Annotated in this window: 62 protein-coding genes and 2 tRNA genes (2 of these 64 running past the window's edge); 10 read left to right on the forward strand and 54 right to left on the reverse strand. The window is 61.7% G+C overall.

The window, feature by feature from the left end:
* The 15 genes from BM216_RS09340 to BM216_RS09410 form a co-directional block, all read right to left on the reverse strand.
* Positions 1 to 1144, reverse strand: partial view of a flagellin N-terminal helical domain-containing protein gene (locus BM216_RS09340; protein WP_092998279.1) — the 5' portion only. 35 nt of this gene lie to the left of the window's left edge; only the first 1144 of its 1179 coding nucleotides appear in the window; it begins with the start codon at positions 1142 to 1144; the stop codon falls past the left edge of the window.
* 366 nt (positions 1145 to 1510) lie between these two features.
* Positions 1511 to 2248 carry a flagellar type III secretion system pore protein FliP gene (fliP, locus tag BM216_RS09345; protein ID WP_092998281.1) on the reverse strand — a complete coding sequence of 246 codons (738 nt, stop codon included), beginning with the start codon at positions 2246 to 2248 and terminating at the stop codon, positions 1511 to 1513.
* A gap of 161 nt (positions 2249 to 2409) precedes the next feature.
* Positions 2410 to 2907, reverse strand: coding sequence for a flagellar basal body-associated FliL family protein (locus BM216_RS09350; RefSeq protein ID WP_092998283.1), 498 nt, complete (start codon positions 2905 to 2907; stop codon positions 2410 to 2412).
* 24 nt (positions 2908 to 2931) lie between these two features.
* Positions 2932 to 3651 carry a flagellar basal body L-ring protein FlgH gene (gene flgH / locus BM216_RS09355; RefSeq protein WP_177230744.1) on the reverse strand — a complete coding sequence of 240 codons (720 nt, stop codon included), beginning with the start codon at positions 3649 to 3651 and terminating at the stop codon, positions 2932 to 2934.
* Entirely contained in the window at positions 3648 to 4130 is a 483-nt protein-coding gene (locus BM216_RS09360) for a MotE family protein (protein WP_244530135.1), read from the reverse strand. The genes flgH and BM216_RS09360 overlap by 4 nt, the downstream gene beginning before the upstream one ends.
* A gap of 71 nt (positions 4131 to 4201) precedes the next feature.
* Positions 4202 to 5320, reverse strand: coding sequence for a flagellar basal body P-ring protein FlgI (locus tag BM216_RS09365; RefSeq protein WP_092998289.1), 1119 nt, complete (start codon positions 5318 to 5320; stop codon positions 4202 to 4204).
* Complete coding sequence (gene flgA, locus BM216_RS09370; RefSeq protein ID WP_092998291.1) at positions 5317 to 5793, reverse strand: flagellar basal body P-ring formation chaperone FlgA; 477 nt, start codon at positions 5791 to 5793, stop codon at positions 5317 to 5319. The genes BM216_RS09365 and flgA overlap by 4 nt, the downstream gene beginning before the upstream one ends.
* Before the next feature lie 18 nt (positions 5794 to 5811).
* Complete coding sequence (flgG, locus tag BM216_RS09375; RefSeq protein ID WP_092998293.1) at positions 5812 to 6600, reverse strand: flagellar basal-body rod protein FlgG; 789 nt, start codon at positions 6598 to 6600, stop codon at positions 5812 to 5814.
* Positions 6601 to 6617: 17 nt separating this feature from the next.
* Entirely contained in the window at positions 6618 to 6965 is a 348-nt protein-coding gene (locus BM216_RS09380) for a flagellar hook-basal body complex protein FliE (RefSeq protein WP_092998295.1), read from the reverse strand.
* A complete protein-coding gene (gene flgC, locus BM216_RS09385; RefSeq protein ID WP_092998297.1) occupies positions 6965 to 7384 on the reverse strand; it encodes a flagellar basal body rod protein FlgC in 420 nt (139 codons plus the stop codon). Before flgC ends, BM216_RS09380 begins: the two co-directional genes overlap by 1 nt.
* Before the next feature lie 3 nt (positions 7385 to 7387).
* A complete protein-coding gene (gene flgB, locus BM216_RS09390) occupies positions 7388 to 7774 on the reverse strand; it encodes a flagellar basal body rod protein FlgB (RefSeq protein ID WP_092998299.1) in 387 nt (128 codons plus the stop codon).
* Between the two features lie 53 nt (positions 7775 to 7827).
* Positions 7828 to 8382, reverse strand: coding sequence for a flagellar protein (locus BM216_RS09395; protein ID WP_092998301.1), 555 nt, complete (start codon positions 8380 to 8382; stop codon positions 7828 to 7830).
* A gap of 7 nt (positions 8383 to 8389) precedes the next feature.
* Positions 8390 to 9802: a flagellar protein export ATPase FliI gene (fliI, locus tag BM216_RS09400; protein WP_092998303.1), complete on the reverse strand. Its 1413-nt coding sequence runs from the start codon at positions 9800 to 9802 to the stop codon at positions 8390 to 8392.
* Positions 9802 to 10539 (reverse strand): flagellar basal-body rod protein FlgF, encoded by a 738-nt coding sequence (flgF, locus tag BM216_RS09405; protein ID WP_092998305.1) that lies wholly within the window; start codon positions 10537 to 10539, stop codon positions 9802 to 9804. Before flgF ends, fliI begins: the two co-directional genes overlap by 1 nt.
* A 1-nt stretch (position 10540) precedes the next feature.
* On the reverse strand, positions 10541 to 11317 hold the full coding sequence (locus tag BM216_RS09410) for a DUF1217 domain-containing protein (protein ID WP_092998307.1): 777 nt from the start codon (positions 11315 to 11317) through the stop codon (positions 10541 to 10543).
* Positions 11318 to 11504: 187 nt separating this feature from the next.
* Here BM216_RS09410 and motA point away from each other — a divergent pair, with 187 nt between their 5' ends.
* The 6 genes from motA (at position 11505) to BM216_RS09440 (ending at position 16789) form a co-directional block, all read left to right on the forward strand.
* Positions 11505 to 12374, forward strand: a complete 870-nt coding sequence (gene motA, locus BM216_RS09415; RefSeq protein WP_092998309.1) for a flagellar motor stator protein MotA — start codon at positions 11505 to 11507, stop codon at positions 12372 to 12374.
* Positions 12375 to 12376: 2 nt separating this feature from the next.
* Positions 12377 to 13324 (forward strand): FliM/FliN family flagellar motor switch protein, encoded by a 948-nt coding sequence (locus BM216_RS09420; protein WP_092998311.1) that lies wholly within the window; start codon positions 12377 to 12379, stop codon positions 13322 to 13324.
* A gap of 64 nt (positions 13325 to 13388) precedes the next feature.
* The gene (gene fliN / locus BM216_RS09425) at positions 13389 to 14015 is read left to right on the forward strand and encodes a flagellar motor switch protein FliN (RefSeq protein WP_092998313.1); all 627 of its coding nucleotides are present in this window, start codon (positions 13389 to 13391) and stop codon (positions 14013 to 14015) included.
* A 29-nt stretch (positions 14016 to 14044) separates the two neighbouring features.
* On the forward strand, positions 14045 to 15097 hold the full coding sequence (gene fliG / locus BM216_RS09430) for a flagellar motor switch protein FliG (RefSeq protein ID WP_092998315.1): 1053 nt from the start codon (positions 14045 to 14047) through the stop codon (positions 15095 to 15097).
* Between the two features lie 172 nt (positions 15098 to 15269).
* Positions 15270 to 16349 carry a flagellar biosynthesis protein FlhB gene (gene flhB, locus BM216_RS09435; protein WP_092998317.1) on the forward strand — a complete coding sequence of 360 codons (1080 nt, stop codon included), beginning with the start codon at positions 15270 to 15272 and terminating at the stop codon, positions 16347 to 16349.
* A gap of 5 nt (positions 16350 to 16354) precedes the next feature.
* Positions 16355 to 16789 (forward strand): hypothetical protein, encoded by a 435-nt coding sequence (locus BM216_RS09440; RefSeq protein ID WP_092998319.1) that lies wholly within the window; start codon positions 16355 to 16357, stop codon positions 16787 to 16789.
* A gap of 42 nt (positions 16790 to 16831) precedes the next feature.
* Here the strand turns inward: BM216_RS09440 and BM216_RS09445 are convergent, their stop codons facing one another.
* From BM216_RS09445 to BM216_RS09575, 27 genes are all read right to left on the reverse strand, one after another.
* Positions 16832 to 17578: a transcriptional regulator VisR gene (locus tag BM216_RS09445; protein ID WP_092998321.1), complete on the reverse strand. Its 747-nt coding sequence runs from the start codon at positions 17576 to 17578 to the stop codon at positions 16832 to 16834.
* 11 nt (positions 17579 to 17589) lie between these two features.
* Positions 17590 to 18327 carry a transcriptional regulator VisN gene (locus tag BM216_RS09450; protein WP_092998323.1) on the reverse strand — a complete coding sequence of 246 codons (738 nt, stop codon included), beginning with the start codon at positions 18325 to 18327 and terminating at the stop codon, positions 17590 to 17592.
* A 370-nt stretch (positions 18328 to 18697) separates the two neighbouring features.
* On the reverse strand, positions 18698 to 20377 hold the full coding sequence (fliF, locus tag BM216_RS09455; RefSeq protein ID WP_092998325.1) for a flagellar basal-body MS-ring/collar protein FliF: 1680 nt from the start codon (positions 20375 to 20377) through the stop codon (positions 18698 to 18700).
* Positions 20378 to 20511: 134 nt separating this feature from the next.
* Positions 20512 to 20901 (reverse strand): chemotaxis protein CheT, encoded by a 390-nt coding sequence (locus BM216_RS09460; protein WP_092998327.1) that lies wholly within the window; start codon positions 20899 to 20901, stop codon positions 20512 to 20514.
* Positions 20902 to 20928: 27 nt separating this feature from the next.
* Positions 20929 to 21486, reverse strand: a complete 558-nt coding sequence (gene cheD / locus BM216_RS09465) for a chemoreceptor glutamine deamidase CheD (RefSeq protein WP_092998329.1) — start codon at positions 21484 to 21486, stop codon at positions 20929 to 20931.
* Entirely contained in the window at positions 21483 to 21872 is a 390-nt protein-coding gene (locus BM216_RS09470) for a response regulator (protein ID WP_092998331.1), read from the reverse strand. The genes cheD and BM216_RS09470 overlap by 4 nt, the downstream gene beginning before the upstream one ends.
* Complete coding sequence (gene cheB / locus BM216_RS09475) at positions 21873 to 22922, reverse strand: protein-glutamate O-methylesterase CheB (RefSeq protein ID WP_092998333.1); 1050 nt, start codon at positions 22920 to 22922, stop codon at positions 21873 to 21875.
* Positions 22919 to 23827, reverse strand: coding sequence for a protein-glutamate O-methyltransferase CheR (gene cheR, locus BM216_RS09480; RefSeq protein WP_092998336.1), 909 nt, complete (start codon positions 23825 to 23827; stop codon positions 22919 to 22921). The genes cheB and cheR overlap by 4 nt, the downstream gene beginning before the upstream one ends.
* The gene (locus BM216_RS09485; RefSeq protein WP_092998338.1) at positions 23824 to 24303 is read right to left on the reverse strand and encodes a chemotaxis protein CheW; all 480 of its coding nucleotides are present in this window, start codon (positions 24301 to 24303) and stop codon (positions 23824 to 23826) included. Before BM216_RS09485 ends, cheR begins: the two co-directional genes overlap by 4 nt.
* 4 nt (positions 24304 to 24307) lie before the next feature.
* The gene (locus BM216_RS09490) at positions 24308 to 26542 is read right to left on the reverse strand and encodes a chemotaxis protein CheA (RefSeq protein WP_092998340.1); all 2235 of its coding nucleotides are present in this window, start codon (positions 26540 to 26542) and stop codon (positions 24308 to 24310) included.
* 16 nt (positions 26543 to 26558) lie between these two features.
* Positions 26559 to 26924, reverse strand: coding sequence for a chemotaxis response regulator CheY1 (gene cheY1, locus BM216_RS09495; RefSeq protein ID WP_092998342.1), 366 nt, complete (start codon positions 26922 to 26924; stop codon positions 26559 to 26561).
* Between the two features lie 2 nt (positions 26925 to 26926).
* Positions 26927 to 27220 (reverse strand): STAS domain-containing protein, encoded by a 294-nt coding sequence (locus BM216_RS09500; protein ID WP_092998344.1) that lies wholly within the window; start codon positions 27218 to 27220, stop codon positions 26927 to 26929.
* Positions 27220 to 28842, reverse strand: a complete 1623-nt coding sequence (locus tag BM216_RS09505) for a globin-coupled sensor protein (RefSeq protein WP_092998346.1) — start codon at positions 28840 to 28842, stop codon at positions 27220 to 27222. The genes BM216_RS09500 and BM216_RS09505 overlap by 1 nt, the downstream gene beginning before the upstream one ends.
* Positions 28843 to 29242: 400 nt before the next feature.
* Positions 29243 to 29824 (reverse strand): DNA-3-methyladenine glycosylase, encoded by a 582-nt coding sequence (locus BM216_RS09510; RefSeq protein ID WP_244530127.1) that lies wholly within the window; start codon positions 29822 to 29824, stop codon positions 29243 to 29245.
* Positions 29814 to 30209 carry a hypothetical protein gene (locus BM216_RS34010; RefSeq protein ID WP_177230724.1) on the reverse strand — a complete coding sequence of 132 codons (396 nt, stop codon included), beginning with the start codon at positions 30207 to 30209 and terminating at the stop codon, positions 29814 to 29816. Before BM216_RS34010 ends, BM216_RS09510 begins: the two co-directional genes overlap by 11 nt.
* A gap of 4 nt (positions 30210 to 30213) precedes the next feature.
* Positions 30214 to 30789, reverse strand: a complete 576-nt coding sequence (locus tag BM216_RS09515; RefSeq protein WP_092998350.1) for a hypothetical protein — start codon at positions 30787 to 30789, stop codon at positions 30214 to 30216.
* A 200-nt stretch (positions 30790 to 30989) separates the two neighbouring features.
* Positions 30990 to 31065 (reverse strand) — tRNA-Phe (locus BM216_RS09520).
* Positions 31066 to 31356: 291 nt separating this feature from the next.
* On the reverse strand, positions 31357 to 31569 hold the full coding sequence (gene yacG / locus BM216_RS09530) for a DNA gyrase inhibitor YacG (protein WP_092998354.1): 213 nt from the start codon (positions 31567 to 31569) through the stop codon (positions 31357 to 31359).
* 75 nt (positions 31570 to 31644) lie between these two features.
* A complete protein-coding gene (locus BM216_RS09535) occupies positions 31645 to 32265 on the reverse strand; it encodes a Maf-like protein (RefSeq protein ID WP_092998356.1) in 621 nt (206 codons plus the stop codon).
* Positions 32266 to 32292: 27 nt separating this feature from the next.
* Positions 32293 to 32511, reverse strand: a complete 219-nt coding sequence (infA, locus tag BM216_RS09540) for a translation initiation factor IF-1 (RefSeq protein ID WP_004435948.1) — start codon at positions 32509 to 32511, stop codon at positions 32293 to 32295.
* Between the two features lie 131 nt (positions 32512 to 32642).
* Entirely contained in the window at positions 32643 to 33074 is a 432-nt protein-coding gene (locus BM216_RS09545) for an arsenate-mycothiol transferase ArsC (protein WP_092998525.1), read from the reverse strand.
* Positions 33075 to 33136: 62 nt separating this feature from the next.
* The gene (locus BM216_RS09550; RefSeq protein ID WP_092998358.1) at positions 33137 to 33610 is read right to left on the reverse strand and encodes a UPF0262 family protein; all 474 of its coding nucleotides are present in this window, start codon (positions 33608 to 33610) and stop codon (positions 33137 to 33139) included.
* Positions 33611 to 33612: 2 nt separating this feature from the next.
* Positions 33613 to 34926 (reverse strand): histidinol dehydrogenase, encoded by a 1314-nt coding sequence (gene hisD / locus BM216_RS09555; RefSeq protein ID WP_092998360.1) that lies wholly within the window; start codon positions 34924 to 34926, stop codon positions 33613 to 33615.
* A 69-nt stretch (positions 34927 to 34995) separates the two neighbouring features.
* Positions 34996 to 35427, reverse strand: a complete 432-nt coding sequence (locus tag BM216_RS09560) for a DUF2948 family protein (protein ID WP_092998362.1) — start codon at positions 35425 to 35427, stop codon at positions 34996 to 34998.
* Between the two features lie 122 nt (positions 35428 to 35549).
* Positions 35550 to 36392, reverse strand: a complete 843-nt coding sequence (locus BM216_RS09565; protein WP_092998364.1) for an oxidoreductase — start codon at positions 36390 to 36392, stop codon at positions 35550 to 35552.
* 194 nt (positions 36393 to 36586) lie between these two features.
* Positions 36587 to 37879 (reverse strand): UDP-N-acetylglucosamine 1-carboxyvinyltransferase, encoded by a 1293-nt coding sequence (gene murA, locus BM216_RS09570; RefSeq protein WP_092998366.1) that lies wholly within the window; start codon positions 37877 to 37879, stop codon positions 36587 to 36589.
* 106 nt (positions 37880 to 37985) lie between these two features.
* Entirely contained in the window at positions 37986 to 38231 is a 246-nt protein-coding gene (locus tag BM216_RS09575) for a hypothetical protein (protein ID WP_092998368.1), read from the reverse strand.
* A gap of 156 nt (positions 38232 to 38387) precedes the next feature.
* On the opposite strand from BM216_RS09575, the gene BM216_RS09580 reads away from it, so the two are divergent.
* Positions 38388 to 38462 (forward strand) — tRNA-Thr (locus BM216_RS09580).
* Positions 38463 to 38539: 77 nt separating this feature from the next.
* Here BM216_RS09580 and BM216_RS09585 read toward each other — a convergent pair.
* Both BM216_RS09585 and BM216_RS09590 read right to left on the reverse strand, forming a co-directional pair.
* Positions 38540 to 39370: a hypothetical protein gene (locus tag BM216_RS09585; protein ID WP_092998370.1), complete on the reverse strand. Its 831-nt coding sequence runs from the start codon at positions 39368 to 39370 to the stop codon at positions 38540 to 38542.
* Between the two features lie 92 nt (positions 39371 to 39462).
* Positions 39463 to 40161 (reverse strand): RibD family protein, encoded by a 699-nt coding sequence (locus BM216_RS09590; RefSeq protein ID WP_092998372.1) that lies wholly within the window; start codon positions 40159 to 40161, stop codon positions 39463 to 39465.
* 329 nt (positions 40162 to 40490) lie between these two features.
* Here BM216_RS09590 and BM216_RS09595 point away from each other — a divergent pair, with 329 nt between their 5' ends.
* Positions 40491 to 41819, forward strand: coding sequence for a glycosyltransferase (locus BM216_RS09595; protein WP_092998374.1), 1329 nt, complete (start codon positions 40491 to 40493; stop codon positions 41817 to 41819).
* A gap of 67 nt (positions 41820 to 41886) precedes the next feature.
* Here BM216_RS09595 and BM216_RS09600 read toward each other — a convergent pair whose 3' ends face one another.
* From BM216_RS09600 to mscL, 4 genes are all read right to left on the reverse strand, one after another.
* Positions 41887 to 42723, reverse strand: coding sequence for a polysaccharide deacetylase family protein (locus BM216_RS09600; RefSeq protein WP_244530128.1), 837 nt, complete (start codon positions 42721 to 42723; stop codon positions 41887 to 41889).
* 105 nt (positions 42724 to 42828) lie between these two features.
* The gene (gene galE, locus BM216_RS09605) at positions 42829 to 43863 is read right to left on the reverse strand and encodes a UDP-glucose 4-epimerase GalE (protein WP_092998376.1); all 1035 of its coding nucleotides are present in this window, start codon (positions 43861 to 43863) and stop codon (positions 42829 to 42831) included.
* A 157-nt stretch (positions 43864 to 44020) separates the two neighbouring features.
* Positions 44021 to 45196, reverse strand: a complete 1176-nt coding sequence (locus tag BM216_RS09610) for a pyridoxal phosphate-dependent aminotransferase (RefSeq protein WP_092998378.1) — start codon at positions 45194 to 45196, stop codon at positions 44021 to 44023.
* Positions 45197 to 45317: 121 nt separating this feature from the next.
* Positions 45318 to 45749, reverse strand: coding sequence for a large conductance mechanosensitive channel protein MscL (mscL, locus tag BM216_RS09615; protein ID WP_092998529.1), 432 nt, complete (start codon positions 45747 to 45749; stop codon positions 45318 to 45320).
* 213 nt (positions 45750 to 45962) lie between these two features.
* Here mscL and BM216_RS09620 point away from each other — a divergent pair, with 213 nt between their 5' ends.
* Together BM216_RS09620 and opgC are read left to right on the forward strand one after the other, a co-directional pair.
* Positions 45963 to 49475 (forward strand): hybrid sensor histidine kinase/response regulator, encoded by a 3513-nt coding sequence (locus tag BM216_RS09620; protein ID WP_092998380.1) that lies wholly within the window; start codon positions 45963 to 45965, stop codon positions 49473 to 49475.
* 210 nt (positions 49476 to 49685) lie between these two features.
* Positions 49686 to 50933 carry an OpgC family protein gene (opgC, locus tag BM216_RS09625; RefSeq protein ID WP_092998382.1) on the forward strand — a complete coding sequence of 416 codons (1248 nt, stop codon included), beginning with the start codon at positions 49686 to 49688 and terminating at the stop codon, positions 50931 to 50933.
* Between the two features lie 75 nt (positions 50934 to 51008).
* Here the strand turns inward: opgC and BM216_RS09630 are convergent, their stop codons facing one another.
* The 6 genes from BM216_RS09630 to BM216_RS09655 form a co-directional block, all read right to left on the reverse strand.
* Positions 51009 to 51968, reverse strand: coding sequence for a bile acid:sodium symporter family protein (locus BM216_RS09630; RefSeq protein WP_092998384.1), 960 nt, complete (start codon positions 51966 to 51968; stop codon positions 51009 to 51011).
* A 167-nt stretch (positions 51969 to 52135) separates the two neighbouring features.
* Positions 52136 to 52507 (reverse strand): PAS domain-containing protein, encoded by a 372-nt coding sequence (locus BM216_RS09635; protein WP_092998386.1) that lies wholly within the window; start codon positions 52505 to 52507, stop codon positions 52136 to 52138.
* A 124-nt stretch (positions 52508 to 52631) separates the two neighbouring features.
* Positions 52632 to 53402, reverse strand: a complete 771-nt coding sequence (locus tag BM216_RS09640) for an amino acid ABC transporter ATP-binding protein (protein WP_092998388.1) — start codon at positions 53400 to 53402, stop codon at positions 52632 to 52634.
* The gene (locus BM216_RS09645; protein WP_092998390.1) at positions 53399 to 54079 is read right to left on the reverse strand and encodes an ABC transporter permease subunit; all 681 of its coding nucleotides are present in this window, start codon (positions 54077 to 54079) and stop codon (positions 53399 to 53401) included. The genes BM216_RS09640 and BM216_RS09645 overlap by 4 nt, the downstream gene beginning before the upstream one ends.
* 112 nt (positions 54080 to 54191) lie before the next feature.
* Positions 54192 to 54977 (reverse strand): amino acid ABC transporter substrate-binding protein, encoded by a 786-nt coding sequence (locus BM216_RS09650; RefSeq protein WP_092998392.1) that lies wholly within the window; start codon positions 54975 to 54977, stop codon positions 54192 to 54194.
* Between the two features lie 164 nt (positions 54978 to 55141).
* Positions 55142 to 55161: the 3' portion of a hypothetical protein gene (locus BM216_RS09655; protein ID WP_092998394.1), read on the reverse strand. Its footprint extends 367 nt past the window's final position; only the last 20 of its 387 coding nucleotides appear in the window; its start codon lies beyond the right edge, outside the window; its stop codon occupies positions 55142 to 55144.

The raw sequence follows: 55161 nt of genomic DNA on the forward strand, positions 1-55161 counted from the left end.
TGTTGGCGATCGACAGGGCCTGGATGGCGAGCTGCTGCTGCGTCTGCAGAGCCTTCAGCTTGGTGGACTCTTCGTTCATGTCGGCGTCGACGAGACGGCCTACACCCGATTCGATGGAGTCGGAGAGCTTCGAGACGAATTCCTGCTGCATGTCGAGGCGCGAGGAAACCGCACCCATGTCAGCAGCGGCGCTCGTTGCCGAACCCAGCTGCGTATCGATGAAGGAGATCATCCGGTCGATAGCTTCGGCGTCGGTGTCTACACCGAGAGCCGTCTTGAGGCTGGTCATGTCCGAGATGTCGAATTCGGTAACCGACGTGCCGGTCGCGAAGACGTCAGCGGTGTTTTCCAGTGCGTCGCCAGCCGGCGTCGTGTCGTCAGCAGCGGTGACTTCAACCCACTTGTTCTCGTCAGCCTTGACGTAGAAGGTGGTGCCACCCTCGGCAGCCCATACGCCGTTTTCGTTTTCGAAGAACGTGTCATCGACGACTTCGGAGTCGACGGCTGCAAAGTACTCGTCACCGATCTTGGCAACGTCAGCCTGGAGCGCGTCCTGGTCGAGGATGCCCATCTTGTTGCCGCTGGTGTCGAACAGGACGTTCTTGGTCGAAAGTTCGATGTCTACGGTCTGAACCTTGACGTTGCCCGAAGAGTCGCGGGTAAAGGAGCCGACGATCTGCTTGGCAACGGTATCCGTGGAGGCAAGTTCAGGACCACCGCTGCCCGTGGCAACGGATGCCTTCAGCCAGTTTTCGCCCGAGAAGGAAGCGGAAGAGGAGATCGACTTCAGCTGGTCCTGCAGCTGGCTGATTTCTTCCTGGATCTTGGCCTTGTCAGCCGAGGATTCCTGAGCCGTTACCAGCTTGTTCTTGATCTCGGTCATGACGTCGATCGACGATTCCAGACCGGCGTAAGCGGTATCGACCTTGGCGGCGCCGAGGCCCATCGCGTCGTTGACGGAGGAAAGCGCTGCGTTGTCAGACTTCATCGTGGTCGCGATCGACCAGTAGGCGGCGTTGTCGGAAGCAGAACCGACGCGAAGACCGGACGAAATACGATCCTGAGTGGTAGCCATGTCGGAGGAGATCGAGCGCAGCGTCGACAGAGCGGCCATTGCGTTGGTGTTGGTGAGAATGCTCGCCATAATCGTTTGTCCCTTTGAAACGAGATACTGAGTGGGGGACATACCGGGTCGGCCGGAATGACCTACCGGTCACGACAGTTCGGCCTCATGCCATTCGGTGCCGCATCTTTAAGCAACCAGACCCGTCGTGTGAGATCGAAACTCGCAGGCAAACCTTGCCAACTCCTTTAAATACCAGGAGCAGAAAATGCATGATTTTCATATGGTTACGAGTTCGTAAGATTCTTTGGTGAACGGCTCGTTATGCAAGATGGTTAATACGGCCCGCGCTAATCGGTTAATCGCGAAGAAGCCCGGACAAGCAAATGCCCGGGCTGCATGACGCACTGTCAGTGAGAAATAACGCAGCCTCAGACCGCGGGAGGTTCAGCCGAAAGATCGGATCAGGCTGCCCACAAGAAGGTTCCAGCCATCGATCAGGACGAAGAAGAGAATCTTGAACGGCAGGGAGATCGATGTCGGGGGCAGCATCATCATGCCCATCGCCATGGTGATGGCGGCGACGATCATGTCGATGACCAGGAAGGGCAGGATGATCAGGAAGCCGATCTCGAATCCTCGCCTGATCTCCGACAGCATGAAGGCCGGGATAAGCACCCGGTAGTCGATGGACTCGGCCGTGCCGACGGACTGGCCGCGTTCGCGAGCGATGTCGACGAACAGCGCGAGATCCTTGTCGCGCGTGTTGGCGGACATGAAGACGCGGAATGGCTCGGCAATGCGCTGGACTGCTTCGGCTTCGGTCACCTGGTTCTGTAGGAGCGGCTGCACACCTTCATTCCAGGCCCGGTCGAAGGTCGGCGACATGACGTAGAAGGTCATGAACAGCGCCATCGAGATAAGGATCATGTTGGACGGGGCCGAGGCAAGGCCCATGCCGGAGCGCAGGATCGAGAAGGCGATGACGAAGCGCGGAAAGCTCGTCACCATGATCAGGATGCCCGGCGCGACGGAGAGAACCGTCAACAGGCCGAAAGTACGGATGATCCAGGCTGCCGCTGAACCATCGACCGGCAAGTTCAGGAGATCCGCCGGCGATTGCTGGGCAAGGGCCACGCCGGGAATAACCAGCAGGGCGAAGAACACTGAGAGCAATCGAATCATTGGGCCACGACAGTTACCAAGGTCGCCTTCGATAAGCGCTCATGCCGCCCGGGCGTCAACTCCCGATCGGCCGCGATGGGCGGTCATGAACAAGAACGTTGGTGAGATGGTCCGCGGGGTGGCCGACAGGCCGCAGTGCAACGATCAGGCCGGGACGGCCGTCACTCGATGACAAAGGTGCGGAACATCACCCGGGCAACCTTGCCCTGGGAGCGAAGTGCTGCGCGTTCCTGAATATCATCGCGCAGATACTGGAAGCCACGCGGGCCTTCGATCTGCTGCAGCGAGACGGTGCGCAGATAGGCCATAATGTCCTGGTGGACGCTTTCGGCCAGCGGCAGCTCCGGCGGGCCGTTGAAGGCCAGCGCCACTTCAAGCCTCACCCAGTTATCGGAGGGATAGGCGAGATTGGTGGTAATCGGTTCAAGCAGGACGACGCCGTTTGCCTCGGTGGCGATATGAGGAATGCCCTCCGCGCCGCCCTTCGCCTCGCCTTCCGCCTTCTCTTCGACGGCAGGCTCGGCACTCTTGGGCGCGATCATTCCGCCGAGAAACCAGCCGCCGCCGGCCCCGACCAGCGTCAGGATGACAATCCCCGCGATAAGCAGGATGGGCGAGGATTTCTTCGCGCCCGCTTCGCCCTGTGCTTCTTCCGCCATGATGCCCTACCCTTCCCTATGCGCTTAGAACGGCGAGAACAGATCGACGACCTGCTGGCCGACCGGCGGCTGCTGCATTTCCATCAGACGGCCGCGGCCGCCATAGGAGATACGCGCTTCGGCGATCTTGTCGTAGGAAACCATGTTCTGGGAATCGACGTCCTTGGGACGCACGATACCGGCGACGTTGAGGATGCGGATCTCGTGGTTGACGCGGACTTCCTGCGAGCCGCTGATCAGGAGATTGCCGTTTTCCAGAATGCCCGTCACGACGGCCGCGACGAGCAAGGTCAGGGTTTCCGACCGCTTCGTCTTGCCCTTGCCCTGACTGTCGGTATCGGAATCCGTTCCCATGTCGCCGGACGTGCCGGTATCCGTGCTGAAGCCGAGGAAGTTCTTGATGCCGGCATTCCATTTCAGGCTGGTCGAATTGGTGCGGCTACGCTCGGTTTCGTTGTCGAAATTCGCCTTGTCGTTGATCTTGATGTCGACCGTCAGGATGTCGCCGACATTGAGCGCCCGGGCGTCCTTGAAGAGGGCCGCCTGGTTGTCGCTCCACAGCGAATAGCCGCTTGCCATCTGGCGCGGCTGCTTAGGATAGGACGACATCTGCGGCGCCTGCGCATATTGCAGGCCGCTGCCGATCGGGCTCATGGCGGGCGCGTTGCCGATTTCCTTGAGCGTCTGGCTCTGGCAGCCAGCCAGGAAGAGGACAGCCAACAGGGCGGGAGCGCGTTTCATCATGATGGTGCTTTCGCGGATTGAGTAGAAGTCTTCGAGGTATTGGGATCGGAAGCGCTGGAGATGATCGTCGAGATCGCTCCCGCCTTCTGCGGATCCATTTCACTGAGGAAGAGAGCCGATTGGCGCGCCGGAAGCTGCATGATGATCGCGGCTGCGATCTCCATGCGCATTTCCTCCAGCTGCGGTGCCGCGGCATCCGGCTTCATCGTCTTGAATATGTCGACCAAGCCCGCCTGGGCGCGCTGGAGGAAATCGTTCCGGCGCTTCAGCCAGTCCTGATACTCGGTCGTGCGGTCCTCGAGCGTCTTCATCCGGCTGTCGATGTCGGCCTGAAGGGTTTCGAGTTCCTGCTTCTGCATCAGGTAGCGCTGGTCGCGGGCTGCGTCGGCAATGTTGGTGCAGAATTTCTGGATCTCGTCCTGGGTGGACAATTCGGAGACCATGGACGGCTGCTGGGCATTGACCTGCGGCACGAGCATCATGAGACCCCCGACGACAAGCAGTCGCTTCGCCAGCTTGCGGGAGATGCTGATGGTGAAGAGTGCGTCATTCATTGCAGCACGAGCTCCGCTTGAAGGGCGCCGGCGGACTTGATGCCCTGCAGGATCGCGATGATGCCGTCCGGCTTGACGCCGATGCTGTTGAGGCCGGCCACGAGCGTGCGCAGATCCGGGCCATTCAGAATTGCCACCTGACCGCCATCCTTCATCGCCATGATGTCTGTCATGGGCTGAACGGCCGTTTCGCCGCGCGAGAAGGGTTCCGGCTGGATAACCTGCGGGGTCTCCGAGACCTGGACGGTGAGCGTGCCGTAGCTGACCGCGACGCGCGACACCTTGACGTCGGCGCCGATGACGATCGTGCCGGTGCGTTCGTTGACCACGACCTTGGCCGGCGTATCGGTTTCGACGGCGAGGTTTTCGATCTCGGCCATCAGACGGGTCAGGTCGGCCGACTTCGGCTTCTCGACGATGACTTCCTGGCTGTCGCGTGCCTCGGCGATCGGGCCGCCATAGCGCCTGGACGCATGGGCATTGACCGTATCGGCGATGCGCACGGCGGTGGAAAAATCGGGATTGCGAAGCTGCAGGACGAGGTTGACGCCGTCCTTGAACTTCGAGGGCAGCTCGCGCTCGATGATCGCGCCGTTCGGCACCCGGCCGGCGGTCGTTACACCTTCGGTCAGCGTCGCGGCCTGGCCCTGGGCGGAAAAGCCCGAGACGATCAACGACCCTTGAGCAACGGCATAGATCTGGCCGTCGGCGCCGGTAAGCGACGTCATGACGAGTGTACCGCCGCGCAGCGAGGTAGCATCGCCCATGGACGAGACATTGACGTCCATGCGGCTGCCGGGGCTGGCAAAGGGCGGCAGGTTTGCGGTGACCATGACGGCCGCGACGTTCTTGGCGTTCGACTGGCTGCCCTGGGTCGAGATACCAAGGTTCTGCAGCATGGCGCGCATGGACTGGTCGGTAAAGGGCGAGGAACGCAGGCTGTCGCCGGATCCCTGGAGGCCGACGACGAGACCATAGCCGATCAACTGGTTGTCACGTCCCGACTGGAGGGAGGCGATATCCTTGATGCGGGCGACGTCGGCGGCTGCAGCAACTCCGGCTCCGACCGTCGAGGCGACGAGAGCCAAGGCTGCAAGAAGAACTGAAAACCTCATTTCGCCATCACCTGTATCGTTCCGTCGGCCATCACGGTGCCGTTCACGATCATGCCGGAATCGGTATTGCGGACGCGGATGACATCGCCGACCGCGGCGTCCTCAAGCGGCGTGCCGCCCGCCGAAATGGTCATTGTTCCCATGGCGAAGACGAGCCGGATCGGCGTGCCGCGGGTAACCGCATAGGGCTCGCGCAAGCCGGCCAGCGTGATCGTGCGGCCGGGCAGCAGCGTGCGCTTGCTGACCATGCCGGTAACCTCGGAAACCTTCTGGGCATAACCGCTGGACAGGTTGGGGTTGGTCACATCGACCTCTTCCACCCTGCCGGCCGAAATCACTTCGCCGGGATAGATGATCTGCAACGGAACGACCGCCGTTCCCATCTCGGCCGCAGCCGGCGAGAACGAAAGACCGAAGGCGAGCGACCATGCGGCCACTGCGGCATGCAATGCGTTTTTCCGGCGAAACTTCATGTCTGCCTCTCCTGTTTTTTACTTCAGGTTTTTGCTGACGATCGATGCCATTTCATCTGCAGTGGTGATGACCTTGGAGTTCATCTCGTAGGCGCGCTGCGCGGAGATCAGGTTGGTGATCTCCTTGACCGCGTCGACGTTCGAGGTTTCAAGGTAACCCTGCTTCAGATAACCGAAGCCCGGATCTTCCGGGACGGCCACGATCGCCTCGCCCGATGCCAGCGTCTGGCCGAAAAGGTTGTCGCCGAGCGGCTGAAGGCCTGCCTCGTTTACGAAATTGGCGATCTGCAGCTGACCGACTTCCTGGAACTCGGTCTCGTTGCCGATGCGCACCATGACCTGGCCCGTGCGGGTGATCTGGGTTTCGCTGGCGTCAGCCGGGATCGTGATGTTCGGGATGACGGCATAACCGTCGATCGTCACCAGCTGGCCATCGGCGTTCTGGTTGAAGGCGCCAGCGCGGCTATAGAGCGTCGTGCCGTCCGGAGACGCGATCTGGAACCAGCCGCGACCGACCAGCGCCACGTCGAGCGGGTTTTCCGTCTGGGTCAGTTCACCCTGGGTATGGATGTTGCGAACGGCGGAGGTCTGGACGCCGAGACCGATATTGGCACCTTCCGGAACGATCGCCTGGTTGGCGCGGTTCGGCACGCCCTGGGCGCGCTCGCTCTGATAAAGAAGATCGGTGAACTCGGCACGCGCGCGCTTGTAGCCCGTCGTGTTGATGTTGGCGATGTTGTTGGCGATGACTTCCAGATTGGTCTGCTGGGCATCCATGCCCGTCGCTGCGACGGAAAGCGCTCTCATGTCTTCGTCCTTAAATGCTAGATCTGCATCTTGGTGATGTCGAGGTAGGCGCTGACGATCTTGTCGCGCACTGCAAGCGCGGTCTGCAGCGACTGCTGCGCATCAAGAACCGCGTCCACGACTTCACGCGTGTTCGCCTTGCCCTGGATGGCCTTGAACGACATGGTTTCGGCACCCTTGATGCTGTCGACCGCGCCGCTTGCCATGTTGCCTAGCACCTCGGCAAAGTTCATGCCCGTGTTCTGGCCGGGGGTCAGCGCAGTGCTGCCGAGCCCCTGGGTTTCCGTGCTCGAGCCGAGCGAGGAGATGCCATCGAGGCCCTTGGTGAAGGACAGCGAGCTTACGTTCTGGATCTTGTCAATCATTAGCCGCTACTCTTCAGGAGATCGATGGTGGCTGCGACGAGTTCGCGGGTCTGCTTGATCGTCTGCAGGTTGGCGTCATAGGAACGATTGGCTTCGCGCATGTCGGCCATTTCGATCAGCATGTTGACGTTCGGAAGCTTGACCATGCCGCGTTCGTCGGCGGCCGGATGATCGGGATCGTATTCCTCGATGAACTTGCCCTGGTCGACGCCGATCTTCTTGACGCCGACGAGGTCGACGCCGGAGGCCTTATCGAGCTCTTCACCGAAGGTGATCAACTTGCGCCGATAGGGATCGGCACCCGGCGTGTCGCCGGTGGAGCGTGCGTTGGCGATGTTTTCGGAAACGACGCGCAGGCGGGTGGCCTGCGCTTCGAGGCCCGAGCCTGCTATCTTGGAAGCAGCTGAAAGCGGATCCATGCTTTACCTCTTAACGGTCAACAACATCATGCTGTGGAACGACTTCACCAGTCCCGTGCTGAGCTCGTACTGGCGCTTGATTTCACCGGTCTTGCTCAGTTCCTGAGACAGGGACACGGTATTTCCCGACTCCTGGATGCCGATCTCGTTGTTGAGTTCGGAATCCTTGATGTCGATGTCTTCGCTCAAGTCGTTGGACGCGAAATGAGCCGGGTTGGTGCGAGCCATCGGGACGTGGGTCTGATCGAGGACAGCCTCGAACGGTGTCACGTCCTTGGACTTGAAATTCGGCGTGGTGGAGTTGGCTATGTTGCCGGCAACAACTTCCTGCCGCACCGACAGCCATTCGGCCTGACGGGATGCGAGATTGAACAGCTGAATCGGTTGCATAGGCTTTACTCCATCATCTGAGAGGAACCTATGTTAGTAAGCTTGCGTCGGACTTACGGAGTTGCCGACGCCTGGTCCCGATAGATCTCTCCGCTCGAAGTAATGATGACCCAGCGGCCGTCGCGTTGCTCCAGCGTCGCGACCTTGCTGTTGTCCGGCAGGATCGAACCGATCCTGACCATGTACATGCCCGAGCCGTCCTCGATCAGCGCACGGCCATTGGCAACATGCAGCAGCCGGAACTTGCCGGTTCCCGGCATGGGCTGCTGTTCGAGCGGCGCGCCCTGCTCTTCGCGTCCAAGCGACGAAACGGTGGCGGTCGTCAGCTGGTCCAACGGATCGATCGGGAGCGACTGATCCTTGGTGCGGTCGATCATCGCCAGCGGCGAAACGCTGAACACCTCGCGCGGCGGCGCAGGCGGCAGGTCGCGCGTGTTTTCAAAAGGATCGATGCGCAGTCCGAACTTGTCCTCGTTGAGGAAGACGTACCAGGGAAAGAAAGCCGAGGCGGCGGCCAGCATGATGCCGGCCCCGACGAGGACCTTGTCGCCGAGCCGCGAAGGCTCCTGGCGTCGTGCCGTCGCTTTTCCTTGCCGTGAAATGCTCATGGCCGTGTCACCTTCTTGCTATGGCAGACTGTGCTGCGGGCTGGCCTGCCGCTGCGCGCAGGGAGTTTGCGAGATCCGCGTAGGCATCGGCCGCGGGCTTGTCGCCCGGCGTCTGCTTCAGGACCTCGTAAATGATCGGCACCTGCTTGATCGCCATGTCGAGATCCGGATCGCTGCCGGCGCGGTAGCCGCCGATCAGGCGCAGGTCGCGGGTCTCTTCATATTTGTGGATCAGGGACTTCAGGCGCGAGACCAGCTTTTCCTGCTCGTCCGTCCAGGCCTTGCGGGCGAGACGCGAGATCGATGCCAGCGGATTGATCGGCGGATAGCGGCCTTCTTCCGCGAGCGACCGGTCGAGCACGAGGTGCCCGTCGAGAATGCCGCGGGTGCTGTCGGCGATCGGGTCGTTGTGGTTGTCGCCATCAACGAGGATCGAGATGATCGCGGTGATCGTCCCCTCGCCTTCCATGCCGGGCCCGGCGCGCTCGAGAAGTCGCGGCAGCTCGGTGAAGACGGATGCGGGATAACCACGGGCGATCGGCGGCTCGCCGGACGCCACGGCCACCTCGCGGATGGCATGGGCAAAACGGGTCACGCTGTCGATGATGAAGAGGACGTTTTCACCCTTGTTGCGGAAATGCTCGGCAATCGTGACGCCGACCAGCGGCGCCATCTTGCGCAGCATCGGGCTTTCGTCGCTGGTGGCGACGACGACGATCGACTTCGCCATGTTGTCGCCGAGCGTGTCCTCGATGAATTCGCGCACTTCGCGGCCACGTTCGCCGACCAGCGAGATGACGACCTTGTCGAAGGCATCGGCACGCGCCAGCATGGACAGAAGCGTGGACTTGCCGACACCGGAACCGGCGAAGACGCCGAGGCGCTGGCCCAGGCAGAGCGGTGAAAAGATGTCGACCGCGCGCACGCCGGTGCGGAAACCGGTCTCGACGCGGCTGCGGCTCATCGACGGCGGTGCGGTGGTATTGATCGAGCGGGCGTCGATGCCGTGAATGAGCGCGCCCTTGCCATCGATCGGCTCGCAGAGCGAGCTGATCGTGCGGCCGCACCAGCTGTCATCGGGGGCAACACGGAAGGCACCCTGGCGGATGACGGTATCGCCGATACCGATCGGATCGCCCGGCTCGATCGGGCAGACATAGACCAAATCGGGCTCCACGCGGGTCACTTCGCCGAGATGCAGGCCCTTGGCCGTGCGGTGGCCGACGAACTCACCGAGACGCACATGCTTTGAAAGGCCGGCGACCGTATAGTGGCCGGCAGCAATGGTGCGCACGCTGCCGCCATGGGCGATCGATACGGACGGGTCGGTATAACGAGCGGCAAGGCTTGCAAGCTGAACGAGCTTGCCGCCCGCCAGAGCCTGGGTGACGGCGGGTTCTGACAACGGCGTTTCCATCATCAACTATTGGAGCCGCCGAGTACCCGGATCGCATCGTCCATTGCCGATTCGCTGTCGCGCATCAGCGACGACATGCCCTCGAACGCCCGATTGACCTGGATCAGCTGGGTCATCTCGCGGATGCCGTTGACGTTCGACTGCTCGACATAGCCCTGGACGACGGAGGTGTTGAATGCGTCGACGACCGGCTGGGGATTGTCGACCGGGATCACACCTTCGTTATCGTAGCGATTGAAGCCCTGGGAAATGTCTGCCGTGTAAAGACCGAGCTGGCCGACGATCACATCGTTCTGGCGAATGGTGCCATCGGCGCTGACAGTCGGCGGACCACCTTCGCGGTTGAGCTGGATCGGTGCGCCGCCTGCATCGAGCACGCTGAAACCGCGCGACGAGCGCAGCATTCCATTCGCGTCGAGGGTGAAACGGCCGTCGCGAGTGAGAACCTGGCCGGCAGGCGTATCGATTGCGAACCAGGCATCGCCCTTGACCGCGAAGTCGAGCGGGTTGCCGGTCTGCTGCAGCTCGCCGCTGCGTGTCGCAAGATAGTCGTTGCCCTGGGTGACGAAGGCAACCTTTGCGTTGATGTCGTTGCTGGTCTTGCTCAAGACCTCATCAAACTTAACCTCGGTAGCCCGAAAGCCAACGGTGTTCATGTTGGCCATATTGTCGGCGATGGTGTTCAGGCGGCGCTCAAGCGCGATCTGAGAAGAAATACCGACATAAAGTCCGGACTGCATATCATTTGCCTCCGAGTTTAAGATTGTTGATTGAAATCAGGAGATCGGTCGAAATGCCGCTCGAGGAAGGCGAGAAAAGCTTGACCGGGTCGTAGGTATCCGTGGGATTTTCGAGTTCCCACATCGCCGTGAAGCGTTCCAGGAACTTGCCGACCTTGGCGGGATCCTGAAGATCCTTGATGTCGAGGACATCCTCGATGAATTCGGCCTGGCGATCGATATCGGCGGCCATGATTTCGTCCGGCATCTGGAAGGCCGTGCGCACGACCTGCGACAGTGCATCGTCGGCGAGGATCTCCATGCCCGACTTTACCGTCGGCGCCAGGCGCTCGAAGTAGAGAGCCAGGCGGACGCCCATGTTCTCGGAGCCGGCATCTTCCTCCAGCGTCTGGCGCTGGAACTTGTCGACGACGCCCTTCTGCGCCGCGTCGAATGCGGTGGCGGCCTCGCCATAGGCTGAGAAATTGAGCGACTTGACCAGCGAGGAGTAACGGCTGTCGGAAAGCTGGTTGGCGAAAGCGTTCTTGGCGTCGACGCCTTCGGTCAGGACCTTGCGGATGAAAGCCTTGGCATAGGCCATGTCCTCGAGGCCATGGGCCTTCAGCGCATAGTTATAGATGCGGCTGTCGGCCATGAAGTCGTCGACCGACTTTATGTCGCCGATCTTGGAGAGGTAATACTCGGTCTCGCGCGCCACGTCCGGCTGTTCGGCGACGCGCGCCAGCGACTTGTTCAGGTCGCGACTGATCATCGTATAGCTGGTGTAAGTGGTGATCACGGCGGGTAGGTCCTGGTCCGCGCCCGGGACGGGCGATGCGCGAAACGGTCCATCCGCTCCGGTGCCCGGAAACTATTGGCGAAGACTTGCGCGAAGCTGTTGAGAAAACCGGCGTTTCGGGCCAGCTTCACGCAAGCCAAGCGCCGTATCCCCAAAGCCGAACGAAAAGATCGAGCGCAGGTACGCGATGAATATTGTTATCGGATTTGTTATCACCGTCGGCTGTATTCTGGGCGGCTTCATGGCCATGGGCGGTCACTTGGACGTCCTGTTCCAGCCTTACGAACTTCTGATCATCGGTGGCGCCGGCCTTGGCGGTTTCATCATGGCCAACCCGATGAAGGTGGTGAAGGATAGCGGCAAGGCGATCGGGGAGGCATTCAAGAACTCCGTTCCCAAGGAACGTCACTATCTCGACGTTCTTGGCTGCCTCTATTCCCTGATGCGCGACCTCAGAACCAAGTCGCGCAACGAGATCGAAGCCCATATCGACAATCCAGAAGAATCGACGATCTTCCAGGCGGCGCCCAGCGTTCTGAAGAACAAGGAACTGACCGCCTTCATCTGCGACTACGTTCGCCTGATCATCATCGGCAACGCCCGCAGCCACGAGATCGAGGCCCTCATGGACGAGGAACTCGACACGATGTTTGCCGACAAGATGAAGCCCTATCACGCGATCACGGCGATGGGTGATTCCTTCCCGGCCATCGGTATCGTCGCGGCGGTTCTCGGCGTCATCAAGGCCATGGGCAAGATCAACGAGAGCCCGGAAGTGCTGGGCGGCCTCATCGGCGCAGCACTCGTCGGCACCATGCTCGGCATCTTCCTGTCCTACTCGCTCTGCAACCCGCTCACCTCGCAGATCAAGATCGTCCGCAACAAGCAGCACCGCCTCTACGTCATCGTCAAGCAAACGCTGCTTGCCTACATGAACGGCTCGGTGCCGCAGGTTGCGCTCGAATACGGCCGCAAGACGATCACCAACAAGGAACGTCCTTCGATCGACTCCGTCGAGCAGGAAATGATGAACCCGGGCGGTGAGAAGGCTGCCTGACGATGACCAATGATGCCGCGACGGAAAGACCTGCCATGGATCATGCGCTTCTTGCCAAGCTGACCGGCGGACTGGGCGACCGGGCCACGATCGAAAAGATCAGCGCGGATTTCGGCACGCTCTACGCCGAGTTCCTGCCGGATGTCTTCAACAGCGAGACCGGCATCAACATCACCGTCTCCTATGTCGGCTGCAGCTCCGGCCTGATGACCGATCTGGTCGCTGGCCTGGGCGACACCTTCGCGCTTGCCGACGGCTCGCTGCGCAACTGGTCGCCGAACTTCGTGGTCGCCTGCGGCAACAGCTTCGTGATTGCCTTGATGGAGATGATGCTCGGCGCCGAACCGGCAAGCATTCACCAGCCGATCGAACGGCCGCTGTCTGATATCGAACTCGACCTCGCGACCATGGTGTTCGAGCGCATCGGCAACGTGCTTCGCTCGGGCGTCAACGCGGCCGGCGGCTTCGAGACGCTGCTCGAGCGCCCGCACAATGCCGAGGATCGGGCAAAGCCGGACGAGGCGATCGCGCCTGAATTCGGCGTGACAATCAGGCTCGGCATCGAGCTCGGATCGGTGAAGTCGGAATTCGCCCTGGTCGTGCCGCAGCGCGCCTTCCTGAAGACGCAGGTCGTCGTACCCAAGCCGAAGGGCCAGTTGCCGAAGAGCAAGCAGGAATGGGCCGACCGGATGAACGAGCAGGTGCGTCGCAGCCAGGTGACGCTGGAGGCACGCATCCGCCTCCAGAGCCTGACGCTCGGCACCATTTCGCGGCTTGCTGCCGGCGACGTGATCGCCTTCCAGGACAAGGGCGATGTGCAGGTTCAGGTCAGCGCCAACGGCAAGGACATGTATTCGTGCGAATTTGGACGTTCCGGCGAGCGCTATACAGTTCGCGTAAAGGATAACATCAGCACCGACGACGAGATTCTAAGACATCTGATAGGCTAATTCTTAGGTCCTAGAATTTCGCACAAGGCAGGCTGACGCAAGTTTCAACGGGAATAATGGTCTCATGGCTACGAAAAAGACACCACTCACCGACGACGATTCTCTGATGCCGGTCGGCAATGATGCCGATCTGGATCAGGCTATCGACGACCTGCGCGGCGTCCTCAAGGCGGATGCCACCACCGAAACGGAATTCGGCGCCGAATTTGCAACGCCGGCCGGCAGCGATTTCGGCGGCGGTGACTTCGGGATGCCTGGCGACGGTGCCGCGGCATTCGGCGGCGGCGATTTCGGCGCATCCACCGATTTCGGTGGTTCGAGCGATTTCGGCGGCACCAGTGATTTCGGCGGCACGAGCGACTTCGGTGGCACCAGTGACTTCGGCGGCTCGGACTTTGCCAGTGGCGGCGAGTTCAAGGAACCGGGCAGCGCGCTGACCGCCAATCTCGACCTGATCATGGATATCCCGATCGATGTCGAGATCGTGCTCGGATCGAGCCGCATGCAGGTCTCCGGCCTGATGAGCCTTGAAGAGGGTGCAACGATCGCACTCGACAAGAGGATCGGAGAGCCGGTCGAGATCATGGTGAATGGCCGCCGCATCGGCAAGGGCGAGATCACCGTACTGGAGAATGACGATACCCGCTTCGGCGTTAAACTGACGGAAGTCTTAAGCGCCAAACGAACCTGATCCCGATGTAGGGACAGAGAGGCAAGACCATGATGGACTTTGAAGATTTCGGGGGCGCGCTGTCGACGCAACCGTTATCCAAGGCGGAAAGAGCGGCGGCCGTGTTGCTTGCGATGGGCAAGGACGTGGCCGGCAAGCTATTGAAGTATTTCACCCAGAGCGAGCTGCAGACGATCATTGCCTCGGCGCAGACGCTTCGGGCCATTCCACCGGATGAGCTTCTCCAACTCGTCAACGAATTCGAAGACCTGTTCACCGAAGGCACCGGCCTGATGGACAACGCGGCCGCCATCGAGGGCATCCTCGAGGCCGGCCTGACGCCGGAAGAAGTCGACGGTCTGCTCGGACGCCGCACCGCCTTCCAGGCCTACGAAGCGTCTATCTGGGACCGTCTGCAGGATGCCGACCCGGTCTTCGTCAGCAAGTTCCTGTCGCGCGAACATCCGCAGACGATTGCCTACATCCTTTCCATGATGCCATCGTCATTCGGCGCCAAGGTGCTGATGCAGCTTTCCGAAAGCCGCCGCCCGGACATCATGAACAGAACCGTCAACATGAAGTCGGTCAGCCCCAAGGCCGCGCAGATCATCGAGAACCGCGTCGTCGAACTGATCGACGCCATCGAGGCGGAACGCAACTCGACCGGTACCGCGAAGGTTGCCGAACTGATGAACGAACTCGAGAAGAAGCAGGTCGATACCCTGCTCGACTCGCTCGAGACGATCAGCAAGGAAGCAGCGACCAAAGTTCGTCCGAAGATCTTCCTCTTCGAAGACCTCATGTTCATGCCGCAGCGCAGCCGCGTCATGCTGCTCAACGACGTCGCAGGCGACATCCTCACGATGGCGCTTCGCGGCGCCAGCGCCGAGATCAAGGAATGTGTCCTGTCTTCGATCAGCCCGCGTGCGCGCCGCATGATCGAGGCGGATCTTCAGGTCCAGGGCGCAACGCTCAACCCGCGTGAAGTGGCCATGGCCCGCCGCGCGGTTGCCCAGGAAGCGATCCGGCTTGCCAATGGCGGCCAGATCCTTCTGAAGGAAGAGCCGAAGGACGAAGACCAGAAAAGCTCCGAAGCGGCCTGATAAAAGTTGATGCACGAGGAAGGAAGCGGAGCAGCTCGTCTGCTCCGCTTTCGTTTTTTTCGGGCGGCAATCCCCGTCATCCCCAGTCTTTATGTTGACTCGATTCGCGCCTAACGCGCCTTCCGATAATCATGGGCGACCTGAGTGACCGATTCGCTCGAAGGATGGTGCCTTGTCGGACGAAGATAAAGACAGCAAAACAGAAGAGCCGACAGCGAAAAAAATGTCGGATGCCGCGGAGAAGGGTAACGTTCCCTTTTCCCGCGAACTGCCTCTTTTTGCCTCCACGCTGGCCTTCTACGTCTTCCTCGTCTTCTTCCTGCCGTCCGGGTTTGCGCGGATCGGCGAGACATTGAGGGACCTGTTCGAGCAGCCGGACCAGTGGCGGCTGGAAAACACGCCCGATGTCGTTTCGCTCGGCGCTCATCTCGGCTGGGCAATGGCGGCGTTTCTGGTGCCGCCGCTCCTGCTCTTCATGATCTTCGGCCTCGGCGCATCGATTTCCCAGAACATGCCGTCCTTCGTACTCGAGCGCATTCGGCCGCAGATGGAGCGGGTCTCGCCGGTCAAGGGCTTCAAGCGTATCTACAGCGGCCCCGGCCTGGTCGAGTTCGGCAAGTCGCTGTTCAAGATTCTGGTCGTCTCGGTCATCATGTATTTTGTGCTGCGCGGCGAGTTTTTCGCCTCGTTGAACGCGATGTTCTCCGACCCGCAGACCATTCTGGTCAAGCTCGACGGCATCGTCCGCAAGATGGCCGTGGTGCTGATGCTTTCGGCGGGTCTGCTTGCCGTCGTCGACGTGCTCTGGACCCGGCATCACTGGTACAGCCAGCTGCGCATGACCAAGCAGGAAATCAAGGACGAATACAAGCAGTCGCAGGGCGACCCGATCGTCAAGCAGCGCCAGAGGGCAGTTGCTCGCGACCGCGCCCGCCGCCGGATGATCAACAACGTGCCGCGCGCCACGCTCGTCATCGCCAACCCGACCCACTACGCGGTGGCGCTGCGTTATGTCCGCGAGGAAAACGACGCTCCGATCGTCGTCGCCAAGGGCCAGGACCTGATTGCGTTGCGAATTCGCGAGATCGCGGAAGAGAACAATATTCCCGTTTTCGAGGATCCGCCGCTTGCACGCTCCATGTTTGCGCAAGTCTCGGTAGATAGTGTGATCCCAGCAGTCTTCTACAAGGCTGTGGCAGAACTCGTGCACCGGGTTTACGCGTCCCGGTCGCCTAGAAAACGGACACGCTGAGCGTCATGAAGAAATGTACCTACTCTACCGACCGCGAACAGATCGTTGCTACCGCCATCAGCCCGGTGGCTTCGGAGCTGAGGCTGCTGGATGCAGCCGACCTCATCTCGCTCCTGCGGTTCGAGTGTTACAGTAGCCTTTCAGACCTCGTATCATCGGCGGCAGAGCTTTATTTTCATCCGGGAACGGTCAGTTTCGGCGCCGGCGGCGACTATTCGCTCGACTGGGGCGGCCTGCCCGCCGTGACGCTCGATCTCGAAATCAAGCCGCGCGGAGTATCCGTCTACGCACGTCTTCGGCTTGCCGACACCAAGGCCGGGCTCGAGATCGACCATATCGCGTTCCAGGACCCGTCGGACAGCCCCGATGAAAATACCGCGTTTCTGGAGCGGAGCCTGCGCGAATCAAAATTCGTGACCGGCGAAGTCTCGACGCATTGACGCCGGGCGCCCGCTGACAGGGCGCCGACCCAGACCCTAAGATCAGTGGATGTAGCCAAGGCGGATCGCCTTGGCGATCGCCTGGATGCGGTTGACCGAATCAAGCTTGATCGTCGCGGAGCCGAGATAGGCATTCACCGTATGCACGGAAAGGCCGAGCTTCTCGGCGATTTCTTCGCTGATGCGACCGTCGCCTGCGAGCTGCAGGCAGGCGATTTCCCTCTCGCTCAGGGTTTCGGCCGGTACGCTGCGGCGCTCCTCGAGCGCCAGAAGGTCCATCATGACCTGACAGCTGCGGACGTGCTGGTCGATGATAAGGTCGCTGCTGAGATCGATCGACGAGGCGAGGAACAGCACGTAGCCGTTTCCGAGCGCGCCGAGACGTACGGGGAAAGCGATGCCGGCAAAGGGAAGAACCCTCGGCTCCAGGCGGCGGACGAGCGTGGCGAGGTCACCCGCCTCGGCAAAGCTCGAGCTTTCCGTTCCCGTCCAGATGAGCGGGAGAAGCGACATCTCCATATGATCGAGAAGAGCCTCACCATAGGCCTCGACGAGAAGATCGTGATGACCCGTGCCGGCCGTGCCCCAGTTTTCCAGTTCGCAGATCAGCTTGCGCTTGTTCGGCATGCCGGCGCCTGTGACGCGCAGCACGACGAAATTGCGTGCCCGCAACGTCTTCTGCATCGCCACCAGCTTGGGAAAGATGTCAGACCTGCTGGCGGCCCGCTGCAGCCGAAGATATTGAATATTGCCCGTTCCCTCTCCCATGCCGCTGCGCGAATACCCCATGTCCAGCCTTCCTACACCAGGTTGTTTCGCACCGCATAGGCGATGGCTTCGGATCGCGTCTTTGTCGCTGTCTTGCGCATGACGCTGGTGATGTAGTTGTTGATGGTGTTGCGGGATATGCCGAGGATGACGGCAATCTCGTCGCTGGTCTTGCCCTCTGCGATCCAGAACAGGCATTCCAGCTCGCGCTCCGTCAGTTCGAAGTCGCGTTCGGATCGGGCGTCATGGGCTTCAACGAAGCTTGCGCCATAGGCGGCGAACAGCCCAACTTCCTTCAGCCTCTCCTGCGACAGGATGATCCCTTCGGGAAACAGCAGCATCAGGGAGAACCGGATTCGGCCGACACAGAACATCAGTGAGCAATATTGCCGGCTGATTTCCTCCGGCGGCAATACATCGTCAGGCAGGAGCGAGAAGCTCGGTGTCAGCAGGGAGAGACATTTCTCCAGTTCGGTCGAGCGCGCATAGCCGCTCGCAAGGTCCGAGCCGAGCCGGCGGACCAGGTCGAAGGGCCAGTTCGACGTGACGATGAAGTCGAGCCCCTGCTCCTGGACAAGGTCATACCGGGCAAGCAGGAAATGGGACGCGCCGACATAATCCGCCAGCAGCTTCATGACTGCCTGGACGTTGTTCGATGCAGAGGCAATGCTCAGCCGCCTGACAAGCTGCTCCCTGGACAGGATCTTGGTCGACGCGGCATCCGCGTTCAGACCCGTCCCCGCTGTCGCGCCCTGATTTGGCAGCTCCATTCGCTTTACGCTCCCTGCGCAGTCTGATCTGCTCGTTTCATCTGCAGCGTCAAACGCGCGTGACCTTCAAGGTTCCGCCAAAACTTTTCCGGCCTGACGGAGTGCTCATCACCCTATCACCAAAAAGCCATCTTTTTGCCTCGCCCTCGACACCAAGCAATTTCCTTGGCGCAGATAGTCAACGGCACGAATCATAGGGATTGTAGGCCAGACACGCCGAATTACCATGCTGTGGGCCTGTGTTTCCCCAGAGGAGCATGGTCACAAAACGCATGGCTGAAGGTCGACCATGCAATTATGTCACGGAAATCGAACAAAAAAGGGCCGAATTGTGTCGGCCCTTTGATGATCATATTTTTGTGAGCGGGTGTCAGGCGGCCTTGTCGACGGCCCACTTGCGGAGGATTTTCGCTGCGCGCTCCTCGGAGATCTCGACCATGCGGGCGAGACGCTTCTCCGGACCTTCCTTGACGCGGCGGTTGAAGCCCCCATCGTCGGCGCCGCCGAAGTCGCCCGAGCTGTCGAAGCCGAAGTCCGAGCCGAAATCCGAGCCGAAGCCGTCCATGAGGGCGGGGCCGCCGGCCGGTGAGAAGTCGGGCAGTTCCAGCCCGGCAACCTCGCCGGAGGTTTCGGTTGCCGCGGTCGTGCCACCGACGGTGCGGATGAGCGGGCGCAGACCGAGCCAAACCACCAGGAAGGCGACCAGGACGAAGGCGAGCGAGTTGATGATGCCACCGAGATTGCGGCTCAGCGTCTCCATGATGCCCGGACCTGCGGCTGCCTCGTCGAGAAGCTGGGTCTCGAGGAAGTCCATGGCGGTCAGGTTGACGACGTCGCCACGCGCGTCGCTGAGGCCGGCAGCAGAGCTGACGATCTTCTGCATTTCCGCAAGATAGGCGTCGATCTTGGCCTGGTCGGCCGGTTCGCCCACCATCTGGGCAATACGGCCCTTGTTGACGACAACCGCCACGGAGACCTTCTCGATCTGGTAGCTGTTGCGCGTCGTCGCGACGGTCCGCTGGTTGATTTCGTAGTTGGTCTGCTCTTCGCGCTTGTTCGCCTGATCGGACGACTGCGGGCCGGCGGCGCCGCCGGCTTCGGGAGCGGCCTGGGGAACGTTCTGCTCGACGGTCGCGGCATTGTCGTTCTGGGTCTGCTTGGACTGGGATTCTTCCCGCGTCGTGCGGACCGAGCGTTCGACGCGCGAGTTCGGGTCGTAGACCGTTTCCTGGATCTGCTGGCTGTCGGTGTTGAGCGAGGCGGTGACGCTGGAGCGGAAATTGTCCATGCCGAGGAAAGGAGCAAGCGCCTTGTCGATATTGGTCTCGATTTCCTGCTGCACGGTCTGCACCATGCCGAGCGAACGGGTGAGCTGGCTGTTGCCGCCCTCATCGCCGGAGGCGAGAAGCTGTCCGGTGGAATCGAGAATGGTGACGTCTTCGACGTCGAGCCCCGGAACGGCTGAGGCGACCATGTGGCGAATGGATGCGGCGGCCTTGCGGCCGGCAGTCGAGTTGGCACGGATCATGACCGAGGCGGTCGGCTTCTGCTCGCCGCGGCGGAAATTGCCGACGTCGGGCATGACGATGTGAACGCGGGCGGCGGAGACGCCGCTGATCTGCTGGATGGTGCGGCCGATTTCGCCTTCGAGCGCGCGGACGCGGGTAACTTCCTGCATGAAGGAGGTCAGGCCGAGGGAGCCGACATTGTCGAAGAGTTCGTAACCGGCATTGGCGCTGTTGGGCAGATTGCGCTCGGCAAGCAGTACGCGTGCGCGGGCTGTCGAGCCCACCGGCACCTGAATGCTGGAACCGTCGGTACCGACTTCAAACGGCATGTTCGCTTCAGCGAGCGCTATGCTTATCTGATTGAGATCAGTCGTCTCGAGGCCGACATAGAGGGTCTCGTAGGCAGGTTTGTTGACGTAAATGGCAGCAGCAAGGACCAAAGCGACCGACACCAGGCCGGCGGCCGCAAGCGCAATCAACCTGGTCTGGCCTAAGCCCGCCAAGTTCTTAAATATATTCTGAAATTGAGCTAACAGATTCATTCTGTTTCCACATCGCCGAACACGGTTATAGAGCTTTCGCCCAAGCGCACCCTAAGAGGCGAAGCTTGTGCGAGCATTTCGGCAATGCGGTATGGGAAACACAGCCCGGCCCGGTTCAGGCCGGCAGGGTCGGATCAGAAGAAATCGAAGTCGCCGGCGGCCTTGCTGAGCGGCTGGGAATGGCCGTGGCGCATGCCGCTCGAAAGGGCGCGCTGCATATCGGCGAGCTTCACGAGGCTGAGCGCGGTGGATACGTCCACCTTCCAGTCCTCCGGTATGGTGCCGGTGATGGTATCGATGAATTCGGCAAGCCCGCGGGTCTTCTGGACTGCGAGGTCGATACCCTGGAGGATCTTGATCGTATCGGGGGATTTCAGGAGCTCTGCCCCTCCCACTTCGAGGATTTCGGGCTCGATGCGTTCGATCAGATAGGCGACGTCATGCAGTTCTGAGACCAGACGCATCAGCACGTCGGGCAAGGCTTCTTCAGGGGCTGCGATTGGCGGCGCGATTATGTCGGTCATGGCAGTCCCCGGTACGTATGATGAAAGTCAGAAGAATTCGATGGAATTGTCGACAGGCTTTGGTGCCGGACGGACCGGACGCTGTTCCAGTGCCACCGTCCTCTGCGTTTCGGCACCTGTCAGCGGGTATTGCCGGGCACGGCCGCTTACCGGCCAGTATTCAAGCTTTCTGCCGTGATCGCCGCCCGTGGAAGAGCCGACGACCTGGATGCCTTCGTCACGCAGAAACTCCATGGCGAAAGCGGCATTCTGCTCGCCCACGTTGGAGAAGCTGGCGATCGTCTTCGCCCCACCGAAGATCTTCGCCTCCAGCCGGTCGCGGCGAGCGCCCTTCTTCAGAAGGCCGTTGATGAGAAGCTCCATGAGGTGGACGCCGTAACGGGTGGCGTCCCCTCCAGAGCCCATGGCTCCGCCCGAGCCAGGAAGCAGGAAGTGGTTCATGCCGCCGACACCGGCGACAGGATCCCGAAGACACGCAGCCACGCACGACCCAAGGATCGTCGACAGGACGACATCAGGGTCGTCGACGACTTTGTACTCTCCTTGAATAATATGGACGCGCTTGGCAGCAGCGGCTTCTATCATTTGAGGGCTCCGAATACCGCTTCGATAGCGGCCTTCATCTTCTCGATGGTGAACGGCTTGGCGAGCACGTTGTTGGCGCCGAGCGAAGCGGCCTTCTGGACCAGGGCTCGGTCGCCCTGCGCCGTCAGGATGATGAAGGCCGCCTTCTTGGTGTTCGGGTTGGCGCGAACGGCCTGCAGGAAGCCGATGCCATCCATGTTCGGCATGTTGAAGTCGGAGATGACCAGGTGATGCGGCTGCTCGGACATGATCTTCATGCCCTGCACGCCGTCGCCGGCAGCAGTGATCTGCTTGAAGCCGAGCTGTGTCAGGGCGTCGCTGAGCAGCAGGCGGCTGGTGACCTGATCGTCAACGATCAGAACTTTGATTTTTTCAGCGAGAGACATTTATTCGGTACCTTCTTTTCGGGCGGCAGTTAATTTCAACACTTCTTCTCCAATGGAGCCCAATGGCAGCTGGTGCTCGACGGCGCCCATTTCGTGGGCGACCCTCGGCATGCCATAGACCACACAGGTCTTTTCATTCTGTCCGATTGTGCGTGCGCCAGCATTGCGCATCTTCAGCAGTCCGGATGCTCCGTCGCGCCCCATGCCGGTCAGAATGACGCCAACCGCGTTGCGGCCGGCCAGTTCCGCGACTGAATCGAAGAGAACATCCACTGATGGCCGATGGCCGTTGACGGGATCCCTCTCGATCAGCCGGCAGCATGGTGCTGACGGGTTCGCTATCTGCAGGTGCCGGTCGCCGCCGGGCGCGAGATAGACCTTGCCGATCTCCAGACGCGCACCATCGGTCGCTTCCTGCACCACAGGAGCGCAGATACGATTAAGCCGTTCAGCAAAACTTTTGGTAAACGTGGAAGGCATATGTTGAGTGATTACCGTCGGCGGGCAGTTCTGCGGGAATTTCTGCAACACTGCGATCAGCGCCTCGACGCCGCCGGTCGACGAGCCTATCGCCACGACCTTGCGTCCGACACGATAATCCTTGGCCGTCATCGCCGGCGTTACCGCCGCGGGAGCGGCAGTGGGCTGCCACTTGCGGCCCGAACGGGCGGCAGCCTTGACCTTCTCGGCCAGATCCATGAACGGGCGAGCGTCGCCCGGCACCGGCTTGCCGACGCAGTCGAAAGCGCCGATCTCGAGCGCTGCGAGCGTCGCGTTGGCACCGTGATGGGTCATGGTGGAGACCATGATGACCGGCATCGGCCGCAGACGCATGATCTTGTCGAGGAACTCCAGCCCGTTCATGTTGGGCATCTCGATGTCGAGCGTCACGACATCGGGATTGAGCTGCTTGATCGCCGCACGCGCTTCCATCGCGTCGCCGGCCTGGCCGATGACGTTGACGTCCGGGTCGGAATTCAGGACCGCGGTGATCAGGCCGCGCATCGTCGGTGAATCGTCGACGACGAGAACTCGTGCTGGTGCGCTCATGGCTTCCTCCCTCCATGCTTGCCCATACACCGGTAGGTGGTGATACCGATGTTATCGAAAAGGTTCTTCGCATCGCCCGAAACGCGCTCGGAATGGCCGATATAGAGATGGCCTGCTTCCGGCAGCAGCGACGCGAAGCGCGACCAGATCTTCACCTGGGTCGGCTCGTCGAAATAGATCACCACGTTGCGGCAGAAGATAACGTCGAAATTGCCCTTGAAGGGCCATTGCGCCATCAGGTTCAGCTCGTTGAACGTGATCAGCTTCTTGACCCGCTCATCGACCTGGAACTTACGGCGGCCGTTGACATCGACTTCGCGAAACCACTGCTTGCGCATGGCCGGGGACACGCTTTCCAGCGCACCCTCGTCATAGGCGCCCATCCGGGCGGTATCGAGGATCTTCGGATCGATATCGGTTGCCAGAATGCGGAAGTCGTAGTCCGCCGCATTCGGGAACATGGCCAGGACCGTCAGGGCGATCGAATAGGGCTCCTGACCGTCGGAGCAGGCCGCCGACCAGATGCGCACCCGGCCGCCGCTCTTGGCGCGGTTGATCAGGCCCGGCAGGACCTCGTCGCGCAGATGTTCGAAATGGTGGTTTTCGCGGAAGAAGCGGGTGAAGTTCGTCGTCAGGTGCGACAGCATCTCACGGCGCACAGGCGCGCCTTCCGGCGAAGCGACCAGCGTGCAATATTCGCGGAAGCCACGCAGACCCAGGTTGCGGATGTGCTTGGACAGCCGCGAATAGACCAGCGACGCCTTGGAATCGTTGAGATAGATACCGGCATCCGCATAGATCATCGCAGCGATTTCGGACAGGTCGCGGCGGGTCAGCGGATATTCACCGCTTGCCAGAACCTCGTCCGGCGACTGCCGGCTATCGATCGCGCCCAGGGGCATCATGCGGCTTCACTTTCCTTATCAAGAGCCTTTTCGGCGAACAGGGCGTCAAGCTCGATCATGCAGATCATCCGCTTGTCGATCGCCAGGATGCCCCGTGCGTACTGCTTTTCCAGATCGGAGGAGATCTCCGGAACCGGCTGGATGTTTTCCTCGGTGATCGTGAGGATGTCGGAGACAGCCTCCACCAGCAGGCCGACAACCCGGTTCTTCACCTGGGCAACGATGATGACGTGGCGGGCGCTCGGTTCGGCGTCCTTCATGCCGAGTCGTGCCGAGAGGTCGACGATCGGCAGGACGGCACCGCGCAGGTTGATGACACCCAGGACATAAGCCGGCGCATGGGGCATCGGCGTGGCCTGTGTCCATCCGCGGATCTCGCGGACGGACATGATGTTGACGCAGAACTCTTGCTCTCCGATGCGGAAGGCAATCAGTTCCCGGCTTCCCTGTGCAAGCGACTTCACGGCATACGACATACTATCAACCCGTGGCGGCGAGAGACATTTCAGGCTTCAGGGACTGGCCGCGCGAGGCCGCGACGACCGCATCGACGTCCAGGATGAGTGCCACGCGTCCATCACCGAGGATGGTTGCGGCAGCGATGCCCGGGACGTGGGTGTAGTTGGCTTCGAGCGACTTGATGACGACCTGGCGCTGGCCCTGGATGGCATCGACCATCAAAGCACGCTGGCCGCCGCCTTCGGATTCGACCAGAAGGGCGACGCCTTCGACCGGGTTCGCCTGGGTCGAGCGGAAGTTCAGGATACGGCCTACATCCACCAGCGGGCAGAACGAGTTGCGGATGGAGATCAACCGCTGCGTCGCGCCGAAGGAGTGGATGGCCGAGGCTTCCGGCTGCAGGGTTTCGACGATCGCCGTCAAAGGCACGACCAGCGTCTGGCCGGCAACGGTGACGACCATGCCGTCGAGAACGGCGAGCGTCAGCGGCAGGCTCATCGTGAAGATCGAGCCCTGGCCCGGCTTCGACGAGATCGAGATACGACCACCGAGTGCCTGGATCGAGCGCTTGACCACGTCCATGCCGACGCCGCGGCCGGAAATGTCGGAGATCTGGTCGGCGGTGGAGAAGCCCGGCGCGAAGATCAGGTTGTCGATCTCTTCGTCCGTCAGGTTGGCGTCCGGCGCGATGAGATCGTTGTCGATCGCCTTCTGCTTGACGCGCTCGCGGTTGATACCGCCGCCATCGTCCTGCAGTTCGATGAGAATGCGGCCCGAACGGTGCTTTGCGGAAAGCTTGATCGTGCCTTCCGGATCCTTGCCGGCAGCCTCGCGCTTCTCGGGAGATTCGATGCCGTGGTCGACGGCGTTACGGATCATGTGGGTGAGCGGCTCGGCGATCTTGTCGATGACCGTCTTGTCGACTTCGGTGTTTTCACCCTCGGTGACCAGGCGGATCTGCTTGCCGACCATGTCGGCCACTTCGCGGACGATACGCGACATGCGCTGGAAGACCGGCTTCACCGGCTGTGCGCGGATCGCCATGACCGAGTCCTGGATCTCGCGGGTGAGCTGCTGCAGCTCCTCGAGACCCATGTTGACGGCGGAGGTGCCGGTCGCATCGTTTTCGATGACGCTCTGGGAGAGCATCGCCTGGTTGATGACAAGTTCGCCGACGAGGTTGATCAGGCGGTCGACGCGATCGAGATCGACGCGGATCGTCTGGCCCGCCGAAGCGGCAGCGGCGGCAGCGTTGTTCTGCGCTGCGGCAGCAGCGGCTGCAGCAGCGCTTTCCTTCTTCTCGACTGCGGCAGCGACTGCCTTCGTCACGTTCGAAGCGGTTTCGGCCGCAGCCACGACGGCGGGCGCCGGTGCAGCAGGCTCGGCGGGCCCGTCATCCAGGGCGGACAGATCGAACGGTACCGGAACCATCGGCTGCTCTTCGTCTTCCGAGGCTTCCGCCGGCTTGACGTCCAGTTCGCAATCCCATTCGGCGAATTCGAAGACCGCGCGGACTTCGTCTTCCGACTTTGCCGTCTTCAGCGAGATCTTCCAGCCGAAATAGGAGGCTTCCGGATCCATGCTCTCGAAGGCGGGCAGCGTGTCCATGTCGCAGGCAATGCTCATCTCGCCGAGGCGGGAGAGATCGCGCAGCAGAAGGGCTGCTTCATTGCCCTTGGAATAGAGTTCGCGGGTCGGCTTGAAGGAGATGTCGAAGACGTTGCCGAGAACCGCTTCCTCGTCGCCGCCAAAGCCGTCGAAGGTGAACGGGATCGGCTGGAAACCGCTGTCGTCCGTGGGGGCTGGCGCTGCGGCAGCTGCAGGGGCAGCCTTGGCGGCAGGCTTCGGTGCTTCGGCGGCGGCCGACGGCATTTCGCCGTTCGCCAGCGCTTCCAGCTCCTTGACCAGCGTCTTGGTGCGGCTTTCCTCGACGCTGCCACCGTCACGCGAGCAGGTGACGAGGTCGGCCAGAACGTCGGCGGACTTGAGCATCACCTTCAGGACGTCCTGGTTCGGCTCCAGCTTGTTGGAGCGCACGCAGTCGAGCGTCGTTTCGAAGACGTGTGCGAAGGCGACCAGGTCGTCCAAACCGAAGGCGCCCGCTCCCCCCTTGATGGAATGAACTGCACGGAAGACGGCATTGACCGTTTCGGGATCGCGATCCCCATCATTCAGCTTGAGAAGACCAGACTCCAGTTCGGCGAGCTGTTCTTCGCATTCCTGAAAGAAGATCTCTTTGATTTCGTTCATATCCATCGGAGGAATTCCCGGTTCAGGCGGTTACACGCTCGATCGCATCGATCAGTTTGGCAGGATCAAAAGGCTTGACGATCCAACCCGTCGCACCGGCCTGGCGCGCGCGGTTCTTCTTTTCGGCGTCGCTTTCCGTCGTCAGGACGAGGATCGGGATCGCACGGTATTTCTCGTTGCGGCGAACGCCTTCGATGAAGCCGAAGCCGTCGAGACGGGGCATGTTGATGTCGGTGACGATGACGTCCGGATCACAGCCTTCGAGGACCTCGAGGCCCTCGACGCCGTCTTCGGCCTGGATCGTCTCGAAACCGGCATTGTTGAGGGTCACCAGAAGCATGTTCCGGATCGTCCGTGAATCATCCACGGTCAGCACTTTTTTCTTCATTTCTAGATCTCCTTAGCGACCATCTTGTCGGGGTCGATGCCGATCAACTGCATCGTCTTTTCAAAGGCATCGGAGGCCTTCTCGATCATGAAAGACTTCTTGTCGGCCTGCCAGGCGGCAGCACCGGCGACGAGAACCTGGGCGCACTGGACGCCGACCCGCTCGACGGCGGAGGCATCGATCACGATGTCGCTGCCGCGCATCGTCATAAGCTTGCCGTGCAAGGCAGATGCTTCATTGAGGTCGAGAACGGGCGCGAGCGCCACAGTGCCCGATGCGGCTTTCTTTGCTGCCATCAGTTTCTTCCTTGCAGTTTGTAAACGGGTTGAGCCTGCGGCTCGGAGAATGTCTGGTAGCTTACCGCGGGCGCGCCGGTATCGGCCTGGGTATGGGCCGGACGGCGATCCTCGTAGCCTTCGACGATCCGGCTCTGGCGGGCGATGCGGAATTCGCGAACGGTGCGGCCGAGTTCGAGGATGACCGAATGCAGTTCGTCAGCGCCCTCCCCGGCATTGCGGGCAAAGCTTGCATTGGCACCCATGTCCTGGCTCAGACTGTCTATATCGGACGTGATGCGGGTGAGGCCTTCGGACTGCTCGACCGTGCGGCGCGCGACGCCCGAGATGGCATCGTTGATCTCGGTGACCTGCTGGACGATGCCGCCGATCGCGGTCTGCGTGCGGTGGACCATGTCGACGCCTGCGCCGACCTGCGACTTGGTGCCGGTGACCAGCGTCTTGATTTCGCGGGCGGCATCGGCGGAACGCTGCGCAAGCGCGCGGACTTCCTGCGCCACCACGGCAAAACCCCGGCCGCTGTCGCCGGCGCGGGCAGCCTCGATGCCGGCATTGAGCGCCAGAAGGTTGGTCTGGAAGGCGATCTCGTCGATGACGCCGATGATCTCGCCGATCTTCTCGGCCGAGGTCTCGATGTCGGTCATGGCGCTGATGGCACGGCCAACGACTTCGCCGCTCTCTTCGACCGAACGACGGGTCGCGGCGGCGGCCTTTTCGGCGGCCGAGGTTCCGGCAACGGTTTCCTTAACGAGATCGGAAAGCTGACGGAGGTCCTGGGTTGCTGTGCGGGCCCGCTGCGCCTGGTCTTCGGAAGCTGTCGCGAATGTCGATGCGTTGCGGGCAATCGCGTCGGTCAGGCCGATCGCCTGCCTGCCTGCGGCATCAATCGCCTGGACAGACTGCTGCATGCCGCCGACCGCACGGGCGAGAAGACCGGCGAGTTCGCGATAGGCTTCGGGCATCTCGGCCGGCAAGGCGACGGTCAGGTCACGCTCGGCGAGAGCGGCGATGACGGCCGCGAAGGTGTCGACGGCTTCGGCCTGGTCGGCGGTGCGCTGGTCTGCCAGAGCACGCTGGTGTTTCTGGCGCTGTTCGTTGAAACGCAGCGAGACGGCGATCTCGACATCGATCATGACGAGCCGGACGAGCGCGCTCAGGAGATCGTGGAGTTCGCGCTCGCGCTTGCGGGAGCCGGGAAGAATGGAACGCGGCGAAAGATCGCTGACGGCGCCGACGACAAGATGTTCGAGCATGACCGCATGGCCGGCGACGTGCCAGCGCGGGTCGAGCCCCATGCGGCTCTCGGTATCGGACAGGACCTTGACGCGGTCGGCATAGAGCGCATCGAAGCGGGCATCGGTGAGGACGGACCAGTGGGACGCCTGGAGGTCGCTCAGGCGCTCGACCTGCTGCTCGCTGTCGAAGTGACGGGCGGCTTCGGGAAAGGACTGGAGGCGGTGGAAGAGATCGCGCAGGCCGGCCTTGATGTGGTCCTCGAGATGCGGGCGGGAGCGGCGCACAAGATTGCACAGGTCGCCGTCGAGCCCGGCAAATGCCAGCCTCTCGCCAAGGCTGCCCGCCTGGCCACGTCGAACCTGTTCGCTTGGCGTGTCCTGCACCAACGTCGTCCCCAAAACCACATAAACCGAGAGCTCGGCGCGAAAGAAGCCATGCCGGTCAGGGTCTCTGGAGATGAACTATGAATGCCCGGCACACGAGGACGATCATCCCGTGCCATGCGAACGCGGCCACCGCAGGTATTCCTGACTTTTCATGAGCGGATACCGGATTGAGACCGGTACGGCATTGGCGGCTTCATGCCTGGTGGTAGACCGCGGTCGTCCCATTTCGCCGTGATGTCCAATATGTATGGTTAATTCCTTGCGCGAAGGTTAATGCGCAGTAGAACCGGGCCGTTTTGCTACACAAGGCATGTAAAAGATAAACGCTTCGCCAACCCGGGCGTGCAGTGCACCAGAATGGGGCTACGCAAGGTTATGCGCCAACGGGGGGAGAGCCGTGTCACACGGCGGGCTGCGGCGGAAAGCGTTTGCTGAGATAGGCCGATCCTTCGAGGCCGAAGCGCCATGGGTGTTCGACCGCACGCGTGATTCCGATCCTCGGTCCGGTCACCACCAGTGGGCTCACCTCCGGCGCCGCCAGCCTGAACGGCGGCGCAAACAGCGACAGCCCGTCATGTGCGACGGTAACGCCGAGCGCCTGGCAGAGACGCCCCGGACCTGAGCAGAGCAGTAGCGGATCATTGCGCCCCCGCCGCGCCTCCATCTCCGCAATCCCGCTGACCGGCTGCAGCGCCCGGATCAGCACCGCCGACCCCGGAAGGCAGACGAAATTCAGACACCAGTGGATGCCGTAGGACCGGTAGACATAGGCATGCCCCGGCGGACCGAACATGGTGCGCGTCCGCGGGCTCTCGCCGCGAAAACTATGCGACGCCGGATCATCCCGCTCATAGGCCTCCGTCTCGACGATGATGCCGGCGGAGCCGTCGAATTCGAGCTCGACACCTATGAGATCACGGGCGACGGTAGTGGCTGGGCGGGAGAAGAAGGTGGACGATCGCTCCAATAAGTCAGTAGTCAAGCGGATTATAGTCAGCCAGAGAGCTGCCGGAATGAGAGGATCTAGTGCCACGACCGTCCCGGCTTTGCCCTCCTTCGGGAAGTCGAACATGAACAGAAAACTTCACGCGGCTTGCGTTCTGTGCGGTTTTCGATGCTCCATCCATGACATGCGTGTCAGCTACTCGCACGCTTGAACCGCCCTCTTTCGCCTCCGCGATTACCGAAATGTCGAAACCGACAGTAGTGAAAATGCCACTCGTGCCACCATCCATTAGCTGGCCGTCGGGCGCCCCTATGCTGTAACCATCTGCCGCAATGTCTTGGCCACCGGGCCGCTTCTGCGCCTCTCGAACACCCTCTAGGATCTGTGTGAGCGTCTCTGAAACAAACGACTTGATGTCCATGCGATCACCCTAAAAGAGGAGCTAATGCTGGAAGAAACGGAGCCACCACAGTTATATGGTCTGCAGCGGTCGCAATGAAATGTTGGTATGCGTTCAAAAAATTTGGCTTATCCGCTTTGGCTGCATCCATGTCGTCCACTGAGTTCAACAACAAAACCCGAGCCGAATCATCTGAGACATGCTCGCTGATTGCTGCTCTTAATTCAGAAAACACGCGATTGTTGTTGACGATGTTTGATGAATTATCTGTAGAGTTGAGATTAACTCGAGCGTTGCTTCCGCTGACGTGGATGGTGTAGTTGCCTCCAGTGCCAGGGTTGAAGGCGCCTTTCCGTCGGATTTTAACTTGGAAGTGGGCTGGGATCATTCGCCCACCATCATAGAAGACAGGATCTATGATCTCGAAAGCCTCTTCAGTGCCATTTGGAAGCTTGCGACGAAGCTCATCGCCAACAACGAGACTGGCAGAGGCATCATCTATCGCGATCATATCGCTACTGTAAACGCCTGGAACCGTACCTTTATGCTGGCCGTTCGCGTCGATTATCTCGAAAACAGACTTGGGAAACCCACTGAACATTGTTTCTCACCTTGCATGTGAATCGCGATAATCTACCACCCTCTTGCTTCCCGATGTTACGGCTTTTCGCACAGACTTGCCGATAGTGTCGGCATTTCATCCGCAATCAAGGGATTTGGTGCGTGACAAAACGCAACACCGAAAAGTACGCGTACTAGCCTTGCCTAAGCACAAGTTACTGAAAAATTTTTAGAAAAAAATGGTGCCCGGAGGCGGATTTGAACCACCGACACGCGGATTTTCAATCCGCTGCTCTACCAACTGAGCTATCCGGGCATCCGAGGCCTTGGTTCAGGCCTGCCGGTCGTTTGAGACCGTCCGGAGGAGCAATCCCCCGGGAGCGAGCGGGGTTATAACATCTTGTTCGGCCATGTCCAGCACCCGTCGCGACTTTTTTGACAGGTTTGCGAAAATGTCGAATTCTCTTTTAAAAACAGCGGCCAACCGGGCGTCGGCGAATGGGGATAACCGGCATTCGGGAAATTCCATTCGCGCATCTGCGCAAAGTCCGGCGCCATCTGCCCGTCAGGATCGGCCGCCGGAGTGAGCCACGGCCGGCCGGGCGGGTCACTCCCGCCCGTCGTCGTCCGCCTTGCGCTCGTCGTCGGCCACCGGAATGGCGTAGGAGCCGTTCAGCCAGCGGGAGAGGTCGAGATTGCGGCAGCGCTCGGAGCAGAAAGGATAGCTTTCGCGGGTCGAGGGCTTGCCGCATTCGGCGCAGGCCCTGGTCTTCCTGAGCGGCTCGACCTTGCCGCCCGTCTTGATGGGTTCGGATGCCATGGAGCAACTCCTCTTTTATCTTGCAGTCTGTCTGGGCTCGCGCCGGACGCGAGGCTCAAGCGGATCAGGCGGAAATCAGGCTTCCGGCCATGCCGCGGGCACGTCAAAACCTTCGCCGGCCATCAGCGTCGTGACTTCGTAAAGCGGAAGGCCGACGACATTGCTGTATGAACCGACGAGTTTCTGCACGAAGGCGCCGGCAATGCCTTGGATGGCATAGGCGCCGGCCTTGCCGCGCCACTGGCCGGACGCGATGTAGTTTTCGATCTCGACGGTCGAGAGCCGCTTGAAGCGAACCTTGGTCTGCACGACCTTCTGGCGGAACTGGCCGCCGGGCGTCACGAGGCAGATGCCGGTATACACCCAATGGCCGCGGCCGGAGAGAAGATGCAGTGCCGCGGATGCCTCTTCGGTATACTCGGTCTTTTCCAGGATGCGGCGGCCGACGGCCACCACCGTGTCGGCGGACAGGATATAGCTGTGCCGCCAGGCCGGATCGTCCTTCACCGCCCGGTAGGCGGCCTCGGCCTTTTCGGTGGAGAGGCGGCGGGCGAGCGAGCGGGGATGCTCGGCCCGCTTCGGCGTCTCGTCGATATCCATCGGCATCAGGCGCGCTGGCGCAATGCCGACCTGGTTCAGGAGATCGAGGCGGCGCGGCGAACCCGATGCCAGTATCAGCTTTTGCTCAAGCGCCATGCGAGGTCATGCCCTGCCTGAAACCGCTTACTTGAAGCGGTAGGTGATGCGACCCTTGGTCAGGTCGTACGGGGTCATTTCGACGAGAACCTTGTCGCCCGCCAGAACGCGGATACGGTTCTTGCGCATGCGGCCGGCGGTGTGGGCAATGATTTCATGTTCGTTTTCGAGCTTCACGCGGAATGTCGCATTGGGCAGCAGTTCCGTGACGACGCCCGGAAATTCGAGGACTTCTTCTTTAGCCATTTACTGGTTTTCTTTCTGTGGTTGGAACGCAAGCACGGCGGAGCATTCTCCACCGGCCGCGAAAATTGGGCGGAAACTACACAATCGTGTCCGCTTTGTGAACCTCGCCTGACGGCTAATCTTGCAACTGGTCAATTACTGGGCGCCGGCGGCCTGCGAATGGGTTTCATCCGCCGGTCGATCAGCTTCCAGAGATGGTCCCGCACGGCCCTGTAGGCATCGAGAACCTGGTCACGCGTCCCGGTCGTCGCCGTCGGGTCCATGGTCGGCCAGTAGACCACGTCGACCGGGCTCGACCCCGTCAGTTCCAGCGCCACGTGATGGGCTTCCGGCGTCAACGTCACGATCAGGTCGAAGAAATCGTCTTCAATCTCTTCCAGCGTACGCGGCTTGTGCGGTCGCTTGCTGTTGAGCGAAAGACCGATTTCTTCCAGCACGACATCGACGAAGGGATCAGGCTCACCGGAGCGAACGCCGGCCGACTGGATGTAGATATCGGGTTGCAGCAGGCTTTTTGCAATGGCTTCGGCCATCGGGGAGCGGATGGAATTCTGTCCGCACATGAAAAGGATCGCCGTCGGTATGCCGATCGTCTCCTTGCGGGTCGGCGCGTCGATTGCCATGGTCAGCCGCGCCAGTAGAGCACGCAGACGAGCGTGAAGAGCCGCCGCGCGGTGTCGAAATCGACGCTGATCTTACCGTCCAGCCGGTCCATCAGGGTCTGCGAGCCTTCGTTGTGGATGCCGCGGCGGCCCATGTCGATCGCCTCGATGCGCGACGGCGTCGCCGTCCTGATCGCCTCGTAATAGCTCTCGCAGATCATGAAATAGTCCTTGATGATCCGACGGAACGGCGTCAGCGACAGGATGTGGGTTGCGACATCCTCATCCGCCTCGGTGGTGATCGCAAGGACCAGCCTGGCATTGGCAAGCGACAGGCGCAGCTTGTAAGGCCCGCCGGCGTGGCCGAAGGGTGTGAAGGAATTTTCCTCGACGAGATCGAAGATGGCGACCGCCCGCTCATGCTCGACATCGGGCGTCGAGCGCCCGATCGTGTCGTCCAGGACGACGTCGAAGAGCCGGAAGTCGCCCTGCCCCATGCCTAGCCCCCGTTGTCGTCTGGGTTGGCGTTGAGGCGGATCGCGACCGAGCGCGCATGGGCATCGAGCCCTTCCGACTTCGCCAGCGTGATGGCCGCCGGCGCAAGCTTGCGCAGCTGATCCGGGCCGAGCCTGAGGATCGACGAGCGCTTGACGAAATCGAGCACGCCGAGGCCGGAGGAGAAGCGGGCCGAACGTGCCGTCGGCAATACGTGGTTGGAGCCGCCGACATAATCGCCGATCACTTCCGGCGTGTGGCGGCCGATGAAGATCGCGCCGGCATTGATGATGCCCGGCATCAGCGCATCGGGGTCGGCGACGGCCAGTTCCAGATGCTCGGCAGCGATGCGGTTGGCAAGCGGCAGGGCCGCCTTGAAATCCTTAACCAGGATGACCGCCCCGAAATCCCGCCAGCTGGCAGTGGCGATCTCGGCGCGCGACACCGTCTTCAGCTGGCGCTCGACGGCTTGCTCCACCGCACGGCCGAATTCGGCGTCATCGGTCATCAGGATCGACTGGGCGCCGGCATCATGTTCGGCCTGGGCCAGAAGATCGGCGGCGATCCAGTCCGGGTCATTGTCCCTGTCCGCGATGACCAGCACTTCCGAAGGGCCGGCGATCATGTCGATGCCGACCGTGCCGAAGACCTGGCGCTTAGCGGCCGCGACATAGGCATTGCCGGGGCCTACGATCTTCGCGACCGAAGCGATGGTCTCGGTGCCATAGGCGAGTGCCGCGACGGCCTGCGCACCGCCGATGCGGTAGATTTCCGTGACGCCGGCGATGCGGGCAGCGGCGAGCACGGCCGGATTGATTTTGCCGCCGCCGGCCGGCACGACCATGACGAGGCGCGGCACGCCGGCAACCCTGGCCGGCACGGCATTCATCAGCACGGAACTCGGGTAGCTCGCGGTACCGCCCGGCACGTAGAGCCCGACCGCCTCGATCGCCGTCCAGCGGGAGCCGAGGCCGACGCCGATCGCATCCTCGTAGATATCGTCCTTCGGCATCTGCCGGGCATGGTGCTTTTCGATGCGCTCGGCGGCCAGCTTCAGGGCGTCGATGACGGCGGGATCGGTTTCGGCCAAGGCCGCGTCGATCTCGGCCTCGGACACGCGGATGCCGACCTTGGCGAGATCGACCTTCTCGAAGCGGGCGGAATATTCGATCAGCGCTGCATCGCCGCGGGCACGCACATCGTCGATGATCGCCTTGACCACGGCATTGACGTCTTCGGAAACCTCGCGCTTGGTCGACAGAAACGCGGCAAAGCGCGCCTCGAAATCACCGGATGCCTGTTCAAGCCAAGTTGCCACGCGGATAGTCCTTCCATTCCAATGCCAGAATGAGGCCCCAGGGAGCCGTCACCCGGTCAAGAGATGGGATCAGGGATGGCGCGGCCTCGATGCGGTTTCCCATGCGCCGCCGATATCTGCAAGAGCGACTTCGATGCATTCGACATCAAGCGCGATGGTCGCGTCGCCGGAGAGCACGAGTTCGACCGTTCCTTCCGGGCCTTCGCCCTTCTGGACGAAACGGACGGCGAGGAGCGAGAGCACGTCTTCCTTGCGATTGCGATCGATGCCGGTGGAGCGGACGGCAAGAGCCCGTTTGAAGACGAGGGCTGCGCGATGACGCTCAAAACCCTTGCGCTTGCCGGTCGCAGCCTCCCAGTCGAACCGGTTGGCGGCGAGCGAAAACATCTTTTCCGTAGCCGACCAGCTGACATCGGCAAGCTTGAAGACGGCATCCTGCATATGGGCGGAGACGACGTCCAGGTCATCCTTGTCGAGAGCGAGAAGCTTCAGCTCGGTCATGCGCTACCGTTCCATCCTTGGGCCGCAGGGGGCGGCCTGTTGTTCCATGCGCTGGAGATAGGATGGGACCGGCGAAGAAGCAACAGCCCGGCGCAAGACGGATGCCGGGCTGTTGTGGAGCGTTACTTCGGGAAATCGGTCGAAAGGGTGAGTTCCTTCAGGCTTTCGATCTCGTCGAGGCTGCGCTTCAGCTTGCGCGTCACGCCGTTGAAAGCATCCTCACCGAGCACCAGATGGCGCGGCGGATTTTCGCTTTCGACGATCGTGATCATCGCCTCGCCGGCGCGCACCGGATCACCGGGCTGCTTGCCGCTGTTGCCGGCGGTGAATTTCATCCGCACGGCCGCGGTCTCCTGATATTCCGGGATCTCGACCGGTGTCTGCCGCAGGGAGCGACCGGCCCAGTCGGTGCGGAAGGGACCGGGCGCCACGCAGGTGACCTTGATGCCGACCGGCGCGCCTTCGGTCGCCAGTGCATCGGAAAAGCCTTCGACCGCATGCTTACTCGCGGCATAATAACCGGAGCCCGGGAAACCGATGAAACCTGCCTGCGAGGTCAGGCTGATGACGTGGCCCTTGCGGCGCGCCCGCATGCCCGGCAGCACCGCGCGGGTCATGGCGAAGAGGCCGAAGACATTGGCATCGAACATCTCGCGGATCTCGTCGTCCCTGCCCTCCTCGATCGAGGCCTGGTAGCCGTAGCCGGCGTTGTTGACGAGGACATCGATGCGGCCGAACTTTTCTTTGGCGGCTTTTACCGCTGCGCCGATCTGGGCCTGGTCGGTGACATCGAGATCAAGCGCCAGCGCGTTGCTGTGCCCGTCGACAAGATCGGCGAGCTTGCTCTTGTCGCGCGCGGTCGCGACCGTCGGAAAGCCGCGGGCAATCGTCTGCCTGGCGAGCTCGCGGCCGAAGCCGGTCGAGCAGCCTGTAATGAACCATACATGTGAGGAAGCATCAGCCATGGGAAAATCTCCGTGGAAAGCCGGATCATGAATATGAGGCGGGAGACGGCATCGCCCCGACAACCGGAACCGGCTTTCGGAAAGGACGATGCGCAGTTTTCAAGTTGGGGTGCGCTTCTGACATAGGCATGCAAAAAGGGACGGCAAGGTGTTTCCCTGCCGTCCCTCTTAAAAAGTGGATCGTTGCGGTTCGGTCAGTCGCTGACGCGTTCGACGACGGCGCCGCAGCGGGTGAGCTTCTCTTCCAGGCGCTCGAAACCACGGTCGAGATGGTAGACGCGGCTGACCATCGTGTCTCCTTCGGCGGCCAAGCCGGCGATGACGAGAGAGACGGAAGCGCGCAGGTCGGTCGCCATGACCGGCGCGCCCTTTAGGCGCGACACGCCCTCGATGCGGGCCATCTGGCCCGACAGCGAGATCTTGGCGCCGAGACGGGCCAGTTCCTGAACGTGCATGAAGCGGTTTTCGAAAATTGTTTCCGTCACATGCGAGACACCCGAGGAGCGGGTCATCAGTGCCATGAACTGCGCCTGCAGGTCAGTCGGGAAGCCCGGGAAGGGTTCGGTGACGATATCGACCGGCTGGATGCCGTTGCCGTTGCGCACGACGCGCAGGCCGCTTTCCGTCTCGGTGATCTCGGCACCGGCTAGCTTCAGCGTGTCGAGCGCATTGTCGAGCAGCGAGGCGCGTGTACCGGTCAGCGTCACGTCGCCGCCTGTCATGGCGACGGCCATGGCATAGGTACCGGTCTCGATGCGGTCTGGCAGGACGCGGTGACGGGCACCATGCAGGGACGAGACGCCTTCGACGGTGATTGTCTTCGTGCCGGCGCCGGTGATCTTTGCGCCCATGGCTGTGAGGCAGTCGGCAAGATCGACGATCTCGGGCTCGCGGGCGGCGTTATCGATGATGGTCGTGCCCTTGGCGAGCGTCGCCGCCATCAGGAGAACGTGGGTCGCACCGACGGACACTTTGGGGAAGGTGTAATGCGCGCCGACCAGACCACCGGGAGGTGCCGTAACATTGACATACCCGCCATCGATCTCGATCTCGGCGCCGAGTGCGGCAAGGCTTTCGAGGAAGAGATCGACCGGACGCGTGCCGATGGCGCAACCGCCCGGCAGCGAGACTCGGGCCCTGCCCTCACGCGCCAGAAGCGGGCCGATGACCCAGAAAGATGCGCGCATCTTGGAGACCAGCTCGTAAGGGGCGGTCGTGTCGACGATGGTGCGGCAGGTGAACTGGATCGTGCGGGCATAGCTTTCTGCCTGGCCTTCGCGGCGGCCATTGACGGAAATATCCACACCGTGATTGCCGAGGATGCGCAGAAGCTGCTCGACGTCGGCCAGATGCGGTACGTTTTCGAGCGTCAGCGTATCGCTCGTCAGAAGCGATGCGATCATCAGCGGCAGAGCCGCGTTCTTTGCGCCGGAAATCGGAATGATGCCGTTCAGCTCATTGCCGCCGGTAATGCGGATGCGATCCATGATTGAAAAACTTTCCCTCTCAAGCGCGAAAGGCAGCGTCCTTAGACGAAAAGCCCCGGCTCATCAATGTTGTGAAATCCTGTGAGACCCCGAAAGCCGGAGTAGATCAGGATGATTCGTCCGATTTTGCGGCAGCGGGCACAGATGCTGGCAGACCCTGCGTTTCGTCGGCCTCGCCGGCGCGCCTGGCGCGGGCCTGTCCCTTGCGGCGCATCAGGTTCTCTCGCAGCTTGGCCGACGCCTTGGCCCGGCGCTCCGCCTCGCGGGCAGCCTGCGCCGCACGCGCCCGGTCGCCCCGGCTTTCGCCGCGCGGCGGGCTTGTCTCGTTGTCGGTCTCGTCATTTTCGGCCATCGCCCTCAATAACCAAAAAGCCCCGGAAACAAAAGCGCAGCCGAAGTTTTCCCCATCGTCGGCAAAAGAACTTGGAAATTGCGGCTTGCGCTCCCGGTGAAGCTATGGCAATAGGCCGCTCACCAACGACGCGGCACATGCCCGCGCCGCCTGAATGCTGCTATAGCTCAGGGGTAGAGCACTCCCTTGGTAAGGGAGAGGCCGAGAGTTCAAATCTCTCTAGCAGCACCATTTTCCTCCCTTATATCTTCGACAGCTACCGAACTAGCAGGAGCGACCGTCCGTTTGCGGGCCACCTTCTGCGCTGGTTACTTGTAGTGGCACATCGGCGGGCGGGGCGCGCCCTTCTCCTTGGCACCCATGCCCTCCCACCAGCCTGCTCCCCTGGCAATCATCTCGACTTCGAAAAACGTCCAGGCGTTGACGCGGCTCTCTCCACCCAATTTCTTGGTCATATCTCCTACCTCTATCATCGCCATGCCGCCTTTCTCGCAATCGTCGTTAAGGTATGCGCGCACGAACGTGTCGAAATGCTCGACGAGCAGAGCGTGGCTGCGCCTGACATCCGCCATGGAGGGCACGTCGGCGCATTCGCCGGATGTTATCATTACGCCGGGAGGCGTCCTCAGGGGATCGGGCGAATAAAAGGATAGCGTGCCGGATGCGATCCCTTCCGCGAGAAAGCGGATATATTCGAGATTGGCAATGTCGGGAAACCAGCCGCGGGTGGTGATGACCTCCTCGTAGACCGATCCGACAAGGAAGCAGCCCGGATCGCCGTCGGCTGAGTAAGCATCCTTTGCCGACGTGCTTTTGACCACTTCCGGGTCACCCAGCCTGATCGCGCTCTCGATCTTCGGAATGCGGATCGTGCAGGCCTGCGGCGACAGAACCAGCCAGTCGCCGGTGATCACCGTCTTCTCATCGGCGCGGGCCTTCTCCTTCAGTCTGTCGATTGCCTCCGGCTCGAAACCGGCCCGGATCGCGGCGTCATAGGTCGCAGGGCCGATTGCACATCCCTGCCCGGCGAAGAAATCCTCGATACTTGCCGGCTTTTCCTCGGCAGCTGCAAGGGCCGGCACGGACAGGAGAGAGATGGCCGCAAAAGTGATGTATCGGCAGAAGCATGTGAATTTCATCTGTCGCTCAGCTCCCCTCGGCCCGGTCTGCATTCGTCGGACCGACTTACCCTTAAGCCTTCCGAAGTTCTCAACAAGATGACGCCCCGCACTCACGCCTTCGAAACACGATAGCGGAGATGCAGCAATCCCGAGCCGACCTCCGTGCAGCTCATGAGGGACAGGGTGCATTTGCCGGCGAGCCCCTCCTCTCCGAATTCCACGATCCGGTCGCCACCCTTGCGGGCGTCCAGCGCCGGCGCCACGACGAGGCTCAGCTCATCGACGAGGCCTGCCGCGAACAGCGAGCCGTTGATGCCGGCGCCGCCTTCGAGCAGCAGGCGCTTGATGCCGAATTCGCGGCCGAGCGCCCTGATCATCGCGGCAAGGTCAACCTCGTCCCCATCGGAGACGATATAGGAGACCCCGTCCGTCGCGAGCTCCGCTAGGTGATCGTCACCGACATCGCGCCCCAGCAGGACGACGACGTGATCGCCATCGAGGTCCGCGCCGGAGAAATGGAGCCTGCCCGACGGATCGAGAGCAATCGCGTGGGATGCCGCAGCGTCGTCCGCAATATGGACCGGGCGATTGACCTCCGACGGGTCGGAGGGCGGATGCGCCTCGGCCTTGGACATTTCCGCCATGGTCACGCGCCCCACCAGCCAGCCGTCGGCGGCGAAATCACGGTGGATCTTTTCGTAATAGGCAGACCAGTCTTCGCGATCTCCATCCGGACTTGTCGTCCAGCTGCTCGCATGCAACCCGCCGTCAAGCGAGGTGATCATGTGGCAGATGACATAAGGTTTCATCGTTGCACCCCTCCGGTTAAAAGCGGCTCTGCGGCCCCGACGATCCGCAACCAGCCCTCACTTGCAATATGGGCCGAGGTCGGCTGAGGAAAAGCCACGCATCCGCACTTTGCCGGCAGGTGCGCCCATGGCGCCAAGGGGAAGCGCCGAACACCCGCGAAATGCTAAAAATGTAGCGCGTCCGTCCCGCGCTGTAACACGCAGACAACTCTCCCGCGTCGTTATCAACGCGCCCCCGGGGACCTCAGGGGGACACAGCGCGCGAAGAGATTGGCGCGCCATTCGGACAGGCCGCATATGCCCTGTCCCAACGACAGGGGACGCAGATCATGAAATTCCTTCTCGCATCGACACCCGCAACGGGTCACCTCAATCCAATTCTTTCGATCGGACGCATACTGATTGCCGCCGGCCACGAGGTCGCGGTCCTGACCGGGGATATCTTTCGCCGCCAGGTGGAAGAAGCGGGCGCGCGTTTCTGCAGTCTTCCGCCGGGCGCCAATTTCGATTTGAGAAGGATCGAGACGGTCATTCCCGACATTGCGCGCATCCCGCAAGGCCCGGAAAGGCGGCTTGCGATGTCGCGCAAGATCTTCATCGACGTTGTCCCGTTGCAGAGTGCCGGCCTGGGCGATGTGCTCGCAGACTTTCCCGCCGATGCCATACTGGTGGACAACACGTTCTTCGGCATATTCCCGATGCTTCTCGGACCCCGTTCAGCGCGGCCACCCATTGCAGTGTGCGGCACGATGTTCCTGCATGCGCCGCGAGACGACGGCGCGCCGACCTTCCTGGGGCTACCGCCGGCCGTCAACAAGGCTGAACTGGACGCCTATGCGACAATGGCCACCGAGCAGGACAAACAGATAGTCCGGCCCGTACTCGACAGACTGAACGAGCTGCTCAAGGAAATGGGCTGCCCGCCGCTGCAGTCGAACGTACACGATGCCGCCGTGTTGCTTCCCGATCTCTTCCTGCAGATGACGGTCGCAAGCTTTGAGTTTCCGAGAAAGAACCTTCCGCCGTCGGTCGTTTTTGCCGGAGCATTGCCGATCATGCCCGGCCAGGCGCCATTGCCCGACTGGGCTCACGAGCTCGACGGCTCGCGCAAGGTGGTGCTTGTGACGCAGGGCACGGTCTCCAACCTCAATTTCGACCAACTGGTCATCCCGACGTTGAAGGCGTTGGCCGAACGGCCCGACATTCTGGTGGTCGTTACCGCCGGCGGCCGCGCGGCCGAGGCACTGCCGGCGCCGCTGCCCGCCAACGCGCGCACCGCGGACTACCTGCCCTTCGACTGGCTCTTGCCCAAGGTGGACGTGTTCGTCACCAATGGCGGCTATGGCAGCGTCAATCAGGCGCTCAGCCATGGCATTCCGATCGTCGGCGCCGGCGTGACCGAGGACAAGGGGGACGTCAATGCGCGCGTCGCCTGGTCGGGCGCCGGCATCAATCTCGCCACCAGCGAGCCGACAGAGAAAATGATAAAGGATGCCGTGCTCGCGATACTGGGCGTGCCGATCTACCGCCAGAGGGCAGAGGCCCTTGCCGCGGAGTTTTTCGCCACCGATACGCCTGCCCTCATCCTGGAGAAGCTGGAAGGGCTGGCCTCAGCGGCTCAAGAGTGGCCTCGCAGAAGCCGCACGGCCGTCGTATAGGCGGCTGCGCTCAGCCAGAGTTTTCTGTCCGGGGGCGCTGCTGCGTCATACATTGCGCCCTCGCATTTCAAAACAGCCCCGGCCGGGCCGAGGTCGTGTCGTTGTCGCCAACGGGCTCGACATCCGCGAGCCGCACGAACTCGACGCCGCGGGCCTTGAGCTTGAGGATGGCATTCGCCACGCCCTGGCCTGCCGCGTGGGTGGGCTGGTTGATGTGCGAGATGACGACATCCCCGTCCTTCGCGGCCGCGATCCGCTTTTCGGCGGCACCGGCGCCGAGCAGGGAGCCGTCGTCACCGTTCAGCGAATAACCTGCTATGCGGTAACCCATGGCGCGGATCTCGTCGATCGAGGCCCTGTCGTATTTGGCGGTCGCGCCGCGGAACCAATGGGGTGCCGGAAAGCCCGCCGCGATCACCGCCTCGGCGCCCCTGGCCACCTCCCGCGACACGGCTTCCGGCGATCCGGCCGCCGGGATGCCGTAGACGGGCATAGCGACGTCGATTGCCGGCACATGGTTTTCCCCGTGGTTCTCGATTTCGAAGAGATCGGGATGGGCCAGAAAGACCGCGACCGTCGCGGGATTCTTGCGCAGCCAGCGCGCCGTGACGAAAACGGTGGCGGGAATGCGCTCATCGATCAGAGTGGAGAGAATGCGCTCATCCACCGCGCCCATGCAGGCATCGAAGGTCAGCGCCACCCGGGCGCCTGATCCATCCGCTGCCTTGGCAAAATGCAGTTTCGGCTCGACCAGCCTTACCTTCAGTGGAGGAGATGCGGGCGGTTGGCCGCCAATGTCGGAAGCGCTGGCGGCCGGTGACGCGGCAAGGCCGAAAGCAAGAAAGACGAGAGCGGCGGTGGCGAAGGCACGCATGGTATCGGGTCCGATTGGTCGGATTTCCATATACCCCGATTCTCCCGTCCGCTACCGGCGTTTCGGCATGACACCCGTGCCGGCAGCACAGGGCCGCCGATCCCGGGCGTGAGACACAGCGGCCTGGCGCAAGGACTAGAAGCCGACAGCCATCATGCGATGATGCAGGCTCTTCAGGCCCTCGCTGCGACGCGCGGCCAGCTGGCCCTCCCAGGCGATGGCGGTGTCGACGATCAGGTCGAGATCGTCGTGACGTGGCTGCCATTCCAGCAATCTGCGGGCAAGTGTCGAATTGGCGACGACGCTTGCGGCATCGCCCGGCCGGCGCGGTCCGTAGCTGATGTCGAAGGAACGGCCGCTGACACGCTTCACCGCATCCAGAACCTCGAGCACCGAATAACCGCGGCCGTAGCCGCAATTGGCGATCAGCGGCTCGCCGCCGCGGCGCAGATAGCTCAGCGCCTTCAGATGCGCCGCGACGAGATCGGTCACGTGGATATAGTCGCGGATCCCGGTGCCGTCAGGCGTCGGGTAATCGGTGCCGTAGACATCGACGCCCGGGCGACTGCCGAGTGCCGCCTCGCAGGCAATCTTGATCAGGTGCGTCGCACCCTCGGTGGACAGACCCGTGCGGCCGAGCGGATCGGCGCCTGCAACGTTGAAATAACGCAGCGCCACATAGCGGAAATCATGGGCCGCGGCGGCATCGCGCAGCATCAGTTCCGACATCAGTTTCGACTGGCCATAGGGGTTCTTCGGAAGCGTCGGCGCGCTTTCCAGAACCGGCGTGTCATCCGCCTGCTCGCCATAAACGGCGGCCGTGGAAGAAAAGACGAGATGCTTGATGCCGGCTGCAACTGCCGCGGCCGCAAGAAGGCGGGTTTTGCTCGTGTTGTTCTCGTAGTAGTCGAGCGGCTGGGCCATCGACTGCGGCACGGCGATCGAGCCGGCAAAATGCATGATGGCGTCGATGTTGTTTTCGGCGAAGATCTCCGGCAGCAGCTTCCTGTCGCCGACATCGCCGAGATAGAAGCGAGCGGCATCCGGCACGGCCCAGCGGAAACCGGTCGACAAGCGGTCGAGCACGACCACGTCCTCGCCCGCATCCAGCAGCGCCCACACCATGTGGCTGCCGATATATCCCGCTCCGCCAGTTACCAGAACCGCCATGACAATGCTTCCCTGCCTTTATGTTTTCGGCAGGAAAACACCATGGCACTTGCTCATTGATTACATTTACGGGGCTGCCGTATCTATATTAGCAAGTGTGTATAACAGACCTTTTCGGCCATGCATAAAGTTTTATGCAACTAAGGTCGTATCGGTTTCAAAGTGCCTTGATATAGGTCGAAAGGCGCTCGGCCGCCTCCTCGATCTGTGCCGGATTGCGCAGGAAACAGGCGCGCAGGAACGCCTCGCCGCCCTTGCCGAAAGCCGATCCCGGCGCCAGCGCCACACCTGGCTTGTCGACGATGTCAAACGCAGCCTGGCGGCTGTCGGTGATGCCGTCGACCTTGAGGAAGGCATAGAGCGCACCGTCGGGCTTCAGCGTCTGGACGCGGTTTGTGGCGATCAGCATGTCGCAGAGGATGTCGCGCGACTTGCGGGCCCGGTCGATATTCTCCTCGACGAAGGCGTCGCCCTCGTTGAGGGCCACCACGGCGCCGCGCTGCATGAACTGCGCCACGCCGGAATTGGAATACTGAACCAGGTTCTCGATGACCTGGCCGAGCTCCTTGGGCGCTACAAGCCATCCGACGCGCCAGCCGGTCATCGACCAGTTCTTGGAGAAGGAATTAGCGTAGATGATGCGGTCATCCGGTTCGGACACGTCGAGGAAGGACGGAGCGCGCACCGCGCCACCGTAATAATAGCGGGCATAGATCTCGTCGGCGATGATCCAGAGACCATGCTTGCGGCAAAGCCCCAGGATGGCGGCCAGATCTTCCTTCGTTGCGGTCCAGCCGGTCGGGTTGGACGGCGTATTGATGAACAGGCCCCTGGTCTTCGGCGTGATCGTCGCTTCCAGCTTGGCGATGTCGAGCGACCAGGCGCCGCCGGTGAATTCCAGCGGCAGGCCGGTTGCGACGGCGCCGGAAATCTCGATTGCGGAAACGATGTTCGGCCAGGTCGGCGAGAGGTAGATCATCTCGTCGCCCGGACCACAGATCGCCTGAACCGCCATCATGATGGCGTGCATGCCCGATCCGGTGACGTAAAAATGCTCCATCGGCAGCGCGACCGAGAAGTGCCGCGCGTAATAGTCCGAAAGCGCCTGGCGCAGTTCGGGAATCCCCCGCTGCCAGGTGTAGAATGTCTCGCCGCCGATAAGCGCCTCGGATGCTGCCCGGTTGATGAAATCCGGGGTCGGAAGTTCGCCCTCGCCGGCCCAGAGCGGGATCAGGTCCTGACGTCCGCCAATACGGGCGTGGTTGATGATCTCGACGATGCCGCTCTCAGGAGCAGCAAGGGCGCGGGGGCTGAGCGAGGCGAGAAGCGACATGCGGATTTCCTGTTGTTTCGTCCTCCTCCTTTAGCGCAGGAGAAGGACGAAATTCCATGACAATCCGTGAGCCGGCAATTCATTGTTCTGATGAATGCCGCGTCGCGAGATGGCCCGCGGATTACCGCGTCTTGAGAATGTCGCGGATCTCGGACAGAAGCTGGATGTCGGCCGGCGGAGGAGCCGGGGTCTCGTCGACCGGCTTCTTTTCTTCCATGGCGCGCAGCTTGTTCACGCCCTTGACCATCAGGAAGATGATGAAGGCGAGGATGAGGAAGTTGATGGCGACGGTGATGAAGCTGCCGTAGGCGAAGACGGCGCCCTGCTTGCGGGCCTCTTCCAGAGACGGCGCGGTGACCGCACTCGACAGTGCGAGGAAATAATTGGAGAAATCGAAACCGCCACCGGTGATCGCGCCGACGACCGGCATGACGAGGTCGTTGACAAGAGACGTGACGATGCCGGTGAAGGCACCGCCGATGATGATACCGACCGCGAGGTCGATGACGTTGCCTTTGGCGATGAAGGAACGGAATTCGCTGACGACGGACATGGACATTACCCCTCTCACTGGTTGGTGTCGGGACCAACATAGTGCATCAGGAAATACTGAAAAGGTGCAAAAGCCCAAAGGCTTAAAGCTGACAATCGCTCGGACGCGAACAGCGATCCATTGGACTTTTTGCCGAGACGCCGCCGATTTCCAAGACCTGGCATATCGCTTACATTCGCGCCGAGGAGCGCATTTGTGTGCGGCGGAGGGAATATGCTTCCAGGCTGGGTGATCCTTGTCTCGGCATTCGCTTATATCCTGCTGCTTTTCGCCGTGGCGAGCTATGGCGACAGGCGCAGTCGCCTTGCCGGGGTACCGGCAGGTGGGCGGCCGATCGTCTATGCGCTGAGCCTTGCCGTCTATTGCACATCCTGGACCTATTTCGGCGGCGTCGGGCTGGCATCCCAGCGGGGGCTGGAATTCGCGGCGATCTATGTCGGGCCGATCCTCGCCTTTACGCTCGGCATGCCGATCATCCGGCGGATCGTCGAACTGGCCAAGGCCGAGAAGCTGACATCGATCGCCGATTTCATCGCCGCCCGCTACGGCAAGAATTCGACGGTTGCGGCCATCGTCGCCATCGTCATGCTGGTCGGCACCGTTCCCTATATCGCCCTGCAGCTGAAGGCGGTCTCCAGTTCGGTCGCCGTCATGGTCAACCCGTCGGATTTCGGCATCGGTAGCGGCAACCTGCATTTCGTCGACCTGGCGCTGATTGTGACCGTGCTGATGGCCTGTTTCGCGATCGTGTTCGGCACCCGACATACCGACGCGACCGAGCATCAGGACGGGCTGATCCTGGCTGTGGCGATGGAGTCGCTCGTCAAGCTCGTGGCCTTTGCCACCGTCGGCATAGCGGTGGTGTTCTTCATCTTCGACGGCTGGTTGGATCTCGCCGCCAAGGCCTCCGAAAATCTGCTGGTGACCTCGGCCGCATCCTACGAGACGCCGCTCAGCCGGTGGATCCTGATCATCCTGATCTCGGCCTTCGCGATCGTCATCCTGCCCAGGCAGTTCCATGTGACGGTGGTGGAGAACCGCACGCCGCGGGAACGCCGGGCGGCCGGCTTCCTGCTGCCGGTCTATCTCATCGCCATCAATCTCTTCGTCCTGCCCATCGCCGCCGCCGGGCTGATAACCTTCGGTGGCGTCGGCGATGCCGATCTCTATGTGCTGACCCTGCCGCTCGAGGCGGGGCTGCCTTTTGTAACGCTGATGACCTTCATCGGCGGCTTCTCGGCGGCAACCGCGATGGTGATCGTGGAATCGGTGGCGCTGTCGATCATGATCTCCAACGACATCGTCATTCCGCTCTTCCTGCGGCGGAAGCTCGTCGCCTATTCGGCCGGGCAGCAGGACCTGACCCGCACGCTGCTCAACATCAGGCGGGCGTCGATCTTTGCCGTCATGCTGCTCGGCTATGGCTATTATCGCATGGCCGACAGCCAGTCGGGCCTTGCCTCGATCGGGCTTCTCGCCTTTGCAGCCATTGCACAGATTGCCCCTGCCCTGCTTTTGGGCCTCGTCTGGCGACGGGCAAATGCGCGCGGCGCGATCCTTGGCCTGTCCTTCGGCTTCCTGGCCTGGGCCTATCTGCTGTTCCTGCCAAGCCTCGGCGGGCCGGACAATTCCTATATCGCCGCAGCCGTGCTGAATTTCATCTTCCCGGGCACGGCGATCTTCTCCGCACCCAATATCGATCCCTTCGTCACGACGACGATCTTCAGCCTGGCACTCAACACGATCGCCTTCGTATTGGGCTCTATATCCCGCAACCCGCGACCGGTGGAACGGCTGCAGGCCGGGATTTTCGTCAAGCGGCAGCTGCGCGCCCAGTTCGCCACCCGCGGCTGGAAGACCCGCATCAGCGTCGGCGACCTGAAGACGGTGATCGCTCGTTATCTCGGGGAAGAACGGATGCTGCGGTCCTTCTCCAATTACGAGAAGACCGCCGGGCGACGCTTCCAGGACGACCAGCCCGCCGACATGGCGATGATCCACTTTTCCGAACAATTGCTGGGCAGCGCCATCGGCTCGTCGTCCGCGCGGCTTGTCCTGTCACTGATCCTGCAGAAGGCCGAGGACACGAATTCGGACACGGCCTGGCTTCTCGACCAGGCAAGCGAGGCCCTGCAATATAACCAGGATATGCTGCAGACCGCGCTTTCGCAGATGGATCAGGGCATCGCCGTCTTCGACAGTTCCGACCGGCTGACGATCTGGAACCGGCGTTTCCGGCAATTGCTGGATCTGCCGGAGCAGGCAGGCCAGGTGGGCTTCCTGCTCACAGACATGATCTCGCTTCTGGTGGAACGGGGCGAGATCGCCGAGAGCGACAGGCAGTCGGTCATCGGCCAGTTCAAGGAACTCGGCGCCTCCTTCGCGCTTGTCGTGCAGCGGGGAGAGCGGATCATCGAAGTCCGCACCAACCCGATGCCGGATGCCGGCTTCGTTGCCACCTTCACGGACATTTCGGAGCGGGTCGCGGCAGACCAGGCGCTCAAGCAGGCGAACGAGACCCTGGAACAGCGCGTCGGCGAACGCACTGCCGAGCTGATGCGAGTCAACCGGGAGCTCGGCGAGGCCAGGGCGACGGCCGACGAGGCCAATATCAGCAAGACCCGCTTCTTCGCCGCCGCCGGCCACGACATCCTGCAACCGCTCAATGCCGCGCGGCTCTATTCCTCCGCACTGGTCGAGAGGCTTGGTAGCGGCGACAAGAATGCCGCCATCGCGCGCAATATCGACTCTTCTCTGGAATCGGTCGAGACGATCCTCGGCGCCGTGCTCGACATTTCGCGGCTCGATACCGGCGCGATGAAGCCGCGCTTCGGCTCGATCGGCCTCGACGACCTGTTCAAGCGGATCGAGACGGATTTCGCGCCGATGGCGCGGGAGAAAAACCTCGAGTTCGTGGTGATGCCGACGTCGCTCAAGGTTGTTTCCGATGCCAACCTCCTGCGCCGCCTGGTACAGAACCTCGTTTCCAACGCGATCAAATACACGATCGAAGGCAAGGTGCTGGTCGGCGCGCGGCGTCGCGGCGACCGCGTCGTCATCGAAGTGCTCGATTCCGGCATCGGCATTCCGTCCTCCAAGTTCCGCACCGTGTTCAAGGAATTCGCCAGGCTGGACGACGGTGCCAGAACCGCAAGTGGGCTCGGGCTGGGGCTTTCCATCGTCGACCGGCTGTCGCGCATGCTCAGCCATCCGGTGCGGCTCGCCTCCACGCCGGGGCGCGGCACCGCTTTCAGGGTCGACATCGCCCGCGACCTTGCCGCTTCCTCGACGGCGGCTTCCCACACAAGGCGTTCCCGCAGCCGCCCGGTCGATGTGCTGAGTGGCCTGCGCGTACTCTGCGTCGACAACGAGCCGAAGATTCTCGAAGGCATGGTGCTGCTCACCACCGGCTGGGGCTGCACCGTCGGTCAGGCGCAATCGATGGCTGATCTCGGCGAGATCATGGGCAGGCGGGAGCGGGCACCGGATATCGTGATTGCCGACTATCACCTCAGCGACGGAAACGGCATCGAGGCAATCCTCGCACTCAGGGCCTTTTACCAGAGCGACATCCCTGCCCTGCTGATCACGGCGGACCGCACGCCGGATGTACGGGCCGAGGCCGAGCGGCACGGGATCGGCGTCCAGCACAAACCGGTCAAACCCGCCGCGATCCGCGCCTATCTCACGCAGGCCGCCGGTTTGCGCCGTGTCGCTGCCGAGTAGTTTTCCACAAGGCTCGTCAAATCCCGTTCATGTGACAGTCATCACGGACTGTTTACGGTTGAAATGTCTGAACGTCGGCTAAAACCCGATTCAGCCGGAACCCACCGGCTTCTCGCGACGTTCTAGGCGCGTGACTTCCTGGCCCGAAGAGGCCTTACGGACCGACCGGCATAGCGCCATCGGACCCGGTAGAGACGGAGACCGCGATCGATGAAGCGCTTTGAAATCATTGATGGAATGCGAGGGTATTTCCTCGTATTCATGGTACTGAACCACCTCATTTTTGCCGGTGGATATTTCCTTGTAAAAATCAATCACAACCAGCTCGCCTTCGTCGAGGACGCCCAGGGATTCGTGTTCCTGTCGGGTCTGATGATCGGCATGGTCTATGCCCGCAAGATGATGAAGGCCGGCTATGCCGCCGGTCGCTCGGCAGTCTATAGCCGCGCTTTCGAACTCTATCGCTATGCGATGGGGATCGTGATCGCCGTGCTTGCCGCGCAGATGATCCTGCCGGGTGCCTACACGACCTGGTTCAACTGGCTCGGCTACACGAATTTCGACGATCCGCTGCGTCTCGCCGCGATCGCCACCTTCTTCTATCAGCCGACCTTCATGGATATCCTGCCGCAGTATATCGTCTACATGCTGTTTGCGCCGATCCTGATCAAGCTCGTGCTGGACGACAAGTGGCACTATGTCGTCGCCGCGTCGCTGATGCTGTGGATGGCTGGCCAGCTTGGCCTGCAGCAGCTCGTGACGATCCCGATCAACGAGATGATCATGGGCGCTGACGACCAGGGTATCCGCGTGTCGTTCAATCTGTTCGGCTGGCAGATCGTGTTCTTCTCCGGTCTCGTGCTCGGTGCGCTGACCTCGTCCGGCAAGATCAACTGGAGCAACGTGCTGTCGCCCGACAATACCTTCATCCCGAAGGTGGCGCTGGTGCTGGTGTTGTTCTTCCTGCCGCTGCGCCTGATCACCGCCAACGAGCTGATGCCGCCGCACATGATCGGCAAGTTTGCCTCGATGGAAATCCGCGCCGATTTCGGTCCGGTCTACCTCCTGAACTTCGCCGCTATGGCTGCGCTCGTCACCTGGCTGCTGGTTGCCGGCCCGAAGCACAAGGCTCAGTGGGTGCGCTCCATCGCCTCGGCGCTGACCTGGGTCTTCACCCTGCGTTACCTGCGCCTGCTCGGCCGCCACTCGCTCTATGTCTATGTGTGGCACGTCGCGATCGTCTACTTCGTCTATTATTTCGACGGTCGTACGCCGGAGCTGAACGAGTGGACCAAGACCGCGATCGCATTGACCGCCGTAGGCCTGCTGTCGATCCCGGCCCTGTGGCGCGAACGGGACAAGTATCTCGGCACCTCGGGCGATACCGCCCCTGCCAAGGCACCGTCGCAGAAGCCCGCGACCGCCGGTGCCGGACCGCAGCAGATGGTCATCCGTTAAGGCGGAGATCGACCTCCAGAATCAGAATGGGCGGCCAGTCGGCCGCCCTTTTCGTTTTGCATCGATTGTCCAAGATCAGGCCGTCTGGCTGATCTTGGCCTTGTCTTCCTCGTCCAGCCGACCGGAGAACCAGTTGGCCAGCAGGGCACCGGAAATGTTGTGCCAGACGGAGAAGATCGCGCTGGGTACCGCGGCGAGCGGCGAGAAATAGGCCGTTGCCAAGGCGGCGCCGAGACCGGAATTCTGCATGCCGACCTCGATCGCGATCGCCTTGCGCTTGGCAAGCGACAGCCCGGCCGCTTTGGCTGCGAAGAAGCCGAGCAGGTAACCGAAGCCGTTATGCAGGACAACGACGGCGAAGATCAGCAGGCCGGACTGGGCAATCGCGCCCTTCGACGCGGCAACGACGGCCGAGACGATCAACACGATGCCGATGACGCTGACGAGCGGCAGGGCCGGCACGGCGGCCTTGACCACCGAGGGAGCGATCTTCTGCAGGGCGGCACCAAGCGCCAAAGGCACGAGCACGACGGTGACGATCGACATGAACATAGCCCAGCCATCGACCGGCAGGTACTGGCTGGCAAACATCCAGACCAGGAAAGGGGTGACGATCGGCGCGGCGAGCGTGGTGACCGAGGTGCAGGCAACCGACAGCGCGACGTCGCCTTTCGACAGATAGGTCATGACGTTGGACGAGGTACCTCCAGGGCAGCAGCCGACAAGGATGACGCCCGCCGCCACTTCCGGCGGCATGGGGATGACCTTGGTCAGGATCACGGCCAGCAGCGGCATGATGATGAACTGGCCGAGCACGCCGATGGTGACGTCGAAGGGGCGCTTCACCACTTCGCGGAAATCATCGACCGACAGCGTCAGGCCCATGCCGAACATGATGATCGACAGAAGCGTGACGATCCACGGCGCCACCTGCTTGAACGTGTCTGGAAAGAGGAAGCCGAGGACGGCGAAGACGATCACCCAGAGAGCGAAGGTTTTGCCGACGAAATTGGAAAAGGATGCCAAGGATTTCAAGATCTCACTCCCGAACGAAACAATATGTCGCGCGGTTTACCCTCGATGCCCTGCCTGTCAAGGCCGGTTCCGGCCGGATCGGTTCCTTGTCGGGACGGCGGGTCGGACACGGAGGCTCAAAACGATTGGAAAGGCGGCTTGGGGCCGCCTTTTTGGTGTCGTCGTCTTCAGGACACGAGCCGGTCAAGCGGGTGGACGATGCCGGCATAGTGAACCGGGTGGCCGGTCCTGTCGCGGAAGCATCGGCCGAAGGCCATGACCGGCCTTACCGCACCGGTCGCGTCCAGCACCCGATATTCGGCCCGGTAGGGATGTCCATCCTCGATCGCCTGGCGGATCAGCGTTGCCACCGGCCCCTGATCCTCCGGGTGAACGCGGGCCATGTAATCGGTAACCGGAAGCCCTTTCAGCGTCGCGGCGGGATCGAGCCCGAATAGGGTCGCGAGCGCCGTGTCGGCATATAAAGTGTCGTCTTCCAGGCACCAGGTATAGATGCCCGCTTCCTCGTCGGGCTCTTGATAAACGTCGATGTCTTGCATGCTATGTACCTCCAGCGGAACGAACTTTAGCTGGCGGGAATACAAGCTCAAGATGGGCTGGAACAAATTTCAGATCTCTGTACGGTATCGGACAAAAGACTTTTCTTTCCAACAGGATAGGTAGTCAGATTCCCTCTCCGTAACCGCCCTGCGAGGCGTTGATGGAGGAGACGAAACGACGGGTGCGTTCCTGCTGCGGGGCGCCGAAAACGCGGTCGGCCGGGCCCTGCTCAACCACCTTGCCGGCTTCGAGGAACACGGCGTGATCGGCGACGCGGGAGGCGAGGCGCAGGTCATGGGTCGCGATGACCATGGTGGTCCCTTCGCTTGCCAGCTTGCTCAGCACTTCGACCACTTCGGTCGCCAGTTCCGGGTCGAGCGCAGATGTCGGCTCGTCGCAGAGAAGCACGCGCGGCGACATGGCGAGTGCGCGGGCAATCGCCACGCGCTGCTGCTGGCCGCCCGACAGCGTCGAGGGCCAGGCATCAGCCTTGTGCGCCATGCCGACCTTGGCGAGCAGTTCGCGCGCGTGGGCATTCGCCTTTTCGCGCGGCCATTTCAGCACCGTCACCAGGCCTTCCATGACGTTTTCCAGCGCGGTGCGATGGGGGAAGAGCTGGAAATTCTGAAAAATCATGCCGGTCTGGCGGCGGATCTTCTGGATCTCGTTCCAACCGGGCTTTTTGCCGGGCGAAAGTTCCACCACCGCATCGCCCAGCCGGATCGTGCCGGAGGTCGGGATTTCGAGGAGATTGATGCAGCGGAGCAGCGTACTCTTGCCGCCGCCGGACGGGCCGACCAGCGCGGTGACGCTGCCTTCGGTGACCTGCAGGCTGATATCGTCGAGAACCTGGAATTCGACGAAGCTCTTGTTGATGTGGGAGAGCTCGATCATCGGTTGGCCTCCAGCATGCCGCCGTAACGGGAGAAGCGGCGCTCCAGCCTGACCTGCAGCGTCGAAAGGACGGAACTCAGCGCCAGATAGATCAGTGCCGCCTCGATATACAGGATCAGCGGCTCATAGGTGGTGGCGACGATGCGCTGCGCCGACTGGAAGAGTTCCGGCACGGTGATGGCGGCGGCAAGCGAGGTGTCCTTGACCAGCGAGATGAAGGTGTTGGAGAGCGGCGGCACGGCGACGCGGGCGGCCTGGGGCAGGATGGTGCGGGCCATGGCCTGGCGCCAGTTCATGCCGATCGAATAGGCCGCTTCCCACTGACCTCTCGGCACCGAGGCGATGACGGCGCGGATGATTTCCGACGAATAGGCGCCGATATTGAGCGTGAAGCCGATGAGCGCCGCCGGAAACGCATCGAGCAGGATGCCGACGCTCGGCAGGCCGTAGAAGATGACGAAAAGCTGGACCAAGAGCGGCGTGCCGCGGATGACCCAGACGTAGAAGCGGGCGATCATCACCAGCGGCAGCGGTGCAAACAGCCGGGTGACGGCGGTAAGAAGGCCGAGCGCAAGGCCGAAGGCGAAGGACAGAAGCGTCAGCGGCACGGTGAACTTGATGCCCGCCCATAACAGCGTCGGCAGCGAATCCATCATCAATTGAAGCCAATGCGGCACGGCCCGATCCTTTACTCTTCACTCAAAGCGAAACGCCCGGCACCGAGCCGGACGTTTCGTTTATCACACAATCTGTCGTGGCACAGGCGAAGCCTGCGCCGACCTTCGGGCGTTACTTGGAGACGTCCTGACCGAAATACTTGTCGGAGATCGTCTTGTAGGTGCCGTCGGCCTTGATATCGGCCAGCGCCTTGTTGACCTCGGCGACCAGTTCGTCATCGCCCTGGCGCAGCAGGATGCCGGAATAGCTGGCATCGGCCTCTTCAGCGACGATCTTCACCGGGGCATCAGGCTTCTGCTTCTTGAAGTCGAGGAAGGAAAGGCTGTCATTGATGGTGGCGTCGGCGCGGCGGGTGAGAACCAGCTGGATCGACTGGTCGAAACCGTCGGTACCGACCAGTTCGGCGCCGGCCTTTTCGGCGATCTTGCCGTAGTTGCTGGTGAGCGACTGGGCCGCCTTCTTGCCCTTCAGGTCGTCGAAGGACTTGATCTCGTCATTGCCGTCACGAACGATCAGCGCCGCCTTGGAGGCGATATAGGGTTCGGAAAAGGCATACTTCTGCTTGCGGGCATCGGTGATGCCGACCTGGTTGATGACGGCGTCGTAACGGTCGGCATCGATGCCGGCGATCAGGCCATCCCACTTGCCTTCGACGAACTGCGCCTTGACGCCAAGCTTTGCCGCAACCGCTTCGCCGATCTCGACATCGAAGCCGACGAGCTTGTTCGACGCATCGTGGAAGGTGAAGGGCGCATAGGTGCCTTCGGTGCCGATGCGGATGACGCCGGCCGACTTGATCTTGTCGAGGTTTTCACCGGCGGCGGCCGGCAGCGCGAAGGCGGCCTGCAAGAGGGCTGCGGCGGCGACTGCCTTCAGGGCGGTTTTGAAAAGGGTCATTTCAGGTATTCTCCAACGAATGAGCTGGCGTCTCAATCGCAGAAAATAGGAGCGTTGGGAGGAAAGAAAACTGCCGCCGAAAGCGGCAAATGCGAATAATTTTTGCTCAAGCTTGGGGCAATGGCCCGAAAGCCGGTTCTGCCGCATGGGAGGGGCGTTGGGGATCACTCCGCTTCCTCGCGAT

Origin of the sequence: Rhizobium sp. NFR07 (genome assembly GCF_900111905.1) — a bacterium.
Taxonomy (GTDB): Bacteria; Pseudomonadota; Alphaproteobacteria; order Rhizobiales; family Rhizobiaceae; genus Neorhizobium.

Bases quoted from the DNA above. Each gene is read 5' to 3' on its own strand.
- fliP (WP_092998281.1), bottom strand. From the start codon at position 2,248: ATGATTCGATTGCTCTCAGTGTTCTTCGCCCTGCTGGTTATTCCCGGC.
- BM216_RS09350 (WP_092998283.1), bottom strand. From the start codon at position 2,907: ATGGCGGAAGAAGCACAGGGCGAAGCGGGCGCGAAGAAATCCTCGCCC.
- flgH (WP_177230744.1), bottom strand. From the start codon at position 3,651: ATGATGAAACGCGCTCCCGCCCTGTTGGCTGTCCTCTTCCTGGCTGGC.
- BM216_RS09360 (WP_244530135.1), bottom strand. From the start codon at position 4,130: ATGCTCGTGCCGCAGGTCAATGCCCAGCAGCCGTCCATGGTCTCCGAA.
- BM216_RS09365 (WP_092998289.1), bottom strand. From the start codon at position 5,320: ATGAGGTTTTCAGTTCTTCTTGCAGCCTTGGCTCTCGTCGCCTCGACG.
- flgA (WP_092998291.1), bottom strand. From the start codon at position 5,793: ATGAAGTTTCGCCGGAAAAACGCATTGCATGCCGCAGTGGCCGCATGG.
- flgG (WP_092998293.1), bottom strand. From the start codon at position 6,600: ATGAGAGCGCTTTCCGTCGCAGCGACGGGCATGGATGCCCAGCAGACC.
- BM216_RS09380 (WP_092998295.1), bottom strand. From the start codon at position 6,965: ATGATTGACAAGATCCAGAACGTAAGCTCGCTGTCCTTCACCAAGGGC.
- flgC (WP_092998297.1), bottom strand. From the start codon at position 7,384: ATGGATCCGCTTTCAGCTGCTTCCAAGATAGCAGGCTCGGGCCTCGAA.
- flgB (WP_092998299.1), bottom strand. From the start codon at position 7,774: ATGCAACCGATTCAGCTGTTCAATCTCGCATCCCGTCAGGCCGAATGG.
- BM216_RS09395 (WP_092998301.1), bottom strand. From the start codon at position 8,382: ATGAGCATTTCACGGCAAGGAAAAGCGACGGCACGACGCCAGGAGCCT.
- fliI (WP_092998303.1), bottom strand. From the start codon at position 9,802: ATGATGGAAACGCCGTTGTCAGAACCCGCCGTCACCCAGGCTCTGGCG.
- flgF (WP_092998305.1), bottom strand. From the start codon at position 10,539: ATGCAGTCCGGACTTTATGTCGGTATTTCTTCTCAGATCGCGCTTGAG.
- motA (WP_092998309.1), top strand. From the start codon at position 11,505: ATGAATATTGTTATCGGATTTGTTATCACCGTCGGCTGTATTCTGGGC.
- BM216_RS09420 (WP_092998311.1), top strand. From the start codon at position 12,377: ATGACCAATGATGCCGCGACGGAAAGACCTGCCATGGATCATGCGCTT.
- fliN (WP_092998313.1), top strand. From the start codon at position 13,389: ATGGCTACGAAAAAGACACCACTCACCGACGACGATTCTCTGATGCCG.
- fliG (WP_092998315.1), top strand. From the start codon at position 14,045: ATGATGGACTTTGAAGATTTCGGGGGCGCGCTGTCGACGCAACCGTTA.
- BM216_RS09440 (WP_092998319.1), top strand. From the start codon at position 16,355: ATGAAGAAATGTACCTACTCTACCGACCGCGAACAGATCGTTGCTACC.
- BM216_RS09445 (WP_092998321.1), bottom strand. From the start codon at position 17,578: ATGGGGTATTCGCGCAGCGGCATGGGAGAGGGAACGGGCAATATTCAA.
- BM216_RS09450 (WP_092998323.1), bottom strand. From the start codon at position 18,327: ATGGAGCTGCCAAATCAGGGCGCGACAGCGGGGACGGGTCTGAACGCG.
- fliF (WP_092998325.1), bottom strand. From the start codon at position 20,377: ATGAATCTGTTAGCTCAATTTCAGAATATATTTAAGAACTTGGCGGGC.
- BM216_RS09460 (WP_092998327.1), bottom strand. From the start codon at position 20,901: ATGACCGACATAATCGCGCCGCCAATCGCAGCCCCTGAAGAAGCCTTG.
- cheD (WP_092998329.1), bottom strand. From the start codon at position 21,486: ATGATAGAAGCCGCTGCTGCCAAGCGCGTCCATATTATTCAAGGAGAG.
- BM216_RS09470 (WP_092998331.1), bottom strand. From the start codon at position 21,872: ATGTCTCTCGCTGAAAAAATCAAAGTTCTGATCGTTGACGATCAGGTC.
- cheB (WP_092998333.1), bottom strand. From the start codon at position 22,922: ATGAGCGCACCAGCACGAGTTCTCGTCGTCGACGATTCACCGACGATG.
- cheR (WP_092998336.1), bottom strand. From the start codon at position 23,827: ATGATGCCCCTGGGCGCGATCGATAGCCGGCAGTCGCCGGACGAGGTT.
- BM216_RS09485 (WP_092998338.1), bottom strand. From the start codon at position 24,303: ATGTCGTATGCCGTGAAGTCGCTTGCACAGGGAAGCCGGGAACTGATT.
- BM216_RS09490 (WP_092998340.1), bottom strand. From the start codon at position 26,542: ATGGATATGAACGAAATCAAAGAGATCTTCTTTCAGGAATGCGAAGAA.
- cheY1 (WP_092998342.1), bottom strand. From the start codon at position 26,924: ATGAAGAAAAAAGTGCTGACCGTGGATGATTCACGGACGATCCGGAAC.
- BM216_RS09500 (WP_092998344.1), bottom strand. From the start codon at position 27,220: ATGGCAGCAAAGAAAGCCGCATCGGGCACTGTGGCGCTCGCGCCCGTT.
- BM216_RS34010 (WP_177230724.1), bottom strand. From the start codon at position 30,209: ATGGACATCAAGTCGTTTGTTTCAGAGACGCTCACACAGATCCTAGAG.
- BM216_RS09515 (WP_092998350.1), bottom strand. From the start codon at position 30,789: ATGTTCAGTGGGTTTCCCAAGTCTGTTTTCGAGATAATCGACGCGAAC.
- yacG (WP_092998354.1), bottom strand. From the start codon at position 31,569: ATGGCATCCGAACCCATCAAGACGGGCGGCAAGGTCGAGCCGCTCAGG.
- BM216_RS09535 (WP_092998356.1), bottom strand. From the start codon at position 32,265: ATGGCGCTTGAGCAAAAGCTGATACTGGCATCGGGTTCGCCGCGCCGC.
- infA (WP_004435948.1), bottom strand. From the start codon at position 32,511: ATGGCTAAAGAAGAAGTCCTCGAATTTCCGGGCGTCGTCACGGAACTG.
- BM216_RS09545 (WP_092998525.1), bottom strand. From the start codon at position 33,074: ATGTGCGGACAGAATTCCATCCGCTCCCCGATGGCCGAAGCCATTGCA.
- BM216_RS09550 (WP_092998358.1), bottom strand. From the start codon at position 33,610: ATGGGGCAGGGCGACTTCCGGCTCTTCGACGTCGTCCTGGACGACACG.
- BM216_RS09560 (WP_092998362.1), bottom strand. From the start codon at position 35,427: ATGACCGAGCTGAAGCTTCTCGCTCTCGACAAGGATGACCTGGACGTC.
- BM216_RS09565 (WP_092998364.1), bottom strand. From the start codon at position 36,392: ATGGCTGATGCTTCCTCACATGTATGGTTCATTACAGGCTGCTCGACC.
- murA (WP_092998366.1), bottom strand. From the start codon at position 37,879: ATGGATCGCATCCGCATTACCGGCGGCAATGAGCTGAACGGCATCATT.
- BM216_RS09575 (WP_092998368.1), bottom strand. From the start codon at position 38,231: ATGGCCGAAAATGACGAGACCGACAACGAGACAAGCCCGCCGCGCGGC.
- BM216_RS09585 (WP_092998370.1), bottom strand. From the start codon at position 39,370: ATGAAATTCACATGCTTCTGCCGATACATCACTTTTGCGGCCATCTCT.
- BM216_RS09590 (WP_092998372.1), bottom strand. From the start codon at position 40,161: ATGAAACCTTATGTCATCTGCCACATGATCACCTCGCTTGACGGCGGG.
- BM216_RS09595 (WP_092998374.1), top strand. From the start codon at position 40,491: ATGAAATTCCTTCTCGCATCGACACCCGCAACGGGTCACCTCAATCCA.
- BM216_RS09600 (WP_244530128.1), bottom strand. From the start codon at position 42,723: ATGGAAATCCGACCAATCGGACCCGATACCATGCGTGCCTTCGCCACC.
- galE (WP_092998376.1), bottom strand. From the start codon at position 43,863: ATGGCGGTTCTGGTAACTGGCGGAGCGGGATATATCGGCAGCCACATG.
- BM216_RS09610 (WP_092998378.1), bottom strand. From the start codon at position 45,196: ATGTCGCTTCTCGCCTCGCTCAGCCCCCGCGCCCTTGCTGCTCCTGAG.
- mscL (WP_092998529.1), bottom strand. From the start codon at position 45,749: ATGTCCGTCGTCAGCGAATTCCGTTCCTTCATCGCCAAAGGCAACGTC.
- BM216_RS09620 (WP_092998380.1), top strand. From the start codon at position 45,963: ATGCTTCCAGGCTGGGTGATCCTTGTCTCGGCATTCGCTTATATCCTG.
- opgC (WP_092998382.1), top strand. From the start codon at position 49,686: ATGAAGCGCTTTGAAATCATTGATGGAATGCGAGGGTATTTCCTCGTA.
- BM216_RS09635 (WP_092998386.1), bottom strand. From the start codon at position 52,507: ATGCAAGACATCGACGTTTATCAAGAGCCCGACGAGGAAGCGGGCATC.
- BM216_RS09640 (WP_092998388.1), bottom strand. From the start codon at position 53,402: ATGATCGAGCTCTCCCACATCAACAAGAGCTTCGTCGAATTCCAGGTT.
- BM216_RS09650 (WP_092998392.1), bottom strand. From the start codon at position 54,977: ATGACCCTTTTCAAAACCGCCCTGAAGGCAGTCGCCGCCGCAGCCCTC.